This window comes from Streptomyces sp. Q2 (assembly GCF_056820935.1).
Genome location: NZ_JBXEJE010000006.1, coordinates 1 through 56920, shown reverse-complemented (window position 1 = coordinate 56920; position 56920 = coordinate 1). Strand labels below are relative to the sequence as shown.

General features: G+C 70.2%; 49 protein-coding genes and 2 pseudogenes (1 of these 51 cut by a window edge). 26 read left to right on the top strand and 25 right to left on the bottom strand.

What is annotated here, in order from left to right; all coding sequences use genetic code 11:
- From ACWBNA_RS08445 to ACWBNA_RS08435, 3 genes are all read right to left on the bottom strand, one after another.
- On the bottom strand, positions 1–548 hold the 5' portion of the coding sequence (locus ACWBNA_RS08445) for an ABC transporter substrate-binding protein (RefSeq protein ID WP_482703609.1). Its footprint begins 292 nt before the window's first position; 548 of the gene's 840 nt are visible here — the first part of the coding sequence; its start codon is at positions 546–548; its stop codon lies beyond the left edge, outside the window.
- Between the two features lie 545 nt (positions 549–1093).
- Entirely contained in the window at positions 1094–1765 is a 672-nt protein-coding gene (locus ACWBNA_RS08440) for a hypothetical protein (protein WP_482703608.1), read from the bottom strand.
- Positions 1766–1875: 110 nt separating this feature from the next.
- Positions 1876–3075 carry a serine hydrolase domain-containing protein gene (locus tag ACWBNA_RS08435; RefSeq protein WP_482703607.1) on the bottom strand — a complete coding sequence of 400 codons (1200 nt, stop codon included), beginning with the start codon at positions 3073–3075 and terminating at the stop codon, positions 1876–1878.
- A 226-nt stretch (positions 3076–3301) separates the two neighbouring features.
- On the opposite strand from ACWBNA_RS08435, the gene ACWBNA_RS08430 reads away from it, so the two are divergent.
- From ACWBNA_RS08430 to ACWBNA_RS08415, 4 genes are all read left to right on the top strand, one after another.
- A complete protein-coding gene (locus ACWBNA_RS08430) occupies positions 3302–4363 on the top strand; it encodes a YihY/virulence factor BrkB family protein (protein ID WP_482703606.1) in 1062 nt (353 codons plus the stop codon).
- 199 nt (positions 4364–4562) lie between these two features.
- The gene (locus tag ACWBNA_RS08425; protein ID WP_482703605.1) at positions 4563–4982 is read left to right on the top strand and encodes a phage holin family protein; all 420 of its coding nucleotides are present in this window, start codon (positions 4563–4565) and stop codon (positions 4980–4982) included.
- Complete coding sequence (locus ACWBNA_RS08420) at positions 4979–5449, top strand: DUF3618 domain-containing protein (protein ID WP_482703604.1); 471 nt, start codon at positions 4979–4981, stop codon at positions 5447–5449. The genes ACWBNA_RS08425 and ACWBNA_RS08420 overlap by 4 nt, the downstream gene beginning before the upstream one ends.
- Positions 5446–5712 carry a DUF4235 domain-containing protein gene (locus ACWBNA_RS08415; RefSeq protein ID WP_482703603.1) on the top strand — a complete coding sequence of 89 codons (267 nt, stop codon included), beginning with the start codon at positions 5446–5448 and terminating at the stop codon, positions 5710–5712. Before ACWBNA_RS08420 ends, ACWBNA_RS08415 begins: the two co-directional genes overlap by 4 nt.
- Positions 5713–5894: 182 nt before the next feature.
- Here the strand turns inward: ACWBNA_RS08415 and ACWBNA_RS08410 are convergent, their stop codons facing one another.
- The 4 genes from ACWBNA_RS08410 to dgoD are packed head-to-tail and all read right to left on the bottom strand — an operon-like array spanning position 5895 to position 8981.
- Positions 5895–6305, bottom strand: a complete 411-nt coding sequence (locus ACWBNA_RS08410) for an SMP-30/gluconolactonase/LRE family protein (protein ID WP_482703602.1) — start codon at positions 6303–6305, stop codon at positions 5895–5897.
- Positions 6306–6319: 14 nt separating this feature from the next.
- Entirely contained in the window at positions 6320–7294 is a 975-nt protein-coding gene (locus ACWBNA_RS08405; protein ID WP_482703601.1) for a sugar kinase, read from the bottom strand.
- Entirely contained in the window at positions 7291–7911 is a 621-nt protein-coding gene (locus ACWBNA_RS08400; RefSeq protein WP_482703600.1) for a bifunctional 4-hydroxy-2-oxoglutarate aldolase/2-dehydro-3-deoxy-phosphogluconate aldolase, read from the bottom strand. The genes ACWBNA_RS08405 and ACWBNA_RS08400 overlap by 4 nt, the downstream gene beginning before the upstream one ends.
- Before the next feature lie 47 nt (positions 7912–7958).
- Entirely contained in the window at positions 7959–8981 is a 1023-nt protein-coding gene (gene dgoD, locus ACWBNA_RS08395; RefSeq protein ID WP_482703758.1) for a galactonate dehydratase, read from the bottom strand.
- A gap of 913 nt (positions 8982–9894) precedes the next feature.
- Between dgoD and ACWBNA_RS08390 the strand changes: the two genes are divergently transcribed.
- Positions 9895–10485 (top strand): hypothetical protein, encoded by a 591-nt coding sequence (locus tag ACWBNA_RS08390; RefSeq protein WP_482703599.1) that lies wholly within the window; start codon positions 9895–9897, stop codon positions 10483–10485.
- A 14-nt stretch (positions 10486–10499) separates the two neighbouring features.
- Here ACWBNA_RS08390 and ACWBNA_RS08385 read toward each other — a convergent pair whose 3' ends face one another.
- Complete coding sequence (locus ACWBNA_RS08385) at positions 10500–11261, bottom strand: sulfite exporter TauE/SafE family protein (protein ID WP_482703598.1); 762 nt, start codon at positions 11259–11261, stop codon at positions 10500–10502.
- An 83-nt stretch (positions 11262–11344) separates the two neighbouring features.
- Between ACWBNA_RS08385 and ACWBNA_RS08380 the strand changes: the two genes are divergently transcribed.
- The gene (locus tag ACWBNA_RS08380; protein WP_482703597.1) at positions 11345–12235 is read left to right on the top strand and encodes a LysR family transcriptional regulator; all 891 of its coding nucleotides are present in this window, start codon (positions 11345–11347) and stop codon (positions 12233–12235) included.
- Between the two features lie 79 nt (positions 12236–12314).
- On the opposite strand, the gene ACWBNA_RS08375 is transcribed toward ACWBNA_RS08380, so the two are convergent.
- The gene (locus ACWBNA_RS08375) at positions 12315–12761 is read right to left on the bottom strand and encodes an SRPBCC family protein (protein ID WP_482703596.1); all 447 of its coding nucleotides are present in this window, start codon (positions 12759–12761) and stop codon (positions 12315–12317) included.
- 265 nt (positions 12762–13026) lie between these two features.
- On the opposite strand from ACWBNA_RS08375, the gene ACWBNA_RS08370 reads away from it, so the two are divergent.
- Positions 13027–14028, top strand: coding sequence for an aldo/keto reductase family protein (locus ACWBNA_RS08370; RefSeq protein ID WP_482703595.1), 1002 nt, complete (start codon positions 13027–13029; stop codon positions 14026–14028).
- A gap of 399 nt (positions 14029–14427) precedes the next feature.
- Here the strand turns inward: ACWBNA_RS08370 and ACWBNA_RS08365 are convergent, their stop codons facing one another.
- From ACWBNA_RS08365 to ACWBNA_RS08345, 5 genes are all read right to left on the bottom strand, one after another.
- Positions 14428–15891, bottom strand: a complete 1464-nt coding sequence (locus ACWBNA_RS08365) for an aminotransferase class I/II-fold pyridoxal phosphate-dependent enzyme (protein ID WP_482703594.1) — start codon at positions 15889–15891, stop codon at positions 14428–14430.
- 192 nt (positions 15892–16083) lie between these two features.
- The gene (locus ACWBNA_RS08360; RefSeq protein WP_482703757.1) at positions 16084–16524 is read right to left on the bottom strand and encodes an SPW repeat protein; all 441 of its coding nucleotides are present in this window, start codon (positions 16522–16524) and stop codon (positions 16084–16086) included.
- A gap of 131 nt (positions 16525–16655) precedes the next feature.
- Positions 16656–18923 carry a S9 family peptidase gene (locus ACWBNA_RS08355; RefSeq protein WP_482703593.1) on the bottom strand — a complete coding sequence of 756 codons (2268 nt, stop codon included), beginning with the start codon at positions 18921–18923 and terminating at the stop codon, positions 16656–16658.
- Entirely contained in the window at positions 18896–20680 is a 1785-nt protein-coding gene (locus ACWBNA_RS08350) for an N-acetylglutaminylglutamine amidotransferase (protein ID WP_482703592.1), read from the bottom strand. Before ACWBNA_RS08350 ends, ACWBNA_RS08355 begins: the two co-directional genes overlap by 28 nt.
- Before the next feature lie 297 nt (positions 20681–20977).
- Positions 20978–22171: a carboxylate-amine ligase gene (locus tag ACWBNA_RS08345; RefSeq protein ID WP_482703591.1), complete on the bottom strand. Its 1194-nt coding sequence runs from the start codon at positions 22169–22171 to the stop codon at positions 20978–20980.
- Positions 22172–22506: 335 nt separating this feature from the next.
- On the opposite strand from ACWBNA_RS08345, the gene ACWBNA_RS08340 reads away from it, so the two are divergent.
- Both ACWBNA_RS08340 and ACWBNA_RS08335 read left to right on the top strand, forming a co-directional pair.
- Positions 22507–23712, top strand: a complete 1206-nt coding sequence (locus ACWBNA_RS08340; RefSeq protein WP_482703590.1) for a PP2C family protein-serine/threonine phosphatase — start codon at positions 22507–22509, stop codon at positions 23710–23712.
- Between the two features lie 84 nt (positions 23713–23796).
- Entirely contained in the window at positions 23797–24744 is a 948-nt protein-coding gene (locus ACWBNA_RS08335) for a hypothetical protein (protein ID WP_482703589.1), read from the top strand.
- 69 nt (positions 24745–24813) lie between these two features.
- On the opposite strand, the gene ACWBNA_RS08330 is transcribed toward ACWBNA_RS08335, so the two are convergent.
- The 3 genes from ACWBNA_RS08330 to ACWBNA_RS08320 all read right to left on the bottom strand — a co-directional run bounded on the left by ACWBNA_RS08330 (position 24814) and on the right by ACWBNA_RS08320 (position 27859).
- Positions 24814–25383: a hypothetical protein gene (locus ACWBNA_RS08330; RefSeq protein ID WP_482703588.1), complete on the bottom strand. Its 570-nt coding sequence runs from the start codon at positions 25381–25383 to the stop codon at positions 24814–24816.
- 445 nt (positions 25384–25828) lie between these two features.
- Positions 25829–26362, bottom strand: a complete 534-nt coding sequence (cpt, locus tag ACWBNA_RS08325) for a chloramphenicol phosphotransferase CPT (protein ID WP_482703587.1) — start codon at positions 26360–26362, stop codon at positions 25829–25831.
- 99 nt (positions 26363–26461) lie between these two features.
- A complete protein-coding gene (locus tag ACWBNA_RS08320; protein ID WP_482703586.1) occupies positions 26462–27859 on the bottom strand; it encodes a glycoside hydrolase family 43 protein in 1398 nt (465 codons plus the stop codon).
- Positions 27860–28555: 696 nt separating this feature from the next.
- On the opposite strand from ACWBNA_RS08320, the gene ACWBNA_RS08315 reads away from it, so the two are divergent.
- Genes ACWBNA_RS08315 through ACWBNA_RS08280 form a run of 8 tightly spaced genes read left to right on the top strand, consistent with a single transcriptional unit; the run spans position 28556 to position 36619 of the window.
- Positions 28556–30061 carry an arsenate reductase/protein-tyrosine-phosphatase family protein gene (locus ACWBNA_RS08315; RefSeq protein ID WP_482703585.1) on the top strand — a complete coding sequence of 502 codons (1506 nt, stop codon included), beginning with the start codon at positions 28556–28558 and terminating at the stop codon, positions 30059–30061.
- Between the two features lie 7 nt (positions 30062–30068).
- Positions 30069–30812, top strand: coding sequence for a nitroreductase (locus tag ACWBNA_RS08310; RefSeq protein ID WP_482703584.1), 744 nt, complete (start codon positions 30069–30071; stop codon positions 30810–30812).
- The gene (locus ACWBNA_RS08305) at positions 30803–32437 is read left to right on the top strand and encodes a hypothetical protein (protein ID WP_482703583.1); all 1635 of its coding nucleotides are present in this window, start codon (positions 30803–30805) and stop codon (positions 32435–32437) included. The genes ACWBNA_RS08310 and ACWBNA_RS08305 overlap by 10 nt, the downstream gene beginning before the upstream one ends.
- Before the next feature lie 60 nt (positions 32438–32497).
- Positions 32498–32944, top strand: coding sequence for a hypothetical protein (locus ACWBNA_RS08300; protein ID WP_482703582.1), 447 nt, complete (start codon positions 32498–32500; stop codon positions 32942–32944).
- Positions 32941–33348 carry a hypothetical protein gene (locus ACWBNA_RS08295; protein WP_482703581.1) on the top strand — a complete coding sequence of 136 codons (408 nt, stop codon included), beginning with the start codon at positions 32941–32943 and terminating at the stop codon, positions 33346–33348. The genes ACWBNA_RS08300 and ACWBNA_RS08295 overlap by 4 nt, the downstream gene beginning before the upstream one ends.
- The gene (locus ACWBNA_RS08290; RefSeq protein WP_482703580.1) at positions 33345–34604 is read left to right on the top strand and encodes an acyl-CoA dehydrogenase family protein; all 1260 of its coding nucleotides are present in this window, start codon (positions 33345–33347) and stop codon (positions 34602–34604) included. The genes ACWBNA_RS08295 and ACWBNA_RS08290 overlap by 4 nt, the downstream gene beginning before the upstream one ends.
- Positions 34605–34625: 21 nt before the next feature.
- Positions 34626–35822, top strand: coding sequence for a cytochrome P450 (locus tag ACWBNA_RS08285; RefSeq protein WP_482703579.1), 1197 nt, complete (start codon positions 34626–34628; stop codon positions 35820–35822).
- Positions 35819–36619 (top strand): class I SAM-dependent methyltransferase, encoded by an 801-nt coding sequence (locus tag ACWBNA_RS08280; RefSeq protein ID WP_482703578.1) that lies wholly within the window; start codon positions 35819–35821, stop codon positions 36617–36619. Before ACWBNA_RS08285 ends, ACWBNA_RS08280 begins: the two co-directional genes overlap by 4 nt.
- Positions 36620–36721: 102 nt before the next feature.
- Here ACWBNA_RS08280 and ACWBNA_RS08275 read toward each other — a convergent pair whose 3' ends face one another.
- Positions 36722–38641 (bottom strand): Dyp-type peroxidase, encoded by a 1920-nt coding sequence (locus ACWBNA_RS08275; RefSeq protein WP_482703577.1) that lies wholly within the window; start codon positions 38639–38641, stop codon positions 36722–36724.
- 515 nt (positions 38642–39156) lie between these two features.
- Between ACWBNA_RS08275 and ACWBNA_RS08270 the strand changes: the two genes are divergently transcribed.
- Complete coding sequence (locus ACWBNA_RS08270) at positions 39157–41058, top strand: galactose oxidase early set domain-containing protein (protein WP_482703576.1); 1902 nt, start codon at positions 39157–39159, stop codon at positions 41056–41058.
- A 240-nt stretch (positions 41059–41298) separates the two neighbouring features.
- On the opposite strand, the pseudogene ACWBNA_RS08265 reads toward ACWBNA_RS08270, so the two are convergent.
- The 4 genes and pseudogenes from ACWBNA_RS08265 to ACWBNA_RS08250 form a co-directional block, all read right to left on the bottom strand.
- Positions 41299–41895 (bottom strand): annotated as a pseudogene (locus ACWBNA_RS08265) (electron transfer flavoprotein subunit alpha/FixB family protein); the annotation flags it as partial.
- Positions 41896–41971: 76 nt separating this feature from the next.
- The gene (locus ACWBNA_RS08260; protein WP_482703575.1) at positions 41972–43711 is read right to left on the bottom strand and encodes a pyruvate dehydrogenase; all 1740 of its coding nucleotides are present in this window, start codon (positions 43709–43711) and stop codon (positions 41972–41974) included.
- 433 nt (positions 43712–44144) lie between these two features.
- Positions 44145–44447 (bottom strand): hypothetical protein, encoded by a 303-nt coding sequence (locus ACWBNA_RS08255; protein WP_482703756.1) that lies wholly within the window; start codon positions 44445–44447, stop codon positions 44145–44147.
- Positions 44444–44587 (bottom strand): hypothetical protein, encoded by a 144-nt coding sequence (locus ACWBNA_RS08250; RefSeq protein ID WP_482703768.1) that lies wholly within the window; start codon positions 44585–44587, stop codon positions 44444–44446. Before ACWBNA_RS08250 ends, ACWBNA_RS08255 begins: the two co-directional genes overlap by 4 nt.
- 95 nt (positions 44588–44682) lie before the next feature.
- On the opposite strand from ACWBNA_RS08250, the gene ACWBNA_RS08245 reads away from it, so the two are divergent.
- The 6 genes from ACWBNA_RS08245 to ACWBNA_RS08220 all read left to right on the top strand — a co-directional run bounded on the left by ACWBNA_RS08245 (position 44683) and on the right by ACWBNA_RS08220 (position 51645).
- On the top strand, positions 44683–44991 hold the full coding sequence (locus ACWBNA_RS08245; protein WP_482703574.1) for a GNAT family N-acetyltransferase: 309 nt from the start codon (positions 44683–44685) through the stop codon (positions 44989–44991).
- A gap of 38 nt (positions 44992–45029) precedes the next feature.
- The gene (locus ACWBNA_RS08240) at positions 45030–45440 is read left to right on the top strand and encodes a (4Fe-4S)-binding protein (protein ID WP_482703573.1); all 411 of its coding nucleotides are present in this window, start codon (positions 45030–45032) and stop codon (positions 45438–45440) included.
- Positions 45441–45528: 88 nt separating this feature from the next.
- A complete protein-coding gene (locus tag ACWBNA_RS08235) occupies positions 45529–46446 on the top strand; it encodes an NADP-dependent oxidoreductase (RefSeq protein ID WP_482703572.1) in 918 nt (305 codons plus the stop codon).
- A 746-nt stretch (positions 46447–47192) separates the two neighbouring features.
- Positions 47193–47882 (top strand): hypothetical protein, encoded by a 690-nt coding sequence (locus ACWBNA_RS08230; protein ID WP_482703571.1) that lies wholly within the window; start codon positions 47193–47195, stop codon positions 47880–47882.
- A gap of 348 nt (positions 47883–48230) precedes the next feature.
- Positions 48231–50324: an NAD-dependent DNA ligase LigA gene (gene ligA / locus ACWBNA_RS08225; protein ID WP_482703570.1), complete on the top strand. Its 2094-nt coding sequence runs from the start codon at positions 48231–48233 to the stop codon at positions 50322–50324.
- Between the two features lie 316 nt (positions 50325–50640).
- Positions 50641–51645: a bile acid:sodium symporter family protein gene (locus tag ACWBNA_RS08220; RefSeq protein ID WP_482703569.1), complete on the top strand. Its 1005-nt coding sequence runs from the start codon at positions 50641–50643 to the stop codon at positions 51643–51645.
- Positions 51646–51781: 136 nt separating this feature from the next.
- Here the strand turns inward: ACWBNA_RS08220 and ACWBNA_RS08215 are convergent, their stop codons facing one another.
- The gene (locus tag ACWBNA_RS08215; RefSeq protein WP_482703568.1) at positions 51782–52345 is read right to left on the bottom strand and encodes a snapalysin family zinc-dependent metalloprotease; all 564 of its coding nucleotides are present in this window, start codon (positions 52343–52345) and stop codon (positions 51782–51784) included.
- 102 nt (positions 52346–52447) lie between these two features.
- Positions 52448–53126, bottom strand: a pseudogene (locus ACWBNA_RS08210) (IS200/IS605 family accessory protein TnpB-related protein); the annotation flags it as partial.
- Between the two features lie 134 nt (positions 53127–53260).
- Here ACWBNA_RS08210 and ACWBNA_RS08205 point away from each other — a divergent pair.
- Both ACWBNA_RS08205 and ACWBNA_RS08200 read left to right on the top strand, forming a co-directional pair.
- A complete protein-coding gene (locus ACWBNA_RS08205; protein ID WP_482703567.1) occupies positions 53261–53578 on the top strand; it encodes a hypothetical protein in 318 nt (105 codons plus the stop codon).
- A gap of 302 nt (positions 53579–53880) precedes the next feature.
- A complete protein-coding gene (locus ACWBNA_RS08200) occupies positions 53881–54750 on the top strand; it encodes a glycoside hydrolase family 16 protein (protein WP_482703566.1) in 870 nt (289 codons plus the stop codon).
- A 259-nt stretch (positions 54751–55009) separates the two neighbouring features.
- On the opposite strand, the gene pgm is transcribed toward ACWBNA_RS08200, so the two are convergent.
- On the bottom strand, positions 55010–56650 hold the full coding sequence (gene pgm / locus ACWBNA_RS08195) for a phosphoglucomutase (alpha-D-glucose-1,6-bisphosphate-dependent) (RefSeq protein WP_482703565.1): 1641 nt from the start codon (positions 56648–56650) through the stop codon (positions 55010–55012).
- Positions 56651–56920: the final 270 nt, after the last annotated feature.

Sequence of the window (56920 nt, the reverse complement as noted above, 5' to 3'; positions counted from 1 at the left end):
GTGGCGCGGGGGGTCAGCACCACGTTGGTGATGAGGTCGGGCGCGGCCTGGAGGTGGCCGCCGAGGCGGGGGTATCCCTGTTCGGCGGCGAGGACGTCGAAGGGCGGATGAAGGGTGGTCCCGTCCACCGTGCCGGCGGGCAGTGCCCGGAACCGCTGCAAGGTACCGCCCACCGGGTCGAGCCGGCTTTCGGCCACCGACAGGCCGGTGACGTCGGCGAGTACGGCACGCAGCACGAACGCGAAGGCGCTCTGGGCGTTGTCGACGGCCCAACGGTCCGTCGGCTGTGGTGCGCCGGGATGCCGGTGGACGGCGAGTTCGCCGATGCCCTCGGCCCGGACAGCCACCGGATCCCGCTTCAGTACGGAACGCAGCAGGTGGTCGGGAGAGGTGTGCATGACGTCGTAGTCGCCCTTGTTCCAGCCGGCCAACTGCTGGTCGGAGGAGGCGACTTCGACCAGGTTCACGTCCAGTCCCGCCCGGTCGAAGTACCCGGAGTCGAGGGCGTGGTACAGGTGCACGTCACCGGCGCCGGGAAAGACGGCCACAGTGAGCCGTCGTGTGGGCTGGTGGGGGGCGCGGGGCGCGGTCGGGCCGGTGGATCGGTGAGGTTCTGCGGAGAGCGGTGGCATGTGACCTCCTCGGACGCCGGGCGCGTGCCCCTGGTCCGATCGCGCGGGAACAGGAGCCGGCCGGCGGCCATGAGTCTTGGTGGAGGCCGACCGGGTACGGAAGTTGCACGGTCGGCGGCCGGTGCGACGTGGTGGTGCGACGCCCGGTGCTGAGTTGATGCGGTCACTGTCGGCGGCGGGAGCTCTTGGGCACCCTTGTGGGGCTCACTGGCGGCCTGGGTCGGCTCCGTCCGCCTCCAGATGATCCGAGACGGCGATAGTGTGCACACATTGGCGGGACAGCGTCCATACCCCGTGCGGCGAAAGTTTTCGCGGAGCCGCCCTTGTCGCCGATCTTGACCCAGGTCAAGCGCAATGCGGGATACGAGCGCACCACATCGGGTGACGACAAGTGAATACAGATTATGCTTGTCGATGGGCTCGGTGCACCGTGCGCCCAGGTCTGCGTACGGCTGCTCGGCTCAGCGCCCCGGCCGCCTGAAGTGGGCATAAGGCGGATAGGGCTTGAAGCTGATCAGCACCTCGATGGGGTGACCGCCACCCGGCTCCTGGACCAGCGTCGGGAGCGCCGCCATGAGCGCCGAGTGGCCTTTGACGACGCCCTTCTGGTGCGGGCCCCAGCCCGCCGCGTGGGCGAAGTACGTGACGGTCTCGGCGAAGACGTCCCTGCTGCCGAACAGGAAGAGCGTTCGGGCGTGGGTGGCGTGCCGCAGCTCGTCCCGGAAGTCGGCCCGCTCCCATCGGTCTCGCCAGGAGGCGGCGTCGCGAGCGGTACGTGCCTCGTCGGTGCGGGCGGTCAGCGGAGTGCCGTTCACCAGCCTGCGCCGCAGTTCGGGCCACTGGCTGGGGCGCAGGCCGAGCGTGTGGTGGGCCAGGACGAGGTCGACCGGTTCGCCGACCCCCTCGTCGGGCGGCAAGCCGGCGCGCAGCGGTACGTGGACGATCGTGTGCCGGGAGTAGGCGGCGAAGGAGAAGAGGCCCGCGAGGCGGTTCAGCCCGTCGTGGTCGCCGAGCAGCAGGCCGATGGGCTTCGGGGCGCGCAGCGAGGTGTGGCGAAGCGGCTGCCGAGGCTGGACGACACGGTGCAGGTGCGGCCCGGTCCGGGGCCTGAACTGACGCAGCCTCAGCCGCATACGGAGTACCCCATGGCGTCAGGATCGTGGGCGGCGGGCCTCCTCCGCAACGGAGATTCGGCCCACCACACCGTCAGGCCGGGCCGCCTGGTGCGGGGCGCCCTGACGCTTCAGCGTGGGGGGACCGGGCGGTCGTAGACGTTGTTCGGGGTGACGATCTCGGTGATCGCCCGAGCGACCAGCGAGGACGGTTCCTGCCCCTCGTCGGTGATGTCGGTGTTGAGCATGACGACCAAGGTGGCCTTCTTCGAGGGCAGGTAGACGGTCACGGTCTCGTAGCCCGGGATGGAGCCGTTGTGTCCGATCCAGCCACCGGATGTGAAGATGCCGAGGCCGTAGCTCGTACCGGGATAGCCGGTCGGCAGCGTCTTGAGTCGCTGCGCCTGGGTCTCGGGGCTGAGCAGCGTGCCGGTGGCGACGATCTTCGCCCAGTGACGCAGATCGTGCAGGTCCGAGATCATCGCCCCGGCCGCCCAGGCCCAGCTGGGGTTCCAGTCCGTCGCGTCCTCGATCTCACCGCTCAGCGTCTGGTTGGTGTACCCGTGCGGGTGCGGCTCGGGAAACTCGGGGCCCTGTGGGAACAACGTGTGGCGCAGGCGGGCCGGGCGGAGCACCCGCTTGTCGATGAAGTCGGCGAGGCGGTGACCGCTGACCTTCTCGATCACCAGGCCGAGGAGGACGAGGTTGCTGTTGGAGTACTGGAACTCCCGCCCCGGCGCGAAGGTGTTCGGGTGCTTGAAGCCGTACGCGAGCACCTCCTGCGGGGTGAACGAGCGACTCGGGTCGCTCAGCAGATCGTGCTCGAAGTCCGGGTCGGCGCTGTAGGGAAACAGGCCGCTGCGCATCTCGGCCAGGTGCCTCAGCGTGATCCGCTCGCCGTTGGGCACGCCGTCGATGTAGGCGGAGATCGGGTCGTCCAGCCCGATCCGACCGTCGTCGACGAGCTTGAGCAGCGCGGTGACCGTGAAGGTCTTGGTCTCGCTGCCGATGCGGAAGAACTGGTCCTTGGTCATCGGCCTGCGGGTGGTGGTGTCGGCGACGCCGGTCGCGCGCACGTAGTTCCCCTTGCCCGGCATCCACAGTCCGACGACGACGCCGGGAATGCCGGCCTGCCGGCGGACGTCCTTGACGGCCTTGTCCAACCGAGCGGTCAGCTCGGGCCCCAGGCCCTCCGGTGGGCACTCGTCCTTGTCGTACCGGTCGGCGTCCGCGGCGTGGACGGCCGTGGCGGGCACCGCTGCCATCGGGGCCACCACCGACGCCACCAGCAGCGCCGCGGCCAACAGACGGCGGGAGGGGGTACGTCGCATGTCGGAACGCCTCTTCCGGGTCAGGGGTCAGGGGTCAGGTGGACAACGTCACGTCACCATCCGGACGCTGGGGAGGAGCTCCCGCCCGGTAGGCGTTCGTGCGAGTCCACCCGTTCGGAGCCGGTTTCCGCGACAGTTCTCGAACGCGGCACGCATCCTGTCCGCCCGTTGCCCTAAATGTCGCAAATGAACGCATAAGCGATGTTCGGTCGGATACTCGTGCGGCATGACAAGGACGATCAGAAGGCATGGCAGGCACAACGGGCAGACTGCGGCGGACCAGGAGACCGAGGCAGCGCGGGCACCCAGTGCCGGTCCGGACGAGCAGGTGGAGCGGCAAGCACCGGACAGGCCGAAGGACCTGCCCAAAGGCTCATGGGGGACGGTGCTGAAAGGCACGCTCAAAGAGTTCAAGAAGGACGAGCTGACCGACCGGGCGGCGGCGCTGACCTACTACGGCATCCTCGCGCTGTTCCCGGCCCTGCTGGCGCTCGTGTCCCTGCTGGGAATCGTCGGCCGGTCGGCGACGCAGCAGGTGCTGGACAACATCCAGAAGCTCGCTCCGGGCGCGGCGCAGGATGTCCTGCGCAACGCGGTGCAGCAGATGCAGGGCAACGCGGGGCTCGGCTCGATCATGGCGATCGTGGGCCTGGTGCTCGCGGTGTGGTCGGCGTCCGGCTATGTCGCCGCGTTCATCAGGAGCGCCAACGCGGTCTACGACATCCCCGAGGGCCGTCCGGTGTGGAAGGTGCTGCCGGTTCGGGTCGGCGTGACGGTGGTGCTGATGGTCATGGCCGTGATCAGCGCGCTGATCGTCGTGTTCACCGGCGGTCTCGCGAAAGAGGTCGGCACCGCGCTCGGGGTCGGTGACACAGGCCTGACGGTGTGGTCGATCGCGAAGTGGCCCGTGCTGGTGATCCTGGTCACGATCATGATCGCGACCCTGTACTGGGCGACCCCGAACGCGAAGGTCCGCGGCTTCCGCTGGATCACGCCGGGCAGTTTCCTGGCCCTGGTGATCTGGATGATCGCCTCGGCGGGATTCGCCTTCTACGTCGCGAACTTCGGCTCGTACAACAAGACCTACGGCGCCATCGCGGGCGTGATCATTTTCCTGGTGTGGCTGTGGATCACGAACCTGGCGATCCTGCTCGGCCTGGAATTCGACGCGGAGCTGGCCCGGCAGCGGGCTGTCGCGGGCGGTCATCCGGTCGGAGACGAGCCGTACGTCCGGCCGCGTGACACCCGGAAGTGGGACGAAGAGGACCGTCGCCGCCTTGAATCCTGAGGCCTGATGGAACCCGAAGTACCTGATGGACCTGATGGACCTGATGGACGTGATGGACCCGATGGAGGGGCCGAGGTGCGGTCCGACGGGGCGCCTGGCAGTCGTTCACTCCGTTGCCGCCTTCGGCTTCCTCGGGTCCGTCGCATGGACGAAGCCGCCACGTACGCCGAAAGCACCGACGAAGGACAGGTGAACACCCATGACAACAGACGGCCCCCACCGCACCGGCGGAGCAGCGCAGGAACCGGTGAGCGACCTGGTCCAGCAGGCCTCGCGACAGCTGTCGCAGCTGGTCCGGGACGAGATGCGGTTGGCGCAGGCGGAGATGACCGAGAAGGGCAAGCGGTTCGGCAAGGGCGGCGGTCTGTTCGGCGGCGCCGGCCTGGTGGGTGTCCTCACGCTGCAGGCACTGGTGGCCACGGCGATCGCCGCGTTGTCGCTCGGCATGGACGTGTGGGTGGCGGCGCTGATCGTCACCGGCGTCCTGGCCGCCGTCACCGCCGTGATGGCCGCGCTCGGCAAACAGCAGATCGGCAAGGCCTCCCCGCCGACACCGGAGCGGACGATGAGCAGCGTCAAGGCCGACGTGGCCGAGATCAGGGAGAAGGCACAGCGATGACCCAGGACAAGCCGCACCCGGGCAAGGAGGGGGCACCCTCCCCGGAGGAACTGCGCGAGCAGGTCGAGGCGACCCGTGAGGAACTCGGCGAGACCGTCGAGGCTCTCGCGGCGAAGACCGACGTGAAGACCCGTGCCCACGAGAAGACGACGGCCGTCAGGCAGCAGGTCACCGAGAGGACCACCCAAGTCACGGCCCAGCTGCGGGACAAGGCGACGCACGCGGCCCATCTGGTGCAGGACAGGACCCCTGAACCGGTACGCACCAAGGCGGCCGCGGCCACCGTGCAGGTGCGCGACACGGCCGTGCACGTCGGAGAGCTGGCCCGTGAGAAGGCCCCGGAGCCGGTCCGCGAGAAAGCCGACCAGGGAATGCGGATGGCGCAGGCCAACCGCACACCCCTGTTCGTCGCGGCGGGCGCGGCCATCGCCCTGCTGCTCGTACGTCGTGCCAGGAGGCGGCGATGAAAGCCTCGAAGATCGCCTACAAGCCCGTCGGCCTGGCACTCGGCGCCACCAGCGGCGTACTGGCCGGTGGAGTGTTCAAGCAGGTCTGGAAGAAGCTCGGACACGAAGAGGACGCCCCCGACTCCACCGATGAGGACCGCACCTGGCGCGAGACCCTGTCGGCAGCGGTCCTCCAGGGCGCGATCTTCGCCGGCGTCAAAGCCATGGTCGACCGCGGCGGCGCGGCCGCCACCCGCCGCCTGACCGGCACATGGCCCGGCTGACCCGCGGCGTCCCGCCTTCCCTCAGGGCGCCGGCCCTCTTCGCGTGACACGGAACAAGGCCTCCTGGAGCTCGGTTCGCATCGCGATCCCGAGCCGGCAGGAGGCCTTCACGAAGCCCGACGGTGAGCAGGATGGCAGCGCTCAGTTGATGCGGACGATCTTCCAAAGCACGACTGGACCGCCTACGCCGCCGAAGAGCCCGCGCCGGGGGTGCCGTCGTAGGGCATGCTGCCGGCCCAGAAGCGGCCCGCAGCGTCCGCGACACCGTCGTTCATCCGGCTGGGCACGGGGGTACGGTCCTCGGGACGGTCCAGCCATGCCAGCCGCCCGTCGGCGGTGAGGAGCGCGATGCCGGTGCCCGCGGCGGCGATCCAGGTGTCCGGCCGGCCGTGTACCGGGGCGACGGCGCCCAACGGCACGTCGAGCCGGGCCAGTTGGTGCGGCGTCGGGTCGGTACCGTCGCGCAGTTCGAAGAGCCCGCCGCTGAGGATGTCCACGTACACGAACCGGCCGTCGACCCAACGCCCCCCTTCGGCGAGCTCGTAGCCGCCGTGGACCACGATCGTCGTCGACTGCTGTGCGGCGGATGTCATCGTCGCTCTCCTCGTCAGCGGATCGTGGTGCCGTCCGGCTGGTCGAGCAGGCCGAGTTCGTCCTGCGTCGGCAGGCCCTCCCAGTCGCCCGGGGTGCCGACCGCGAAGGCCGCGGTGGTGACGGCTCGGTGCAGGCGTGCCGGGATGTCCGCGTCGTGGAGGAGGCCCGACAGGTATCCGGCCACGAAGGCGTCGCCCGCGCCGACCAGATCGACGGCGTCGGCCTGCCGCGCCGAGCGGTCGGTGGCGCCGTCGGCGGTAAAGGTGGTCGCCCCGCGGGCGCCGCGCTTGATGACCACCTCTTTGACACCCGCGGCCAGGAGGCTCTTCACGCCGTCGCCCTCGCCCGCGTCGGGGCGTTCCAGCATCAGCGGCAGCTCGTCCTCGGAGGCTATGAGCAGGTCGGTGCGGTTCAGTAGAGGACGGAGCACTGTGCGCGCCTGGTCGGCGCTCCACAGCCGGGAGCGGTAGTTGACGTCTAGGCATACGGTGATGCCGGCATCGCGAGCCGTCGTCGCGGCCGCCGCGGTCGCCTCGGCCGCCGACGGACCGAGCGCCGGGGTGATGCCGGTCAGATGCAGGACGCGGGTTCCCGACGTGAGGGCGGGCAGCACGTCGGCCGGTGAGAGGGCCGAACCCGCGGAACCGGCCCGGTAGTAGCTGACGCGGGTCAGGGTGCCCAGCCGTGGTTCGGTCAGCAGCAGTCCTGTGGACCGCCCGGTGTCGTCGGTGACCGCGTGGGCGAGGTCGATGCCCTCGGCGCGCAGGGTACGCAGCACCAGCTCGCCGAGTTCGTCCGCGCCGACCCGGCCGGCCCAGCGCACCCGGTGTCCGAGCCGGGCGAGGCCGATGGCGACGTTGGATTCGGCTCCCGCTATGGACAGGCCGAGACTTCCGCCCAGCCGTAGCATGCCGTGGGCCCGTAGTGCCGCCATCGTCTCGCCGAAGGTGACCACTTCGGGCGCGGCCTGGTGAGCCGGCGTCGTCATGGCGTCTCCCGGGTGACGGCGGTGCGGAACGCGGCCACGCGGCCGCGGAGTTGGTCGAGGTCGCCGCCGTCGGCGGCGTCGCCGATCAGCGGGGAGCCCACGCCGACGGCGATCGCGCCCCGGGCGAGGTAGTCGCGGGCGACCGCCGCGTCGATGCCGCCGACGGGCACGAACGGCACCTCGGGGAACGGGTCGCGCAGGGCGCCCAGGTAGGGGGGCCCGCCCAGGGAGCCGGGGAAGAGTTTGATCGCGTCGGCGCCCCGGGCGAGGGCGAGTTCGATCTCGCTCGGTGTCAGGGCTCCCATCAGCACGGGTATGCCGTAGGGCTCCAGCCCGTCGACCAGTGCCGGGGTGACGAGGTACGAGGCTCCGGCGTCGACGGCTCGGGCGGCGTCCGCGGCCGACCGGACGGTCCCGGCGCCGAGCACTGCGCCTGGGCCCAGTTCGGCACGCGCCCGCCTGATCACCGTCAACGCGTCGGCGGTGGTCAGCGACACCTCGATGGCCGCGATGCCTTCCTCGGCGAGAGTGAGGACGGTGCGCAGTGCCGCGTCGGTGTCCTTTCCGCGCACGATCGCCAGCAGTCGGTGAACTCGGAGCGGTTCCACCAGGTTCATGGGTTGGTGCTCTCCTTGAGCGGGTGATTCGGTGGACGGTCGGTGGGTCACCATTCGGTGAATGATCCGTCGGCGCCGCGCCATACGGGGTTGCGCCAGCGGTGCCCGGTCTCGGCGGCGCGGCGGACGGCCTTCTCCTCGATCTCGACGCCCAGTCCAGGGCGGGAGTTGAGGACGGCGTAGCCGTTGTGGAAGCGGAAGGGTTCCGGGTCCATCACGTAGTCCAGCAGGTCGCATTGTTGGTTGTAGTGGATTCCCATGCTCTGTTCCTGGATCAGGAAGTTGGGAACCGCGAAGGCGATCTGCAGGCTGGCGGCGAGGGCGATGGGGCCGAGGGGGCAGTGCGGGGCCATGGCGACGTCGTACGTCTCGGCCATGGCCGCGATACGGCGGATCTCGGAGATGCCTCCGGCGTGCGACAGGTCGGGCTGGGCGACGGCGATGCCGCTGGTCATGACCTCGCGGAAGTCCCAGCGGGAGTAGAGGCGTTCGCCGGTGGCGAGTGGAATGCTCGTGGACTCCACCAGGCTGCGCAGATGGCCCGAGTGTTCCGGCAGGACGGGTTCTTCGACGAACACCGGGTGCAGCGGTTCGAGCAGGGGCAGCAGGCGGCGGGCCATGGCGGTGGAGACGCGGCCGTGGAAGTCGACGGCGATGTCCCGCTCGTCGCCGAGCACTTCCCGCACGGCCGCGACGCGCTCGACGACCTCGGCGGTGCGTGCAGGGGTGTCGATGGCGGCGAGTTCGGCCGAGGCGTTCATCTTCACGGCGGTGAAGCCGGCCTCGACCTGTTCCTTGGCCAGTTCGGCCACGTCGCTCGGGCGGTCTCCGCCAATCCAGGCGTACATCCGGACGCGGTCACGGACCGGGCCGCCGAGCAGACGGTGCACGGGGACGCCGTAGGTCTTGCCGGCGATGTCCCACAGTGCCTGGTCGATGCCGGCGACGGCGCTGGAGAGGATCGCCGCGGCGAAGTAGCGCTCGACCGTTGGGACAAGGTCTCCGAGCGAGCGGACGTGCGCCTCCAGGACCACGGCCGCGTACGGGTAGCGACGGAGTGAAGTGCCCATGCCTTCGCCGTACGTCATCACATGGAGAAGCCGGGTCGTGTGGTCGACCAGTTCCGCGTCGTCCCCGAACGCCGCGACAGCCTCGTGGAGTCCGGCCACCCGCGCGACCTGGCCCGCGAAGTAGCCGTTGAGGCAGTCTCCGTCGACCGACCTCCGCAAGAGCCAGGGCCGGACGACCGGGTCGCCGTCCACAAGCCGGCACAGAGCCTCCACCACATACACCCGGCCCCAGCCGGTCACCCGCTCCGCCAGCCAGATGAGTGCGTCAGCGCCGCCAGGCAAGCGTTCAAGGCCCCGCGCCGCGAGCGGGCCGAAGGTGCAGGAGAGTAGTCCGATGGTCTGGATCAGTGGGATGTCACCCACCCTGGCAACGGCAGCGAGCAGGGCCGACCCGACCGTGACGGTGGAGGTATGGGTCCCGTGCCGTACCAGCCACCGACCGGCTTCCCGTGCTCGGACCTCCCCAGCCGTCCTGGCGGCGTTGGCGATGTGCTCGTTGTAGTGAATCGGTACGTGGACGTCGTGGAAGCGGTCGCTCAGCGCACTCGGCACGGCGTTCGGATCGGCGAAGTGCTCGGCGAGTATCCGGGCGACGTCGACGCCCACGAGCCTGCGGTCGCGCGGCGCTTTCGGGCGGGGTTCACGGCGGCGCAGTTCCTCATCGGGATACGGCTCACCGTCGCGTGGAAGGGGCTTGTCCGGCGACTGTTGATGCAGTCGGAGCGCATGGCCGAACAGCGTGGTCGGGGTGCCGGGCAGTCCAGTCCCGGGCGTCACGCTCACAGGCGGACAGCGGACTCGATTCTCTTGATCACGCCCCTGAGCGTGCCAGCTCGGCACCCGCCGTGGCAAGAGCGGCCGTGGGCGAGGTAATGGGATGCCGGTCCGGCTGCTGATCCGTCATGATCGCGACATGGGTACTCCACACGCCATCGGCGCGGCCGAGAACTGGGCAGGCGGCTCCTACGACCTGGCCATCGAAGTGGGGCCGCGGAGCGATGCCCGGCTGCAGCGCGTCCTGACCGCGGTGTGGTCCGCGGCGGGCGTTCAGGGGTGTTTCGGTGACCGGTCCCGTGAGTCCCGGGATCTGGAGCCCGTGGAGTGCACGGTGGAGTCGCTGAGGAGGTTGGGCCACCTGCAAGGGCAGGTTCGGTTGCCCACGGGCCGGCTCGTGACGTGTGGTTGCGCCGCGGTTCTGGAAGAGGAAGCCGACACCATCGACTGGCTGGACTTCTCCATTCCTCTCAGCGCCCTCGACCGCGCCGGCATCTCCTACCACCAGAGCGGCCGGCAGTTCTTCAGGTCCCGGGTTCTTGACGACTGGCTCGCGGCCGTGGGAACCGAGGCGTTCCGCACCGCCGACTTCCGCGCCGGTTACATCGGATTCGACACCTCGGGCTGCGCCGACGCCGCCACCCTGAACGGCCGGATGCCGCAGACACGGGGCATCGGCTACCTCCTCCCGCACGACGGAGAACTGCGCTACGGCGCCGCCAACGACTGAACGTCCCCGCAGGCTCAGCCCTGCAGGAAGTACAGGACGGTCATGGCCACGGCGGTGGTCAAGATGACACCCCGCAGCAGCCGGGCGGGGAGACGGCGGGCGAGGTGGGCGCCGGCAAAGCCCCCGACCACGGCGCCGACCAGCATGACGACGAGGAGAAGCGGAGCACTCAGTGCGTCCGAGGCGACGAGGAACAGCACTGTCGCGCTGAGGTAGATGGCCGCGAGCTGGGCGATCCGCATCGGGTTGGTCGCCGCGGCGTCGAGGCCGAGGCCGATGCTCCACAGGGCCAGCATCAGGATGCCTACGGCACCGCCGAAGTACCCGCCGTACACGGCGAGGAAGAACTGACCGATCAGGACGGCTGGTGCACTCATGCCGACCGAGCGGCCCAGCACGCTGGTGAACGCGCTGGAGAGATGCCGCCCGAAGGCGAGGATCACCGTGGCGAAGGCGAGCAGCCACGGCGCCGCCGCGTCGAACGACGATCCCGGCAGCACCAGCAGCAGGCCCGCACCGACGCCGCCGCCCATCAGGCTGACGGCTGTCAGCGTCTTCGTGGACGTAGGCCCGACCGGGGCGAGTTCACGCCGGTACACCCACGCGCCGGCCACGGCACCGGGGACGAGAGCGACCCGCGACATCGCGTTCGCCGTCACCGGTGACAGGCCGAACGCCACGAGGGCGGGCAGCGCCACGAAGGTGCCCCCACCACCCATGGCGTTCAGCACCCCGGCGGCGACACCGGCCAGCAGGACAAGCGACAACTCGAACACCCGCCGAGCATCGCCCCGGGACGGATGGGTCCACAATGCGCCATCGGCGGAGTCAGCCTAAGTCTCAGCCTTAGTCTGATCCGGTGCGCTATGACCTGGACGACCTGCGGCTGTTTCTCCACATCGTCACGGAGGGCTCGATCACGGCCGGGGCCCACCGCATGCACCTGAGTCTGCCCTCGGCCAGCGCCAGGGTGCGCTCACTGGAACACCACGCCGGCGTGGCACTGCTGATCCGCGGCCGACGGGGCGTGCGGCCCACGCCCGCGGGGACGACCCTGGCCCGCCACGCACGCGACGTACTCGCCCAGACCGCCCGGCTCGAAAGCGCCGTCGCGAGCTACACCCGCTCGCCAACCGCTCCGCTCGTTCTGCTCGGCGGCGGCTCCGCGATGCATCGGCTGGTGCCACAGGCCCTGATCTCGTTCCTCCGCGCCCACCCGGATCTCGATGTCACGGTGTCCGAGAGCCGCACCCCGCAGACCGTGCGGATGCTCGCCGACGGAGAGGCGGACCTGGGGATCATCCTCGACGGCGAGGCCCGCGACTGCGGCCTGCGCACGGAGCCGCTCGGCGACGACTCTCTCGTCGTGATCGGCCAGGCCGGAGGGGTCCTCGCCGGACGGACCGCGCTGACCTACAGCGAGGTCGCCGAGCATCCGCTTGTCGGGCTCAACGCCCCATCGTCACTGCGCCGTTGGATCGAGAAGCGCCTGGGGCCGCACGCTCCGGTGGTGCGCCACCGCACCACTGTCGCCGACCTGGGCGTCCTCGTCGCCCTGGCCGCCGCCGGCGTCGGGCTCGCCGTCGTGCCGCGTCGCGCCGTGGACCCCCACCAGCCCCTCGACATGTGCGAACTGCAGGACTCCTGGGCCCGCCGCCGCCATCTGCTGGCCTGGGGAGTCAAGGACCGCGCCGAGCCGACGGCGATCGCGGCGCTCGCCGAACACCTGCGCGGTGCCGCCCAGTCCTAGGCGGCGCCTTCACACCGACACGCGACCACATGATCGCCGAGCCGTCGAAGAGCTACTGATGTCGCACCAGCCACACGCCCTACGACGCTTCCACCGCCGCCTTGATCCGCTGTCCGAACGCGGGCCCATCCTTGCGTGCCGCAGCCAGGGCGAAGCCCACCAGCAGCTTTCCGATGCCGTGGCCCTCCAGGACATTGAAGATCCGCACCCTGGTCGTGGCCGGTCCGGTTGCCTCCAGCTCATAGCCACCCTCGTCAGCCGTCACGAGGTTCTTCGAGATCTCCGTCCAGCGGATGCGATGGGGAGCCTCGAATACGGTGATCCGGAACTCCCGGCCCGTCTTCATACCGGCGTCCTTGACCGTGCTCGTAAAGACCGTGCCCACCGCCGTCGGCCCCTGCGGCGTCTTCGTGATCTTCTGGACCCTGGGGCTGAACTCAGGGTCGTTCGTGCCGTCGGCGAGGAAGGCGAAGACTTCCTCGACAGGGCGGTTGATCTCGGTCGTCGCCTCGAACTGACCGGCCACGGTTCCTCCTGTGCTGCGGTCGCTGATAGCTCCGGCTGAGTACACGCTGGACTTGCCAGCCGTCATCAGGCTATCGGCCGGGATCCACCCGTGTCCTTGCGAACGCTCATGGGCAGCCGCGGTGGTCACCCGATCTGCCGGGGTGAGATGACATGCCGCTCTCGCGCCCCGCCTGTCCCTCGGTGGATGATCTCTTTGAGCCGGTCGCATCAGCGACCGGCCCAGGCGGGATCATGAGCACACCTACGCTTTGAGGGGTTCAACGATGGAATACCGGCATCTCGGCAACAGCGGCATGATCATCAGTGAGATCGCCTACGGCAACTGGCTGACCCACGGCTCACAGGTCGAGGAGGAAGCCGCAGTCGCCTGTGTGCGAGCCGCTCTCGACGCAGGCATCACCACGTTCGACACCGCCGACACCTATGCCGAGACTCGCGCCGAGTCGGTGCTCGGGCGGGCGCTGAAGGGCGAGCGTCGCGAGGGAATCGAGATCTTCACCAAGGTGTACTGGCCCACCGGCCCCGGGAAGAACGACCGAGGGCTGTCGCGCAAGCACATCATGGAGTCGATCGACAACTCCCTGCGCAGGCTTGAGACCTCCTACGTGGACCTCTACCAGGCGCACCGGTTCGACCGGTTCACGCCGCTGGAGGAGACCATGGAGGCGTTCGCCGACGTCGTCCACTCCGGCAAGGCCCTGTACATCGGCGTCTCCGAGTGGACGGCCGATCAGATACGGCGGGCGCACGCACTGGCGCGGGAGCTGCGCATCCCGCTGGTGTCGAGTCAGCCCCAGTACTCGATGCTGTGGCGGGTGATCGAGGGTGAGGTCGTGCCGACCAGTGAGGAGCTGGGCATCGGGCAGATCGTGTGGTCGCCGATCGCCCAGGGTGTGCTGACCGGCAAGTACCTTCCGGGGCAGCAGCCGCCGGCCGGGTCGCGGGCGACGGACGACAAGGGCTCGGCGATGATCGGCCGCTTCCTGCGCGACGAGGTGCTCGACGCGGTGCAGCGGCTGAAGCCGCTGGCCGACGAGGCCGGCCTGACCCTGGCTCAGCTGGCGGTCGCGTGGGTGCTGCAGAACAGCAACGTGTCCGCGGCGATCGTCGGCGCCTCCCGGCCCGAGCAGGTGGTGGAGAACGCGAAGGCGGCCGGTGTGACGCTGGAGGCGGACCTGATGGCGCGCATCGATGAGATCGTGCTGCCCGTGGCGGTGACGGATCCGCATCTGGTGCACCAGGGCGTACCGCCGCAGCGTCCCTGAACCGGCTTCGGCGGAGCGGGCGTTGGGGCGCCGGAGTCCCCCCGATGCGGCCCCTGTTCGTGGTGCTGGTCACGGTGCGGGCCGGAGGTTTCGGAGCGGTATCGGCGCTCCCCGTGGAGGGCGGGCCGCCGGTGGCCCGGCGCGGGTCTTGTCGAACCTTCGGCCCGCCCGCGCCGGGCCTTGAGCGCATTGGGCGGGCCGCGCCGCTGCCGGCGTCGCGCACCGGTCGTACGACGGCGGCGGAGACTGGGACTGGGACTGGGACTGGGACTGACTGACGGTATGTCAGGCGATGCCGCCCCCACCATCAGGAAGATCGGGAACTGCCCTGGTGCTGTCGGAGCACCGTGCCGTCACGGGCAGCGCATCGTGCCCGACCGCGGCGCAGCCGCCCGGCGCTCACCGCCGCGCGACCACCCGCAGTGTCCTGACCGAGGAGTCGGCCGCGTCCGGGATCAGGACGCCGTGTTCGACGCCGCTGCGCAGGTAGTCGAGGACCTCGTCGGTGATCACCTCGCCGGGCGCGATGGCGGGCACGCCCGGCGGGTACGGGCTGATCATCTCCGCGGCGATCCGTCCCGCGGCGCGCTCCGCGGGCACATGGTCCACCTCGGCGAAGAACGCGTCGCGTGGCAGCATGGCCTGCTCCAGCTCGAGCGTCGAGGGCTCCGGCAGGTGGACCGGCGGCCGGTGTTCGATCGAGTCGGCGCCGTCGACGAGGGCGCTCAGGGCGTCCAGCAGGATCTTCTCGGTCTCGTCGTCATCGGCGTGCGTGATGGAGGCGCTGATACGGCAGGTGTCGGAGCCGCCGAGGTCCACGTGCCGGTGGGTGCGCAGCCACTCGGTCGCCTGCATACCGCTGATGCCCAGTTCCCGCACGTCGATCACGATCTTCAGGTGGTCGAAGGAGGCGGCGAGCCCTTCCTCGACGATCTCCTCAGCCATGGGCCGCAGCCCCGGCAGCTCACCGGCCGCGACCCTGATCCGATCCGCGCGGCGCAGCGCCGCGTCCAGGAGTTCACGCCCGTGCTCGACCATCTGACGGCGCCAGCCGTCGAGGGTCGCGTACATCAGGGTCGAGGCGCTGGTCGTGCCGAGCAGGTCCTCCCGCTGCCTGAGAGCCTCGGGCGACACCCGGTCGTACTGGAGGTGGAAGACGGAACTCTGCTCGATCGCACTGCCCATCTTGTGGACGCTGGTGACCACCAGGTCGGCCTCGGCGTCCATGCCCCAGGCCGGCAGGTCGGGGTGGAACGGCAGGTGGGCGCCCCACGCCTCGTCGACGATGAGAGGGACGTCGAACTCGTGGCACACCCGCGCCACGCCTTTGACGTCCGCGCAGGTGCCCCAGTCGGTCGGCGTGATCAGCAGCATGCCCTTGGCGTCCGGATGCTCCTCAAGGCGGCGGCGTACGTCGTCGGGCTCCGGCGGGTGGGCGACATGCCGCTCGCGGTCGAACTTCGGGTGGACCCAGATCGGCTCGACCCCGTTGACGACGACGGCCGCGACCACGGACTTGTGCGCGTTGCGCGACAACAGCAGCTTCTCACCGGGGCCGGCCACGGCCAGCATGGCGGTCTTCACCGACAGGGAGCTGCCGCACGTGGAGAAGAACGCCTGCTCGGCGCCGACCGCGTCGGCCATGAGTTCCTGGGCCTGGCTGAGCACGCCCTGGGACTGGCGGCGGTCGTCCAGCCCGTTGAGGGACAGGACGTCCGAGCGGAACACGTCGAGCCCCACGATCTCCAGCACCCGCGGGTCCACACCGCGGCCCTGCTTGTGCCCCGGCGGACCGTAGGCCACGTCTCCACGCCGCCGGAACTCCTGCAACGCCTCCAGCACCGGCGCCCGCGAATGATCCATCGTTCCTCCCGAGTAGTTCCCCTTGGGTCCCTGTGTGTTCCCCCTGTGTCGAAGTCGGACTGGCCGTACCCGGTACCCGGGCCGGACTGGCCGTACCCGGTACCCGGGCCGGACGTCCCCCGGCCCGGACCGGAGCGGCCGGTCCGGGCTTCAGGGAAGGCGACAGACGGGGCGATTCGACTCGACCTGGTTCTACGGGGCGGACATACGTCCGGCCCGCGACCGCTTCTCGCCGACGACGGCGCTGGCGGCCAGACCCATCAGGAGGCCGATGGCCCCGACGATGATGTTGTTCCAGACGGTCCTGGTGGTGCTGACGTCACCGGAGACGACCCACGGCGCGACGATGGTCCACGCACCCAGTGCGCAGGCGGCCCACGCCATGCTGTGCGTTCGCTCGTAGGCGCGGCCGAAACCGCCGCTCATCAACAGTGCATAGGCGATGCCGACGACGAGATTGTTGACCGCCAGCGCGGACAGGTTGCTGAACCCCGCGATCCACGGGGAGGCCGCCAGGTACACACCCGTGAGGAACGCCATGGCCTCGATGGCCTGCGCCCTGGGTGTACTGGTGGCGCGCTCCGCCATCTCATGGCGGTTGCGCATGTCGACGATGTCGGGATGGGTTTCCATCGACGACCTCGGAGAGGTGGCCACTCCCCTCACCTCCTGGAAGCTCCGGCCGGTGTGCGGCCGATATGTGGAGCCCTTCGAGTACCCCTCTCGCCGGGCGGTCGAACCATGTTCGGGCGCTGCCGAAAGGCTCAGACGTGGAGGTGCCGCTCCATCCAGTCCGCCGCGGCCCGGCGGAACAGTCGCCGGTTGTCCGCGCGCAGGAAGTCGTGGCCCTCGTCACGCAGGGTGAGGACTTCGGCGGGTACGCCGCGTTCGCGCGCGGCCCGTACGAACTGTTCGGACTCCGACGGTGGCACGTTGGTGTCGTGTTCGCCGTGGACGGCGAGCAGCGGCACACGCAGGGCATCGACGCGGTTCATCGGGGACAGGGCGTGCAGCAGCTCGCGGTCGCGCTCGGGGTGCCCGTACTTGTGCGCCGCCGACTCCGCGAGCCAGGGCTCGGTACCGGCGAAGAAGGTCAGCAGGTCGGACATGCCGCAGACGGCGACTCCGGTGCGGAACAGGTCCGGATGCCACACGAGGGAGGCGAAGGTCAGATAGCCGCCGTACGAGCGGCCCATGACCGCCAGCCGTGTCGGGTCGGCGGGCCCCGCCGTCACCGCGTGGGCCGCGCAGTCCGCGACATCGTCCAGCGCGGCGAAGCGGCCGGCGCCCAGGTCGGCGTCGACGAAGGACCTGCCGTGCCCCGAGGAGCCGCGGACATCGGGGGCGAAGACGTCGAGTCCGCGCCCGAGCAGTTCGTGGTAGAGCGGGTTGAACACCGGCCGTTCCTGCTCCTCGGGACCTCCGTGCAGATGGATCACGCAGGGTGCCGGCTCGCCCGGGGCGCGCCCCGGCGTCCTGTAGTACCAGCCGCTCAGGGGCAGTCCGTCGCGTGCCGTGAGGCGCAGCGGGACGGGGCGCACGGGTGGGCGGCCCGGCGGGACGGCGTCCTCGTCGCGGGAGGACCACGGGGTGCGGAGCGGGGACGCGCCGTCGTGGGCCCACACGCCCGGTCGGCGTTGGGATCCCGACAGCGCGAGCACCAGTCGGCCCGGGCCCGCCGCCGTGATCCGCGTGACGACCTCGTGGGGCAGCGGAATCGGCCTGGCCGCCCCTGTGCCGGCCGGGGCCTGTTGTGCCGGGAAGGTCTCGACCGCTTCGAGGTGGCTCGCGCCCTGCACGTTCCACGCCAGCGCGGCGGTGCGGCCGTCGTACGCGAACGCCAGCAGTTCGAGGTCGCTCCCCTCGCGTTCCGCCATGACCGACCTGCCGCGCGGTTCGCCGCCGGCGTCGAGAGCGACGGCGAACAGTGCCGCGTACTCGCGGTCGGCGTTGCTGCGCAGCCACAGCGTCCGCGCGTCGGGGGAGAACCGGCCGATCCACGGATCACCGTCGGCCACGGGAACGGTGCAGGTCGTCGCCGAGTCGGCGGTGCGCCGAAGGACGGCCTCGCGACGTCCGCGCGGTCCTCGGCGCAGCAGCACGAGTGCGCCGTCACGGCTGAGGTCGCATACGCGCAAGGTGGCGGCGTGCGTCTCCGTGGCGAGCAGAACGGGCGACGCCAGGCCGTCGGGATCGATCAGGTAGGCCGACAGGCCGCCACCGGACCGGACCGCCGGTGCCGCCGCGGCCGTCAGGTCGATCGGCGTGGCGTCCGGCCCCGTTCCCGGTCCCACGTCGTACGTGGCCGCGCCGAGGAGGGTGGCCCGGCCGTCGCGCTCGGCCCAGTCGGCCGGCAGGCGGACGCCGTCGGGGTGGTGGTCGGCCGGGACGGGCTGGGCCGGGTGCACCGTACCGTCCCCGTAGGTGCGGGCAGGCGGTGCGGCGACGGTGACGGCGACGGCCGAGCCGTCGTGCGCCCAGCAGCCCAGGTAGGCGGAGCTGGCCGGGTCGGCTCCGGCCAGGATGCGGCGACCGGTGCCGTCGGGCCGTACGCACAGCACCCGGGTGTGCTCGCCGCCGCCCGGTGCGGTGGTGTACGCGATCCAGCGGCCGTCCGGTGACCAGGAGACCTCTTTGACGGGATCCGGGGAGGAGTCGAGCAGGCGCACCTCGTCACCTTCGACGGGTCCGGCATGCAGCTGGGGCACGCCGCCCCGGTCGCAGATGAAGGCCACCTGGGTGCCGTCGGGGTGGGCGGAGGGATACCAGCAGCCGTGCGCGTGCAGCCGGGTCACGGCGTCCCGTGGCCCTCCTGCCTCGGGCAACGGCACCGGAGCCGGGGCGGCGGCGGAACCTTGTACGTCCGCCGACCGGGAGTCCGGTGCCTGCGGGGCCTGTGGGGCCTGTGGGGCCTGTGGGGCCGCGGCGGGCGTCCGGGGGTGGGCGGCGACGGACGGCCGGGCGGGCGCCGGTCCGTGCGAGGCCCACGTACTCGGCTCGTCGGTCACTTGATCCCGTGCGTCTGCAGCCATATCTCCAACAAAGCTACCTGCCACAGGGCGTTGGCTCCGCGCCTGGTCCGGTGCTCGTCGGGCGCCGCCAGCAGGCCGGCCACGTACGGCTCCTGGAAGACGCCGCGCTTTCTCGCCTCGGGTGCCGCCAGCGCCTCGCGCACCCGGTTCAGGACGGGGCCGGCCATGTGCTTGATGGCCGGGACCGGGAAATAGCCCTTCGGGCGGTCGACGACCTCCCGGGGCAGGATCTTGCGGCCCGCTTCCTTCAGCACTCCCTTGCCGCCGTCGGCCAGTTTGAGTTCCGGCGGGCAGGCCGCGGCCAGCTCCACCAGGTCGTGGTCGAGGAACGGCACCCGGGCCTCCAGACCCCAGGCCATGGTCATGTTGTCGACCCGCTTCACCGGGTCGTCGACGAGCATGACGTGCGTGTCCAGCCGCAGGGCCGCGTCCAGGGCGGTCTGCGCCCCGGGGGCCGCCATCTGCTGCCTGACGAAGCGGCCCGAGACGTCGTCAGCGGGCAGCATGTGGGGCTGCAGGATGTGGGCGAGGTCGGCGTGCGGCCGGTCGAAGTACGTCTCGGCGTACCGGTCCGGCTCGTCCTCGCGGGCGACCGCGGCCAGCTGTGGGTACCAGTGGTATCCGGCGAACACCTCGTCGGCGCCCTGACCGCTCTGGACGACCTTGACGTCCTTGGACACCTGCTCGGACAGCAGATAGAAGGCGATCACGTCGTGGCTGATCATCGGTTCGCTCATCGCCGCGACCGCCCCGTCCAGAGCCGTCGACACCCGGTCGGAGGGGACCATCAGCCGCCGATGGTCGGTGTCGAACTCACGGGCGACCAGATCCGAGTACCGGAACTCGTCGCCCTCCTCCCCGCCCTCCGCCTCGAATCCGACGCTGAACGTCATCAGGTCGCGCTGCCCCTCCTCGACCAGCAGCGCGACGATCAGGCTGGAGTCCAGGCCGCCGGAGAGCAGGACTCCCACCGGCACGTCGGAGACCATCCGACGGCGTACGGCCGTGCGCAGCACCTCCAGCACCGCGTCACGCCATTCGTCCGGGCCCATGTCGGCGTCCTCCGCCCGGCGTGTGTAGGCCGGCTGCCAGTAGCGGTGGTCGCGGTGGGTGCCGTCCGGCTCGATGACGCGCACGGTGGCCGGGGGGAGCTTGCGCACGCCGTTGAGGACGGTGTGCGGCGCGGCCACGGTGGCGTGCCAGCTCAGGTACTGGTGGAGGGCCACCGGATCGAGTGAGGTGTCCACGTCCCCGGCTGCGAGCAGGGCCGGCAGCGAGGAGGCGAACCGCAGCCGGCCGGGCGTCCGTGCCAGATACAGGGGCTTGATCCCGAGCCGGTCACGGCCCAGCACCACGCGGCCGGTGCGGTGCTCGACGAGGGCGAAGGCGAACATGCCGTAGAAGTGCTCGACGCAGGCGGTTCCCCACTGCTGGTAGGCCTTCACCACCACCTCGGTGTCGGACGTCGACGTGAAGCGGTGGCCGAGGCCCCGGAGCTCCGCGCGCAGCTCCTGGTAGTTGTACACGCAGCCGTTGAAGACGCCGGTGAGTTCGCCGGCGGCGTCGGTCATCGGCTGTGCTCCGTGGTCCGACAGGTCGATGATCTTCAGGCGTCGGTGTCCCAGCGCCACCGCGCCCCGCGTCCAGATGCCCTCGCCGTCGGGTCCGCGTGCCGCCAGCCGGTCGCTCATGCGCTCGACGGCCGCGAGGTCGGGCCGCCGGCCGTCGAAGCGGATCTCACCGCTCACACCGCACATGACGGGCCGCCTCCCTTCCGCGCTTCACTGGCCGCGTGCCGGAACGGGGTGCCGGGTCGCTGTCGGTCACGGCCCGGACGGTGTTGCTGGACATGACGAACGCTCTCCTGGGGGTGGGTGAAGGGGGGACGCGGTACCGCTGCCGAGAGGGGCGGTGACCGGTTCGCGGCGTCCACCGGGGCCTCGCCGGGCCGGCTGCCGTCTGCGGCATACCGACGGCAGGCTGTCGCGAGCCGACGCGCATGACCCCCGGCGCCCGGGAGGTGCGCTGCTGGACTCATGACGTTCACCGGCGCCTCAGCGGCCGATGGCCTCCGGTGTCCCGGAGCCGACAGGAGGGGCCATGCTGCCGGCGCCGGACGACGGGAGGTTCTCGCGGCCGCCGGGTGCCGGCCTGCGCCCCCTGCGCTCACCGCGGGTCTCGGCCATCAGCATGTCGACACAGGCGAGCAGATCCTCTTCCTGTGTCGTCCGGCGCATACGGCGAGCGGCACTGCCGTCGGCGAGGGCCGAGTCTGTCAGCGCCCCGACGGTCTGCCAGTCCCCGAGCGCCTCGAGCGCGGGGCGCAGCCGCGTGAGCAGCTTCCGTACGACCTGCGCCGCGGGTGCCTCGCGGCGGGTCTCGGGGTCCACCAGGGTGCCCTCGAGGCCGGACCGGGCGGCCCGCCAGGCGGCGCCGCGCAGCCATTCGTGTCGTCCCTCGCAGGCCCGCGCCTCACCCGTGCGAAGCCGCTCACGGGCCTCGGTCACCAGAGCGCGGAAGAGTCCGGCGATGAGCACGACGGTTTCCACGCGCGGACAGGCGTCGCAGATACGGAGTTCCAGCGTCCGCAGATGCGCGGACGGGCGTATGTCGTAGTAGACCATCCCGGCGTCGCTGATGATCCCGGCCTGGATGAGATCGCGCACCGCGGCGTCGTAGTCGGCAGCGCTCGCGAAACAGCCGACCGGGCCCGCGGTGGGCCAGCGCTGCCACAGCAGCGTGCGCCAGCTGGCGTAGCCGGTGTCGGATCCCTGCCAGAACGGTGAGCTGGCGGACATCGCCAGGAGCACGGGCAGCCAGGGAGAGACCGCGCACATCACCCGTACCGCCGTGTCCCGGTCGGGGACGTCGACGTGGACCTGGGCGCCGCAGATGAGCTGCTCGTCGGCGACCTTGCCGTACTCCTCGACCATGTGGAGGTAACGCGCCTCGACAGTGGGGTGCGCGGAGGCACCGGGTGCCAGCGGCGCCGTGCCCGCGGCCACCACCGCGAGTCCCAGCGAGGCGGCGGCCGTGTCGAGCTGCCGTCTGGTTCTGGTGAGGTCGGCGTACAGGTCGTGCAAGGACGTGTGCACTTCGCTGTTCGATTCCACGGTGGACTGGTGGAGTTCATGCGTGAAGTTCCGTTGGGGAAGCCGTCGCAGGACGTGGTCGGCGCGCGGCACGAGCAGCCCGCTCTCGACCTCCAGGATGTGGAACTCCTCCTCCACTCCGATACGAATGCTCACGGTCGCTCCTTGGGGTGCCTGAACGCCTTCCCGCCCGGGGCGCGGTCCCTCACCGGGGGATGCGGCGGCGTGTGATGACCTCCAAGTGCCCAGGACAGCGAAGCGTAAGCGCGCAGCAATGAGCGTCTGTCGCATGGGCATCTCAGATGAGCGGCTGCCCCTTTCGCGTACTTTGGGGTGGCGGCTGCGGAAGGGCACGGCGCGGCTACGGGGAGATACGAGCTGTTGCCCAGGATGCGGAGGATGGCCGTCGTTTTCCCTGTTCGGAGTATGAACTCCTCGTCGCGGGAGACTCGGCCTGTCCAACCTCGTGGTACCGGGCCAAGGCGATGATCATGACCGGCGACGACACCGTGCGGATGCTGGGCGGTCTGCTGGACGCCGCGCACCTTGCCGCGCTGGAGGACCTGCCCGAACTGCTGGCCGAGCACGCCGCCGCCGGTGGCCTGCACGATGCCCGGCTGTACGTGGCCGACCTGCGCCAGGTGACGCTGCGGGAGCTGACCGGGCGGGGCCTGGACGCGTGGGAGGGAGGCCAGGAGTACCCGGTCGAGTCCTCCCTGCCGGGGCGGGCCTTCCGGTACACGCGCACACTGTCCGGCCCGGAACCTGTCGGAGAGCGCCGGGTGTACTGGGTGCCGGTGCTGGACGGCACGGAACGCCTGGCGGTCCTCCGCGTCGAGGCCGCCGCCGGATCGGACACGGCGATCCGCCACCTCGCGTCACTGATGGGTCACCTGCTGGTCAGCAAGCGCCCCTTCAGTGACTCCTACGCGCGCCTGGTGCGGCGCCGGCCCATGAACGTCGCCGCCGAGATGCAGTGGAAGCTGACGCCTCCCCTGACCCACGCCAACCGTCATGTGGTCGTCGCGGCCGCGATGGAACCCGCGTACGACATCGCCGGCGACGCCTTCGACTACGCCGTGGCCGGCGACACCGTCCATCTGGCGATCTTCGACGCCATGGGACACGACACCGCCGCCGGCCTGACCGCCAACCTGGCGGTCGCCTCCTGCCGGACCGAACGCCGCCAGGGCGCCGACCTGGCCACCATCAGCGAACGCATCGAGCAGGTCATGCTGCGGGAGTTCGGCATCCAGCGCTACGTGACCGGGATCCTCGCCACCCTCGATGCCGCCACCGGTTCCCTCACCTGGGTCAACCGCGGCCACCATCCCCCCGTACTGATCCGTGACGGCCGCTGGACGACCACCCTGCGATGCCCGCCCGCGCACCCCATGGGCACCCGTCTCGGCCTCGATGTCACGGTGTGCACCGAACAACTGCAGCCCGGTGACCGACTGCTCCTCTACACCGACGGCATCACCGAAGCCCGCGACCTGCGCGGTCGTGAATTCGGCCTCGGCCAGTTCACCGACTTCATCATCCGGCACCACGCCGACGGGCTGCCCGTCCCGGAAACACTGCGCCGTCTCATGCAGGCCGTCCTCGACCACCACCGCGGCCGCCTTTCCGACGATGCCACCGTCCTCTTCCTCGAATGGCACGGGCCCGCACGGAACACGCAGTTGGTCCCCTGACCGTGCGCCGAGCCGTGCGGGAACACACCGCACGGGCGGTGGGCCGGGGTGCGCGCTGGCCGGGCTCGGTGGAACCTGAAAAGCATGCAGCGCAAGAGCGGTCGCGGCGGCGCGGGGCACGACGTGGAGGCCGCCCTCGACGAGCTCTACGCCACGCCGCCGCCCGGCTTCGTGGCCCGCCGGGAAGTCCTGGCCGCCGCGGCCAGGACCGCCGGCCACGCGGAGGATGCCCGTCTCATCCACGCGGCCCGCCGGCCCACCCTCGCGGCCTGGGCGGCCAACCTGCTGCTGCGCTCCCAGCCGGACGAGAGCCGGCGCTTCCTCGAGCTGGGGCGCGCGCTACGCGAGGCCTACCAGACCTTGGACGCCGACGGGATCAAGGAGCTTTCGGAGCAGCGCCGCAGTATCGTCTCCGCCCTGTCCCGGCAGACCGCCCAGCTCGCCCGGGAGGCCGGTCACCGGCTGTCGGACACCGCACAGCAGGACGTCGAATCCACCCTGCGCGCCGTACTCGCCGACCAGGACGCAGCCGACCGGTGGGCCACCGGCCGCCTGACATCCACCCTCGTGCCGCCGTCGACGTTTTCCCCTGCCACCCTTACGGCGGTCGACGTACCGCCCACGTCGCACAGGTCGTCCGAGCGGCACCAAGGAAAGGCGGCCCAGCCGTCGGCGCGGCCCAGGACGAAGGACGAACTCGCCGACCGGCGCCGCCGTCGGCAGGAGGAACTCACCCGAGCGCGAAAGGCGGCCAAAGCGGCCGAGCGGCACCTCCGTGACCAACGCAGAGCCGAAACGGACGCGGACGCGAAGCTGCGACAGGCCCGGGACCGTCATGCCCAGGCCCGTCAACAGGTGACCGCCGCCGAACAACAAGTGCGACAGGCACGCGAGGTCCTCCAGCAAGCCGAGCGGGAAGAGCAGGAAGCCGAGGAACGGCGGCAGGCGGCGGCTGCCGCCCTGGGTCACGCCGAACGGGAAGCACGCGAGGCCGCCCAGGAGGTGGACCGCCTCGGCGCACCCGGCAGATGAGTGCCGCCGCAGGTGAACGCGGCGGACGGTCTGCGCGGGGTGCGCCGAGCATGGCCGCTCACACGGTGGTCATGCCTGCGTGTCTGCCGGGTCGACGATCTCGTCCTGGGACGGGGGCTTCACGGTGACCTTCTCGCCGTAGTCGTCAAAGGTCATGCTGCTGTCCTCGGAGCCCGCGGTCGCCGCCTTCAGGATGTAGGGCTCGCCCTCGGTGGCGACGTGCATGCTGATGCGGTTGTCCTCCTGCTCCTTCTCCAGGGTGAGGGCATCTTCGCCGTCGACCTCGGTGGTGGTCCCGCGTTTCATGCCCTGCCGTTCGGTCTTGTCCTGGTCCATGGAGGCCAGGAACCGCTTCTTGTCACAGAAGGCGGCGTCCGGCCCGTCCGCGGGAGCGGCGACCCACTTGCCCGCCAGCTTGCCGGCGAGCTGCTCGCCCTGCTTGGCGTCACCCCCGCTCGCGCGCGCCGAGTTGTTCCAGAAGGTGCGGTCGCCCTTGATCAGAACGTCGCCGCCCTTGCTGCGTAACAACTGCGCTCGGGCGCCGTCGCCGCCGATGGTTCCCGTGCAGTTGCCCTGGTCGTCCACGCGGATGTCGAGTTGGACAGTGCTTGCTCCCTTGACCTGCGCGGTCCCCTTCATGTGGACAGAAGACGCCTTGTCAGTGGCAGCGACCGCCTTGGCCGCGATGTCATCTGCCTTCTGCCCCGAGAACGCTTCGTCGGAGGAGTCGTCTCCACACCCGGAGACAAGCAGCGCACCCGCGCAAAGCGAACCGAACATCCACGTGGTCCGCGTCCTGGCCACCATCATGTTCCCGCCCTTCCGGCCGGACCTTCCACCGGCCATGCCGTGTCGTGTGACGCCCGTGAAGTCCGGACGTATGTCCCCGGATACCCCCAAGTCCCGACTCCTCACTGCCACTTCACGGGAATCGGGCGTCGGCACGAGCGCCGCCCGCCGCAGTACGCACGCGGACCTTTCTCGTGCCGCGTCGGGACATGTCAACCGGTGCGACAACACGGGAAGGCGGACGGGCACAGCGGATCAGCGGTCCGCAGGCCGACCGACGTCGAGGCTCCGTCGGTCAGCTGACATGGGCGGCGATGGTGCCCGCGCACACCAGGGATTCGGTGTGCGTCGTGTCGACCTCCACGTCGTAGGTGACCCCTTGATGCACCACGTCCGTCTGCGACGCGGCCATTCCCTGGACCCGGTCTCCTCGTGCGACCTCACGGCCGGCGGCGACCGCACTCTCACACCTGACGCCGACCCACAGCACCTCCAGACCGCCAAGAGCCTTCCGCCACCGCTGCTGTGACGCCGCGCCGCCGAGGAAGACGTCATCGATGACGACCCTGGCGCCGGCGCGGGCCATGGCCGCGATGCCCTCGGTCCAGGCCGCGTCCAGCGCCCGGAACTCCGCACCGACGCTCACCTGGCCGTCGGCCGCGAACGTGATTCCCTCGTCCGACGCCCGCATCCGCGCGGGCATCGCGTCGACGAACGAATCGACCCCGAACGCCAGCCACGGATCGGGCAGCACGGCCTGCAGGCACCGGACGATCCCGGACTTCCCCGAGCTGGAACCACCGTTGAGAATGATCACCTGAGTCGTCACCGCGCCACCTTAGGGCGCCCCCCCCACGCGCCGCCCAACGCTTTGCGTCAGGGTGGCGCGCAGCTCGCCCGTGGGTGCGCGAAACGGCGTCAGTCGCCCTCAGTACCCGACGTAGAAGGTGGCGTCGGCCTTCTCGGTGGTGGTGGAGATCGGGTCGATGCGCAGGACGTAGTCGGTGTGCCGGATGTAGCGGGTCGGGAAGTTGTACGAGCGGAAGGACGACCAGGAGGCGTCGGCCTGGCCGGCGGTCTTGTAGAACGTGGCGTCCGCGGCGAACGTGGAGGTGCCGTCGTTCTCGTCCAGTCGCAGGTTGTAGCTGTAGTGCCGCAGGTACCGGGTGGGGTAGTTGACCGACTGGAAGGACACGCCCGCGCTGTCGGCAAGGCCGGGTACGAGCTTCCACTGCGAGTCCGGGTACGGGTCGAACGGGTAGGCGTCGATACGGCCGACGGAGTTGGCGTGGCGGACGTAGCGGTCGGGGTAGTTGTAGGACTTCAGCCGGTTCCAGGCGGGCGAGCCCCACTTCGCCACGAGGTTGTTGTACTCGGTCGTGGTGATCGTCTCGATGCCGCAGTGCTTGGAGTTGAGCGGTTGGGTGTAGGCGCGCTGGTCCACCGCGGTCCAGGTGCCGGCGGCGAGGTCGTTGCTCTGCCAGGCGTAGAAGACGCCGTTGGGCGTGTAGGTGTCGCCCCACAGGTACCAGGTGCTGGAGGTCAGGGACTTCACCAGGGTCGGGGCCTCGGTGCCGCCGTGGGCGACAGGCGTGCTGAACGGCGTGAAGCTGCCTGGCGCGAGGGTGGTGGAGCGCGCGCCGACGAGCTTCTGGTCCCTCTTGTAGTACAGGTAGTTGACGCCGTTCACGCCCACGGCGAGGTCGCCGTCGATGATGTCGTAGCCGGGGTCGAAGAAGACCTGCGGGGACGTGACCGTCTGGAAGTCGGTGGTGTAGTTCACCATGATCACGTTGTGTCCGCTGGAGTTGACGGACGAGTAGATGATTCCGTACTGGTTGCGGCCGGCGTCCCAGAATGCCTCCGGCGCCCAGCTGTGGGTGACCATGTCGTGCAGCTTCACGCGACGGTAGCCGGTGAAGGTGCGCAGGTCCACGGAGTCCCAGACGTGGATGTACTGGCTGTTGTAGTTCCAGTCGGTGCCCTTGAGGTCGGTGGCGAGCACGACGAAGGTGCCGTCCTGCTTGCGCATGACGAACGGGTCGCGCAGACCGCCCGCGCCCGCGGTGGGGGTGACCACGGGGTTGTTCTGGTTCAGCGGCATCCAGCGCAGTCCGTCGGTGCTGACCGCCAGGTGCAGGCCGTAGTCGGCCTCGAGCATGGTCGTGGACTCGGTGAAGTAACACATGACGTAGGCCGAGTCCGCGGCATAGGCGGGCAGGGCGCCGAGGGTCAGCGTTCCGGTCACGGCCAGCGGTACGGTCGCGGCCATGCCGAGGAACAGCCTGCGCGACGGGTGGGGGCCGGAGCTGGGACTTGCGCTCATGTGCTCTCCAGGGTGCGGGTGGCGGCGGGTGGGTGGCCGCGCCGAGCGGGATGGATCAGCGAGAGGGAGGATCTCGCGCACAACCACATGCGATCGATATTTCGAACCAGGTTCGGTGAATCGATCAGAAGGTAGAGGTGAGGCGCGTGCGCGTCAACGGTTCTGACGTTCCTTGGCGATACCAGTGGAAACGGAGAAGCGATGAAGGGGCCCGCACCCCGGTCACGGTTCCAGTCGCCGCCTTCATCCGGGCACCCGTCCCTTGCCCGACCCGGCCGACCGGGCGCCCATGGATCACCATTCAATCGGGCCGCCGGACGCCCCGATTTGCACTTGTGTACCACTTTTCCCATTCCGCGCGTTACGGGCTCCACAACAGACTCGCAAGTCGCACGAGCAGAGAATGGACGCATTCGCCCGGCGCACAGAGGGGCGCACGCCATAATTCATAAATCGTGCGCCCGTGCGACGTCAGATAATACGCCGATCACGGGTGTCCTGAATACAACCTTCCTGCACATCAGGGAAGGTGCGGCACTTGCGCGGGACGCGGAATACCTGCACACTCGTCAAGGTCGGCCGCATTGATCGACGCATGTACCGGCGGGGGCGTACATATTCAATCGGTTCCCTTTCACGTATTTCGCCGAGAATTACCGGCGTTACTGCTTGGGGAACTTTCGGAGGGTCACGCGAATGGCTTGGCTCGCACTCGGATACTTTCTTGCCTATATTCCCTACGCCATGCTGGTGAAAGCGGTGTCCAGCGGGGTCTCGCCGCTGGCCGGGGAACCGGTCGACGGCCTGGTGCTGCTGCCGGCGGCCGCACTTGGCCAACTCATCGTGATGCCGCTCTTCCTTTTGGCGAGCGGGTGGTGGCGCTACGCGCGGCAGCATGAGATTCCGGGGATGGGCCGCGTCCGGGCGCCCGGAAGGGAAACACTGCTGGCAGGATTCTTCACCTCGCTCATCATCGCCACCACTACGCTGAATTTCACCTTCGCCGGTGTCTCCATCCTTCTCGTGCTGCTTCTGATGCGCGGGGGTGTACTGATCCTTTCCCCGCTGGTCGACTCGGCGCGCAAGCGGAAGGTTCCCGGTTCGGCGTGGGCTGGACTGGCTTTCAGTCTGCTGGCGGTTTCGGTGGCCCTCGGCGATGTGGCCAGTTATCACCTCACCCTGGCGACGGTGTTGAGCGTGCTCACTTATCTCGTCGGGTACGTGGGGCGGTTCGAGATCATGAGCCGCGTGGCCAAGACCGGAGTGAAGGAAACCGATCGCCGCTATTTCGTGGAGGAGCACGCGGCCGCACCGGTCTTCCTGGTCGCGATCCTGGCGGCAGCGGCCCTGGCCGGGCAACCCGGGTTACGCACCGGGTTCACCACCTTCCTCGGCACTCCCACCGCCTGGGCGGCCGCCGGTATCGGCATGGCCTACGAGGTGCTGTTCGTCTTCGGCACGCTGATCTACCTCGACCCCCGTGTGTACACCTGGTGTGTCCCGGCCAACCGATGCGCCAGTCTGCTGTCCGGCCTGGTCGCCTCGTACGCCCTCGCCGGGCTGGCCGGGCTGCCGGTGCCGGGGAACGCTCAGCTTCTCGCGCTCGTCTTCATCGTCACCGCCATCGCGGCCTTGTCCTACCCCGCGGCGGAGTCCTGGTGGCGGGGGCACGCCACCCCCACACGCCGGGTGCTGTTCGTCTGCGGTGGCAACACGTCCCGCTCGCCCATGGCGGAGGTCATCGCCCGGGCCCACGCCAGGCAGGTGGGTGTGGGCGCGCGTGGCGTGCGGTTCGCCAGTGCGGGAGTCTCCCCCGCGCGGCCCGGAGCGCCGTTGGTACCCGCCGCCCGAACGGCCCTTGCCGAACTCGGTGTACGGCGCGTGCCCGGCCCCGTACACCCACGCCGGCACCGGGCGCGGCCGATCACCCCCCGGCTGTGTCGCGACAGCTCCGTCATCTACTGCATGACGCGCTCGCACCGCGACGCCGTGGTCGCTCTGGCGCCTGACGCGGAGAGCCGCACCCTCTGCCTGGACCCACACGGCGACGTTCCCAACCCCGAGGGGCAGCCACCCGAGGTCTACCGCCAGTGCGCCGGCCACATCCAGGAGTTGGTCCGCACCCGCCTGCACGAGTTCCTCGGCCGCGACCTTGGCCCCGACGTCCGTACCGCCGGGCTCAGTCGAGGCGCGAGGGAGTGAGGTACCCATGACGGTCCATGACGAGCCCGCGTACGAGAACCCGGCGAGGGAGGTTGGGACGTACGACGGCATGAACGGCGAGTTGCCGTATGACGGCCTGTCCCTGATCGCGTCCCGCCACTGCAAGCGGGCCTTTCTCGACCTGCCGGTGCCCCGGGACGTCCTGGCGGAGGTGCTCCTCACCGCAGGTCAGGCACCCTCCAGCCGCAATATCCAGCCGTGGCGGATGACGGTGGTGACCGGAAGCCCGCTGGACGCGCTGATCCGCACGCTCTGTGAGGGCTTCGACCGCGGAGAGCCCCCACGACCGGACTGCGCCAACCGGACGCCGACGCTCGACGACACCGCGGCCGAACGTGCCCGCGCGGCCCTGTCCGGAGTACTGCGCGCCAAAGGCCACGCCCCCGACGACCCCTCGGCCCCCCGTGCCCATCTCCGCGACAACCTGCGCTTCTACGGCGCGCCGACCGCCCTGGTCTGCCACGTCCCCGGCGACGCCGTACCCGGAACCTTCCTGGAGGCCGGCCTCTTCCTGCAGAACGTCATGCTCGGCCTGGTCGCCCGGGGACTCGGCAGTTGCCCGCAGTTCAGCGTCGCGGGCTACGCGGACGCGCTGCGCCGGAAGCTGGACATCGACGCCGACCGGATCATCGTCTGCACCATGGCCGTCGGCTACCCCGACGAGGCGGCCCCCGTCAACCGGTTCGTCCCGCAACGGGCTCGCCTGGAGGAGTACGTTCATTGGAGCTGACCGATCGGAGCAGCGTCCACCCCGGTGCGGCGCGCCGGGCCCGACTGGTGGCCGTGGCCACCGAACCAGGCGACCTCGGCAGCGCCCGCCTGCGCTCGCTCGACGGGGTGGCCGAAGCCCTGGAAGTACGGGCCGACCTGCTCGGCGACCCCGATCCCGCTCAGCTGCGCAAGCACTTCACAGGCACTCTGACGTACTGTCTGCGCAGCCGGGCGGACGGCAGCGGCGACCTCGTCCCGGCGGAGCGGTTCACGCGGCTGCTACGCGCGGTGGACCACTACGACGTGATCGACCTGGAGTGGCCCCACGACCTGACGCGGCCGGAGCTGCTGGCAGCCGTCCCCGCGTGGCGCCGGCGCATCTCATGGCACGGGACGCTTCCGGCCGGGCAGCACGCCGGGCAGGCCACAGACGGCCACGCCGCGCTAAGGGGACGGTTCGCCGCACTACAGGCCGTACCCGCGGCGCTGTACCTCCTCGATGCCCGCTCCCCCGGCCCGCGGCCACAGCACGCGCTCGCGGACGGCATCACGGCGGCTCCCTCACTGCTGGCCGGCCTCGGGCGCGGGGACGTCACCGCGTTCACGTCCGGACCCGCCGGCACCTGGACCCGCATCCTTGCCCCTTGGCTGGGCGCACCCGTGGTGTTCGGCCGGGTCTCGGCACCGGGCCCGGACGGCATGCCGAGCATCGAGCAGCTCGTGACCGACTACCGGCTGCCCGAGTTGCCCCGGCTACGCGGCCTCTTCGGCATCGTGGGCCGCAACTGCGGGCGTTCGCTGTCACCGCGCCTGCACAACGCCGCGCTGCGCACGCTGGGCGTACAGGCGCTGTATCTCCCGTTCCAGGCGGAGGCCCTGGCGCCGTTCTGGCGAGCCGCCGTCCGCTTCGGGAAGGAGAGCGGACTGCCGGTGCGGGGGATGACCGTGACCGCCCCCCACAAGGAGACCGCCCTTGTGCTGGCGGACGTGGCGAGCCCGACGGCCCGGCAGTGCGGTGCGGCGAACCTCCTGTGGCAGGAGGAGGGGTTGTGGCGGGCCGACACCACGGACACGGTCGGGGCCCTGCACGCACTGGCCCGGGCCGGGGTCCACCCGACGGGCCTACGGGCGGCGGTCGTCGGATGCGGCGGGGCCGGGCGAGCGGTCGCACTGGCCCTGCTGAAGGCAGGGGCCCATGTGACCCTCGTCAACCGGGGACACGCACGGGGCCGGGAATCCGCACGACGCATACGCGTCCCGTACGTACCACTGTCCGAGTTCAGCCCCACCGGCTACAACGTGCTGGTCCAGGCCACACCGCTGGTGGAGCGGCCGCCCTTTCCGGTCGCCACGGCCGACCCCGGGGCCACCGTGCTGGAGCTGGCGTACCGCGACCCGCCCACGGCGCTGATGGAGGCGGCGCGCGCCCGCGGTCTGCTGGGCATCGACGGCTGGGAGGTGCTGCTCGTCGAAGTCCAGGAGCAGTTCCGACTGCTGACGGGACATCAGATCCCACTCGCCGTGCCGCTGCGCGCCCTGTGCGCCGACCGTGCGCGGGCCCGGCCGGTCGGCCCGCCCGGACAGACCTGCCGCGGCACCTCCCACGGGCCGGCCGACGGTCTACGACCGGCATCCGGCGTATGACGGCCACCACACCCCCTGCGGAAGACCGCAGGGCGAACCCCTGGGGAAGGAGAACACCTGATGACCATCCACTCGGCGGCCAGTGCGCCACCACCGGCCGAGCCGCCCCCACCGGACGGCCCCGACATGTCGGCCCTGTTGGGAGACTGGCTCAACACCGACCGCGGAGCGGTGTCCAAGGGCCCGCTCCGACTGACCGCCGCCGCCTGCGGAAAGGGCCTGACCGTACGGGCCTTCGGCACCACAGCCGTTGCCGGAGGCTCCCCGGCGGGCCGACGGCCGCGCGACTGGGGCGAAGTACCGGCGGCCGTCTACACCGCGCCCGGCACACCCTCCACGGCCTGGTCGTTCTGCGCCGTCTACGAACTCGGCGCCTTCCGCACGGTCCTGTCCGCCTACTACAAGACCGGCATCCTGGTGACCACCGCGTCCAGTGTGCCCCTCGACGGCCGGGGCCCCGGCCAGTGGACCCGCTCGTTCTTCCACCGGGTGGAGGAGGCCGTATGACGTCACCACACACCGACCTGGGCGATCTCACCGGCGGGTGGGTCAACTTCGACACCACCGCCACCGGCATCCGGCTCGTCGACGCCGTGGAGGACGACGGCCGACTCGCGTTGAGTGTCGCCGAGGGCGGCCCCGGCGTCCCCGACACCCACACCGCACTCGTCGCCACGCCGCTGGTGGACGCGGGCCGGGACGGCCCGGCCGTGGGCTTCCTCGCCGAGGGGCGGCTCGGTGTCGCCGCCGCCGTCCTTTGCGGCTATCTCAACCGCGGCCTGCTGACCATCGACGTTCACACGGTCCACCTCGACGACCAGCGGGTGCCGCCCGTGATGTACCGCGCCCACTACTACCGCCCGGGACTCCCCCAGCCGTCCGAACCACCGGAAGGGGCACCTCTCGCATGACCGCAGACCTGGTGCACGGCCCTCACCCTCCGCGCGGCCCGGTGCTCGGAGACCAGGTCGCCCTCGACCGCGCGGAGAAGCTGGCCGCCCAGACGTTCTCCGCCCGCGCGGCCGACTACGACCGCAGGGCCGCCTTCCCGGCCGAGGACTTCGACGACCTGTTCGCGGCCGGCCTGCTGGCGGCCGCCGTACCGCGCGAGTACGGCGGGCTGGGCTTCGGCCCGCAGCAGCGCAACACGCTGCCTCTGTGGGAACTCACCACCACCCTCGCCTCGGCCGATCTGTCGCTGGCACGCTGCTGGGAGGGGCACGCCAACTCCCTGGTCCTCATCGACGCCCTCGGAACGCCGGAGCAGAAGCAGCGCTGGTTCGCGGGCGTGGTGGAACGCGGGGAGAAGTGGGTGGCCTGGAGCGGCGAGCCCCGCGCCCCCAAGCCCGGGGAGACCAGCCGTTTCGGCACCGCGCTCACCGCGGTCGACGGCGGCTGGACGGTACGGGGCACGAAGGCGTTCGCCACCAGTGCCACCGGCGCCCAATGGGCCGTCCTGTTCGTCGACCCCGCCGGTCCCGGCGGAGCCCGGCACGCGCAGCCCGCCCCGAACGGCCGGGCGGCCGCAGGCGGCAGGGCCGCGGGCGGTGAACTGCTCATGCTCGGCTGCGATCTGTCGGACCCGAGCGTGACCGTCGACAGCACGTGGTGGGATCCGGTGGGCATGCGCGCGACGGTCAGCCACTTGGTGCGGTTCAACGACACGTTCATCCCCCGGGACCACCTCATCGGCGCACCCGGCAGCTATCTCACCGGGCAGTGGCAGGCCGCGTTCGTCCCCCACTACGCCTCCAGCTTCCTGGGCGCCGCCCAGGCCGCGTGCGCCTACGGGCTGGCGTACATCAAGAAGCAGGACAAGGGAACCGATCCGTACGTGCGGCAGCGGGCGGGCAGCATGGCCGTCAATGTGGACACGGCCCGTCTGTGGCTGCGCCATGTCGCCGCGTTGTGGGACGAGGGCCGGCTGGACGAGGCCAGGATCGCCGGCAGCAAGGCCCGGCATGTCATCGAGCACCTGGCGGAGGAAACCGTGCACCACTGCATCCGTGCCTGCGGCGCCCGCAGCCTGGTGCGCCCCAGCCCGGTGGAGCGGATCCTGCGCGACCTGACCTTCTACCAGCGCCACGACAACGACGACCACATCCTCGCCACCATCGGCCGCGCCGCACTCGGCGAGCACCACGACCCGTCCTTCCACACACCCTGAGTCGCGTGAGGAGTGGCTTCGATGCCTGTCCCGAGCCCGCCCGTGGCCTTCCCTTTCGACACCCGTGACCATGTCGACGTGTTCGAGAGGCTGGCCCGGCTGCGCGAGAACGAACCGGCGGCCCGTGTGGTCATCGCCAGCGGACACGAGGTGTGGCTGGTGACCCGGTACGACGACGTACGTCAGGTGCTGCGCGATCGGCGTTTCAGCGTCACGGCCCACACCGGGCCGGACGCGCCCCGGCTGTTCACCACCCCGTTCCCGCCCGGTGTCAGCCTTCTTCGGGACACCGAGCCGCCGGACCACGCCCGGCTGCGGCGGCTGGTCATGCCGGAGTTCAGGGCGCGACAGGTCGACCGGTCGCTGACGGTGATCCAGAAGATCACCGACGGTCTGCTCGACACCCTGGCCTCGGCCGGCCCGCCCGCCGACCTGGTCGCCGGCTTCGCACGGCCCCTGCCCGTGGCCGTGATCTGCGCCTGGCTGGGCGTCCCGGCCGGGGACGGCGACCGGATCCTGGCCCTGGCGGACACGATGAACAGCAAGGGCCCCCTGGAGGGGATCACGGCGGCTCAGCGGGAGATGTGCGAGTACCTGGCCGCCCTGACGGACGCCCGGCGCGTGGCGCCCGGCGACGATCTGTTCAGCGCCCTGGTCACCGCTCACGACGAGCAAGGTGCACTGTCCGACGCCGAGTTGACCGGCATCGGCGTCAGTCTGCTGTTCGCGGGCCACACGGTCGTCACCGCCGTCCTGGCCTCCGCCCTGCGTACGCTGCTGCACCGGCCCGCCGACCTCGCACGACTGCGGGAGGACCCGGCGCTCGCGGAGAGTGCGGTGGAGGAACTGCTCCGGTATCACCTGGTGCTGAGGGACGGTCAGATCCGGGTGGCCACCGAGGACGTGGACATCGCAGGGGTCACCGTCCGTGCCGGAGAGTCCGTCGTGGTCTCGATCAACTCCGCCAACCACGACACGGACGTCTTCCCCGACGCCGAGCGCCTCGATCTAAGCCGTGACCCCAATCCGCATGTGGCCTTCGGCCACGGCATCCACCGCTGTCTCGCCTCCCACCTGGCGCGGGCGGAGCTGCGGATCGCCCTCACGTCACTGCTCGCCCGCTTTCCGCGACTGCGGCCGGCGTCCCCCGAAGCGTCCGCCGGATGGAAGGGACACCAGCGCATCCAAGCCATCGCCGCCCTCCCCGTCACCTGGTGAGCACCGTTCCCGGACGGCCGCCCCCTCCGGCCCGCGGCGATGCCCGGTCCCGGCGGGCGTCCTTCCTCTCGGCGAAGACCGGTCAGTTCGCCTACTTCGATGCCCAACTCGGCCGTCCGGACTGGTCCGGGCGCCGTGTGCTGGACTTCGGCGGGAACGTCGGCACGTTCTTGGAGGAAGCCGCGGGACGCGTCCAGCCGTCGCAGTACTGGTGTGTGGACGTGTCACGGACCGCCATCGAGGAGGGAGCGCGGCGCAGACCGCAGGCCCACTGGATCTTCTACGACCGGTACAACCCGCAGTTCAACCCGGGCGGGATCCTCAGGCTCGAACTGCCCGGCATGCGGCCGCGTTTCGACTATGTCCTCGCGTATTCCGTCTTCACCCACACGCCGGACGACGAGACCATGGACATGGTGCGTGCGCTGCGGTCGCTTCTGACCGACGACGGAGTGCTCGCCTTCACCTTCATCGCCCCGAACTGGGCGCCACGGGGCGAGGAACAGGAGTCCAACGTGCGGTGGCGTCTGAACAGCCGCTCCCTGGGAAACACGCCGGAACCGCAGCCGGAACCGGCGCACCTGGACGCCGCCGTCGAGCACGCGCGCGCGGCGCCCTGGTGCGCGGTCGTGGACCACGCCCTGCTGTTCGACGCCCGCGCGCCGGTCGGCCGGTGCGGGCGGTACGACGTGCTGTGGAGCCCGGACCACGCGAGATCCCTCTTCCCGACCGCCGAGGTACGCCCGCCGGTCGCGCCGGAGCGGCAGCACTGCTGTCTCATGGGCCCGAAGGACTGACGTGCCGGCCCGACGGACCGACGTGCCCGGCGGACCTGCCGCAGAGCCCACCCGCCCCTGTGGGCAGGTGGGTTGCTGAAGGAGCCGACGCGCGGTCGTGTCTCAGCGCAGTGCGGTGTCGGTGTGCCAGATCGCCTCGCCGCAGTGGTAGATCACCACGTTCCCGTCCGTCTGGACGACGAGTTTGGCCTCAGGTTTGCCCGCGGTACCGGAGGTCCAGAGCTTCTCGTCGATCTGGTTGCCCTCCTTCACGGTGCAGACGAAGAACTCCCCGTCGGCGAACCTTGCCTGCGTCTTCGCACCGGCCGGGTTGGCGGTGTTCGCGGCCCAGAGAATCCTCTCGTTGCTGTTGTCGATGACCACGAGGTCGCCGTCCCGTTGGAGGAACAGCCGCACCGTGCCCGAGTCGACCGTGTCGCGCTCGGTGTTGTCGAAACTGTTGACCGTGAAGATCGTCAATCCCGAGACAACCATGTTGGTGTTCATCCGGCCCTCGGCCAGCTGGTCGATGACCGAGACCGACGGCACGAAGCCGTACACCGCCCCCTCGGTCCGTACGAACTGGGCGAACTTCAGCGCGACCGGCTCGCCACCCTGCGGGCGCTCCCAGCGGACCACGGTCTCCTCGCCCGCCACAGGGTCGGCACCGGTGGGGAACGGCCCCGGGTCCACTTGCTCGTGGTGGGTGTCGGGGTTGGGCTTGGGGAACGTCTCGTCGTTCATCCAGTCCCGCTGGATGAACTCGAACTGCCGGAAGAGATCGGCCTGATAGGAGACGAACACCAGGCCGCGCGGCCCGTCCGGGCCGTTGAGCGCCGAGGCGGACGGGTCGAACGGCAGGCCGTACGGGATGCCGCGGCGCATGATCCGGCGGTGGTTGAACTTCGTGTCCGGGTGGAACTCCCCCTCTTTGTCCCTGACGGGGAAGCCGTCGCGGGGGTTGGTCTTGCGCAGGTGGGACCAGAGCGGGGTGGTCGTCCCCTTCGGGTCGTCCCTGAACGAGATCAGGTTGTCGTTCGACGACTCCGCGTTGTACGACATGTCCGCGTGCGGGCACTTCGCCACGGGAGTGCCGGAGCGCCAGCGTCCGACGAGCCGGGCCGCCAGCCACTCGGTCGTGGCCTCGGGGGGCGCGGCCTTGGTCTCCTTCAGCACCTTCAGCTGTCCGGCCACGCCGGCCCACCAGCCGGGGACGTCCTGGGCCAGTCGCCGCACCACCTGGAAGGAGCCGTTCTGCGCCCACTCCGGGTACGGCAGGGGATGCGGGCGCTCCCGCTCCAGCCCGATGACGAACTCGCCGGGCTTGACGAGGATGGTGCCGGGGTGGCCCTTCTCGTAGACCGGGTTCTCCGCGTCGGGCTCGTCGAGGTGCTTGATCGCCGGCTCGCTGACACCGTCCTTGAATCCGAAGTGTTCCCTGCCCCGGCGGGGGCCTTCCAGGGTGGCGCCCTCCTGCTCGTAGACGGTGACGATCTCGGCGCGGGCGAGATCCTGACGGACGTCTCCGAGAGTGGCCCGCAACACGTGCGCCTGGTCGGCGGCGAGAGTGAGCACCGCGTGGACCCGACCGTCGCCGAAGTTGCCGAAGAGCCAGTTCTGCGGGGCGTTCTGACCCGTGTCGCCGAGGGCCGCCGCCCGCTTGGCCGGGCCTTCGAAGAATGCCTTGAGGGGGCCGTCGGTGCTGTTGCTGTCGACGCCGGGCAGCGGGTTGTGGCCGGTGAGGAACGTCATGCCTTCGTAGGTGAGGCTGAGGCCGTACCACAGGGCGTTCAGGTTCCTCGGGTCGTCACCACCGGAGTAGGAGCGGGCCCGGGAGAATTCCCTGTTGAATGTCGCCACCTGCCTGGTCGTGGCGATCAGCGGACGCAACTGTTTCAGCCACGTACGAGCCATTTCCTGACTCTCGAACCGCAGGAACAGCAGCTGCATGTGGTCTTTCTTGAAACCGGCGAGCACGTCGCCCTGGGTCTCGGCGTCTTCGCGAAGGAAAAGGTTGTAGGGGTCGGTCGTTGGTGTGGCCATGCGTGCGCTTCCTCCGGAGAATTCGGCGGAATGTGTCGACTCCTGCTGCCCCGTCGAAATTGACGATAGAGAAGCAGCCGAACCGGACCCATAAAAATCCGCGGGGTTCACCTGGATGGCGGAGCGCATATCCGTAACACACTTTTCCACCTGCCCTGGTGACCCGATTCACCACCCCTGAGCCATCGTGACACACCTCTGCGCGAGGAGTGAGTGACGACTCGCAAAGGTTTTCGGATGTTACTTCGGATCGATTGATGGAAAGGCTGGGTAATGCCCCTTCAGGCGTGCCCGCCGGGGCCCCGCTCGTCGTTATCTTCCCTGTTTCGCGTTCCCAGTTTCGCGCCATCTGTTTCGCGTTCCCTGCTTGCCATTTCTGCTTCCTATTTCCGCTTTCCCTTCACTGCGTTTCCCTTCACTGCGTTTCCCTTCCCTCATGCCCTCGGACGGCAAGGAGAGCCATGTCCCGACAAAGAATTTCTGCCGCGTTCTTGGCGTGCGCAGTCGTATCCGCAGTGACCGCCACGACGGTCCTGATCTCACCGTCGGCGTATGCGCACGACGGTGCCCACCACAGCGAAGTCGCCGACGCGGGCGAATCCGGCAAGGTTCATGTGTCCGAGCGGCAGATCAAGAAGGAGATGAGAAACGACGAGGCCGCCACCCTGGGTGAGGCGCACGCCAGGGAGCACGCCCACCTCCGAGCCACGGCCAAGGCACTGGGCGAATACCCCCAGTCGACCCGCACGGCGAGGCTGAAGGAGCTGACGGAGTCCCAGGCGGAGACCAACAAGCGTTACGCGCCACAGAAGTTCGGCCGGTTCGCGGAGTACTTCCCCTCACCGGACTACGGCGACCACATCGCCATGCTGCCCACCGGCAAGGTGCTGCTCTTCTCCTTCGAGCCGATCGAGGACAACCCACAGAAGGAGACCGCCCCCACCGACGTCATCGGCAAGGAGAACGCCGGCCGTGCCTACCTGTGGGATCCGGCCAAGGGCACAGGACGCGACGCCTTCAAGAACGTTCCTCCGCCGATGGTGGTGATGCCGGACGGCAAGAACGAGGCGCGCCCGGCACCGTTCTTCTGCTCCGGCCACGCCTTTCTGCCCAACGGCATGCTGGGGGTGTTCGGGGGCAACCTCGGAGGCAACGGCGGCAGCGGTGCCAAGCTGTCACTCGTCTTCGATCCCTGGACCGAGACCTGGCACCGCAACGCGGACATGTCGGTCGGCCGGTGGTACCCCGGTGTCGTGGAGGGTCCCGACGGCCGGCTGCTCATCATGTCGGGCCAGTCGGAGCTCGGCTGGGGCACCCCCACACCCGTCGTCGAGCGCTTCCCCGCCAAGTCGCACCCCGTGCCGTGGCAGAAGGGCGACGTGCCCACGAACGTACCGGTCGACACGTTTCGTGCCCGGGCACCCTTCACCAAGGACTACCCACACCTGTTCACGCTGCGCGACGGCAAGGTCCACGGCCTCGGCCGTATGCTCGACGAGCAGTACGTCTTCGACCTGGACGCGGAGACGCGCGCGAAGCTGCCGGACCGGCCCAACATCCCCTGCAAGGACACCAGGGACAACAACGGTGAGGGCTGCAACCCCGAGCGCATCTACGGCTCCGCGGTAGCCCTCCCCAACGGTTTCCGGGGTCCGAACTCCGTCCTGGTCCTCGGCGGCAATCGGGACGACGCGAACACCTACGAGCTGACCAAGGGGAAGACCTGGAGCAAACGCGAACCCCGAGCGTTCGGGAGGTCGAACGACAGCACCCTCATGCTGCCGGACGGCAAGCTGTTCACCGTCAACGGCTCCTTCCACATCCGCAACTACGGCAACGGCCTGTACAACCCGAACGCCCTGCCGAAGTACCGCCACACCGAGTCGCGCGACGACAACGGCAGTTGGACGCTCGGCCCGGTGCAGCGGCTGCCGCGCGGCTACCACTCCAACGCGGTCCTCATGCCCGACGGGCGGATCCTGGTCACCGGCGACGAGGCCCAGCAGATCGCCAACGACCCGGACATCAAGGACGACATGCACGGCAGCATCGAGATGTTCGAACCGTGGTACCTGCACGTCGGCAACCGGCCCCAGCTGAACAGGGCCCCGGCCGGTGCGCTGCACTACGACTCCGCCTTCACGGTGCAGACCTCCACGCCACGGCGGGTCGACAGTGCCGTCCTGGTGGCGCCGACGACCGCCACACACTCGACGAACCCCAGCCAGCGCCACCTGAAGCTGAAGATCAACAACCGTGACGGCAACACGCTGAGCCTCCAGACCCCGGCAACGGCGGCCGACGCCCCGCCCGGGTGGCACATGCTGTTCCTGCTGGACGAGCGGGGCGTGCCGAGCGTCGCGAAGTGGGTGAAGCTGGAGCCCGCGCACGGCACCGCCGCGTCGAACAAGGGCTGAGGGCTCCAGACCGCACCCCCCTGACAAGCCGACCCGTCCCGGCCGCACGAGCAGAGTCGGACACACCTGAACCGCACTCGGGGACCCTGCCGTCCCTACGGCAGGGTCCCCGAGGCCGCTGCCCGGCGCTGTCCGGCGGGCGACGTACGTTTTCGTATCGCGCCTACCGCCGGGTGTGCGAGGTGTTCGTGGTGCCCGGCGGGCCGGCGCGCGTGGCGTTGACGTCGTTGCGGGGTGAAGGTCGACCAGGTCGAAGATCGGGGCCTCGGCGTCCTTGTTGATCGCCACGATCGTCTTCGAGGTCTGCATGCCGGCGCGGTGCTGGATCGCGCCGGAGATGCCGGAGATGCCGGAGGCGATGTACAGCTGCGGCGAGACCGACTTGCCGGTCTGGCCGACCTGGTTGGTGTGCGGGTACCAGCCGGCGTCGACGGCGGCGCGCGAGGCGCCGACGGCCGCGCCGAGGGAGTCGGCCAGCACCTCGATGACCGAGAAGTTCTCGGCGCCACCCACGCCCCGGCCGCCGGAGACCACGATCGCGGCCTCGGTCAACTCAGGACGCCCGGTCGACTCACGCGGAGTGCGGGCGGTGACCTTGGTGCCCGTGGCCAGTGCACCGAAGGCGACGGCCAGTTGCTCCACCACGCCGACGGCCGGCGCCGCCTCCACGGCCACCGAGTTGGGCTTGACGGTGATGACCGGGGTGCCCTTGGTCACGCGGGACTTGGTCGTGAAGGAGGCGGCGAACACCGACTGGGTGGGCACCGGGCCCGCCTCCCCCGCCGCCAGGCGCACGGCGTCGGTGATGGGACCCGACCCGATGCGCAGCGCCAGACGGTCAGTGGGACTGCAACACCGGCCTCAACCAGCCATCTCGAGTTCGATGGACCGCGATCCGGCCATGCGGGCGCGGTTACGGCCGTGGAACGTTGCGCAGGTTGGCCCTGGCCAGATCGAGCATCTTTCCGACGCCCCCGTTGAGCACCGTCCGTCCCGCCGAGAAGGCGAAGCCCTTCACCTGTTCGCCGGAGATGTGGGGCGGGATCGACAGTGCGTTGGGGTCGGTGACCAGATCCACCAGGCAGGGCCCGTCGTACGACAGTGCCTCCCGCAGGCCTCCACGGATCTGACCGGGCTTCTCGATGCGGATCGAGTGGATGCCGACGCCCGCGGCGATGGCGGCGTAGTCCACCGGCTCGTGGTCGGTCTGGTAGTCGGGCAGGCCGTCGACCATCATCTCCAGCTTGACCATGCCGAGGGAGGAGTTGTTGAAGACGATCGTCTTCACGGGCAGGTTGTGCAGCTTGACCGTGAGCAGTTCGCCCATGAGCATGCCGAGTCCGCCGTCTCCCGACATCGAGATGACCTGACGGCCGGGGTAGGCGAACTGGGCGCCGATGGCGTGCGGCAGGGCGTTGGCCATGGTGCCGTGCAGGAACGAACCGATCACCCGGCGGCGGCCGTTGGGCGTGAGGTAACGGGCCGCCCACACGTTGCACATGCCGGTGTCGACGGTGAACACCGCGTCGTCGTCGGCGAGTTCGTCGAGGATGGCGGCCGGGTACTCGGGGTGGATCGGCACGTGGTGCTCGACGTTGCGGGTGTAGGCGGAGACCACGCTCTCCAGGGACTTGGCGTGGTGGCGCAGCGTCCGGTCCAGGTACGAGCGGTCGCGCTTCGCCTCGACCAGCGGCAGCACCGCGCGCACCGTCTCGCCCACGTCGCCGTGCACGCCCAGCTCCAGCGCGGTCCGCCGCCCGATCCGCCCCGCGTCGTGGTCGATCTGTACGGTGCGGGCCTGCGGCAGGAAGTCGTCGTACGGGAAGTCGGTGCCGAGCAGCACCACGAGGTCGGCCTCGTGCATGGCGTCGTAGCAGGCGCCGTAGCCGAGCAGTCCGCTCATGCCGACGTCGTACGGGTTGTCGTACTGGATCCACTCCTTGCCGCGCAGTGTGTGCCCGACCGGCGCGTTCACCCGGCTCGCGAACTCCATCACCTCGGCGTGAGCGTCCCGGACGCCGGCTCCGCAGAAGAACATCACCTTCTCGGCCGCGTTGATCTTCGACGCGAGTTCCCGCACTTGTCCGGCCGGGGGTACGACCCGGCCGCGGGCCGTCACGAAACTGCTCGAGCCGGTCGGGTTGGTGGCGGGCGCGTGGGACAGGTCGCCGGGCATGACGAGGACCGACACTCCGTTGTCGGACAGCGCGCGCTGTACGGCGATCCGCACCATCCGCGGCATCTGCGACGGCTGGCTCACCATCTCGCAGTACTGGCTGCACTCGGTGAACAGCCGCTCCGGGTGCGTCTCCTGGAAGAAACCGGTGCCGATCTGCTTCGACGGGATGTGTGAGGCGATCGCGAGCACCGGAGCGCCTGAGCGGTTCGCGTCGTAAAGGCCCTGGATCAGGTGGGTGTTGCCGGGGCCGCAACTGCCCGCGCACACCGCGAGCCGCCCGGTCAACTGTGCCTCGGCCGCAGCGGCCAACGCCGCCGCCTCCTCGTTGCGCACATGGATCCACTCGATGCCGTCGGTACGCCGGATCGCGTCCACGACGGGATTGAGGCTGTCGCCGACGACGCCGTAGATCCGTTCCACTCCTGCCTGCCGCAGGACGTCGATCAGTTGCTGTGCCACGGTCGGGTTGCGCACCGGGGTCCTCCTCGAACGGTTTCTCGACAGTTCCGGTCCCCATTGGGTCGTGGAAGCGGGAGGGGCGAACGAGCCCGCTTGTCGGGTGAATTCCACCCAGCCCGTCGTTCACCCGCGCCTTCGACCGCCGCGGTGCCGGCCGGCCGGCCAAGTCGCTGCTCGGGGGCGGGTTGGCGGGCAGGGACAGCATCGCACGCAGGTGGAGGGGACGGCGGCATCCGCCCACAGGGCGTCGCGGGACGCGTCGATGTTGGGCGGGTGCGGGGCGCGCTCAGCACCTCGCGCACGCGGAGGGGGTGCAGGCCCCAGTCGTGGGACGTCGCGACGACGCCACCTTCCAGCGGCAGTCGACGAACGATGGCCGCGCAAGTGCCACGACTCACGCCGGTCACCTGCGCGGCCTGGCCGCTGAGCGGTCCGCCCGCCGTACCCCTCAACTCATCCCGCCCGCTTCGCCTGCGTCACCGAGACCCGCTCGGCCCGCCTTCATCGCGGAGGCGTTCTCGGCCAGCCAGGGGTCGAAGTTCTTCAGTGCCGGGTTGATCCCGCGCACCTTGTTCAGATCGCGGGCGCCGGTGAACTCCGGGTCGAAGTCGCCGTAGTACTGGAACAAGTTGGCGAGCTCCTCGGCGGCCGGGACGTCGAGGGAGCGGAAGACGTCGTAGGGCACCGACTGGAAGCACACCGGCTCACCGAGCACGGCCTCGAACTTCGCCGCGTACTGCGCTCCGGTCAGATGGTCGCCGGCCAGGCCGACGGTCTCGCCGACGAACTTCTCGCCGCTCTTGAAGATCCGAACGCGGTCCGGCCGACGTCCTCGGCGTCCACTCCGGCCAGCAGCCTGCCGTCCTCCAGGGGCAGGGTCAGCGTCAGCACGCCGTCCTCGCCGCGCTGGCCCCGGTCTCGTCGACCTTGACACATCAACTCCCGTTCGATATTTTGTTGATACATCAACTTCCCCGGGAGGGCGCATGACCGTCAAGGTGATCGACGTACCTGAAGCACGTCGCTACGAGGCCACCGTGGACGGTCAGTCCGAGGTTGCCGGCTTCTCGCAGTACCTCCGCACATCAGAACTGATCGCCTTCCTGCACACGGAGGTGGATCCGGCTTTCGAAGGCAAGGGGGTCGGTTCCGCGCTCGCTCGAGTCTCCCTGGACGAGGCACGCGCCGCGGGGCTACGGGTGCTGGCCACCTGCCCCTTCTACGCAGCCTGGATCGGCCGCCATCCCGAGTACGCCGATCTGCTGTACCAGTCCCGCAGCAAGGTCAGCGACTGACTCGGCCGCCGGCCGACGACGCAGTGAGGAAGACCGGTATGAGCGGCAAACCCGAGAAAAAGGCCTACCCGGCACCGGAGATCACCGTGACCTTCGAGGCCAGGCGCTGTCTGCACGCCGCCGAGTGCCTCAACGGGCTGCCCGAGGTCTTCGACGCGAACAGGCGCCCGTGGATCCAGCCCGAGGCCGCCCCGGCCGATCGGCTGGCCGAGGTGATCCGCCGTTGCCCCTCGGGGGCGCTGCAGTACGAACTCGCAGCGGGCGGGAGCGAGACACCGGACCGGCCCACCCACATCGCCCGGACCCCTGCCGGACAGCTGCTCGTACGCGGAGAACTGTCGCTGGACACACAGCAGGGGACGCACCACGAGACCAGGGCCGTTCTGTGCGGCTGCGGAAGCAGTCAACTGCAGCCCTACTGCGACCACTCCGGCCCCTGCGGCCAATGACCCCGGCGGGGACCGCCGCCTCCATCCGATTCCCTGACCCGCTTCTCCGACCCGGTTGCCCCCGGCGAGATCATGGAGTTGAACAGAGATGTCCCTTGCTGTGCAGTTCTCCGAGTACGGCACCAGCGAAGTGCTGCGCGTCGTGGATGTTCCGGCGCCCGCCCCGGGCCCGGGGCAAGTGCGGCTCGCGGTACGGGCGGCGGGCGTGAATCCGTTCGACTGGAAGGTCATGCAGGGGTTCATGAGCGAGATGATGCCCCTCGACCTGCCCGCGGGCCTCGGGTCGGACATAGCCGGAGTGGTGGACCAGGTCGGGGACCAAGTGACCGCCTTCGCCGTCGGCGACGAGGTCCTCGGGACCTCACTGACCCCGGCCTACGCCCAGACCGCGGTCGCCGACGCCGGCGCGCTGGTCACCAGGCCAGCCACAGTCCCCTGGGAGGTCGCCGGAGCTCTCGCGGGTTCGGGCGGAACCGCGTGGACGGTCCTCGAACGTCTCAAGGTCGTCCACGGCGAGACTTTGCTGATCCATGCCGCTTCCGGTGGCGTGGGCGCGTTCGCCGCCCAGCTCGCCGTGGCCCGTGGCGCGCGCGTGATCGGCACCGCGAGCCAGGACAACCACGAACGGCTGCGCTCACTCGGCGTGTTGCCGGTCGCCTACGGCGAGGGCCTCGCCGAGCGGGTACGGGCGATCGCCCCCGAGGGAGTCGACGCCGTACTCGACGCCTCCGGCCGCGGTGAGATCCCGCTGTCCATCGAACTCGCGGGCGGCCCCGAGCGCGTCCTCACCCTCCTGGCCTTCGACGCCGCACCTCTGGGCGTCCAGGTCCACACGGACGGCCCGAGCGGGAACGGCATCCGGGCCTTGCACGACATTCTCGCCCTCCTCGAGGAAGACCTGCTGCACGTCCCCATCTGGCGCACCTACCCTCTCAAGGAGGCGGCCGCCGCACTCGACCTGAGCCGTACGGGGCACGTAGGCGGCAAGATCGTACTGCTCCCGTAGTCGCAGCACGAAGCCGCGCCGACCGGCACGGCGAGGGGCATGGACGTCACGGCAGGCAAACTCACCGACGACGGTGCACCGCCGGTCGGCTCAGCCGGATGCCTGTGGATCCGCGCGTCCCAGCATGTCGGCGAGGGGAGTTCCGGTTCGTGCCGCTGCGATGCGACGTGCGCGCAGCTGGGCTCGGGTGCGGGGACGGAACTTGGGTTCCTTTCCACAGCCGCACGGTTCGCGGCCCTCGTAACGCAGTCCGGCGTCGAGAACCGCAGCAACGACGGTCCATGCCTGGGTGTCTTGACGCCGGGGTGCCGCGAAGTCGTGGCCGGCACAGGCCATTGGCTCTGCGCAGCGGGGGCATCGGTGCCCGCCGGACCTGGGGTGCCGCTTGAACGCGACGCGGCAGGACACGCATGCGTAGTGCAGCTTGTAGGGCTTCTCCGCGTAGTGGCACACAACGTGAACGTACCCGGCGGGGCGGGGACCAGCCACGGGATTGCCCGAGTGCGGAAAGGAAGCGCGAACTCAGGCTGCCTGGTCGCCTCGTTGTTCGCCCCCGTCTGGCTGAACGAAGCTGGGGCAACGGGTCTGCGGCGCCACTTCGGCGAAGCAGCAGCCTTTCGGGCGGCTAGGAGAGGCGAGTGATGACAGTGACGAGCAAGGACAGCACCTTGGGCACGTCAGGACCGCCGCCGCCTCCGCCAGGCGCTGGCCTGCCCGCCCGGCGGTCTCCGGGCGGGCCACGGCTCGTGGGTGCGGCACTGATCGTGTTGTCCCTGATCCCGGCACTGGGCTGCTGGCTCCTGTTCACCACGCGGCTGCCTGCCGACACCAAACAATACGAGGACTATGTGGCGGCCGAGCCGTGCCCTGGCCGCGCGACGGCGGAAGCGTGGGAGGACTGCGTGCGTACGGTCCCCTTCACCGTCGAGAGCACGAAAATCAAGCGGAGCAGGAGCGGCGGCTACCAGGCGGCCTTGACCGGTACGCCCTTCTGGAACGGAACGGTGGCCTTCGGCGGTCCTGGGCCGCTGCTGGAGCGACTTCGGCCGGCGGACCACATCACCGGCACCGTCTGGCGCGGCGAGGTCATGACGGTCGGCAAGGGAGACGTCCGGCAGAGTACTTCCGAAGAACCTCGCAACGAGCCCCAGATGACAGTCGCCATCGGCACGTTCCTGGGTCTCCTGGCGGTGATGGGCCTCGGATTCGGCGCGGTGCGGATGGCCAGGCCCCTTGACCACGAGCCCTTCACCTGGCGCCCGTACGGCAAACCGCTGCTCATCACCGTGATGATCACCTGTGCTGCCGTGGGGTTGCCTGCCGTGTGGCTCGGCATCCCGTCGTGGGTCGTGCCCACCGTCGCCGTACCGTTCGTGGCGTGCACGGCCCGGCTGCTCCACCAGCACCGGCGGCCGAGTGCCGCCCGCAGTGCGTGACGACAAGCACGCCTGACCCGAATCCTCGACGACCTCGATGCAGGCTCGCGCCGATCGCGGTGCCCGCGATCGAGGCCGTGTCCGCGAGGGGGCCGACGCAGCAGGCATGGGCGGGCTGAGGTGCGCAGGCTCCGTCGCGACGGCCGCTGGTGGCTTCGTGTGAGGGCGGTGAAGGCGTCGTTGTCATGCCCGTATGACACGTGCGATCACGACATGGTCGGTCGCACGCGGTAGCCGATCGTGGAAGCAGGCCTGGTTGACCACCGCGCCGCGGACGTGGCCGTCCCGCACGGTCTGGCCGGTGGCGGTGCCGGGGCGTTGTCAGTGGTGGCAGGCAGGATGAGGGGCATGACGACACCAGCTGCTCAGATCGTGGATGCCGCCGCCTACGCGCAGGCGGTCGAGGATGCGGTGAAGGCCGCGGCCGCCTACTACGAAGGCGGCACCTCGCCAATGGACGACGACACCTACGACCGGTTGGTGCGCGGCATCGCGGCTTGGGAGGCCGACCACCCCGACCAGGTGCTGCCCGACTCCCCCACCGGGAAGGTCGCCGGTGGTGCGGTGGAGGGGGATGTCCCGCACACGGTGGCGATGCTGAGCCTGGACAACGTGTTCTCCCCGGAGGAGTTCACCGCCTGGACCGCTTCACTGGCCCGCAGGATCGGCCGGGAGGTCACCCGGTTCAGTGTCGAGCCGAAACTCGACGGTCTCGCGATCGCCGCCCGCTACACCCGCGGCCAACTGAGACAGCTGATCACGCGCGGCGACGGGACGGCCGGGGAGGACGTCTCACACGCGATCGGCACCGTCGAGGGGCTGCCGCAGGAGCTGGCCGAGCCGGTCACCGTGGAGGTACGCGGTGAAGTCCTGATGACCACCGCCCAGTTCGAGCAGGCCAACGAAGTGCGCACCGCGCACGGCGGGCAGCCGTTCGCCAACCCGCGCGGCGCCGCCGCCGGCAGTCTGCGCGCCAGGGAGCGTGCCTACACGGTGCCGATGACGTTCTTCGGCTACGGACTCCTCCCCGTGCCCGGCACCGAGACCGCGCTCGCGGAGCGGCTCCTCGAGCTCGCGCACAGCGACCTCATGGGGCAGGCCGCGGCGTACGGGGTGAACACCACCGGTACTACCGCCGTGCCCGGCATCACCGCCGACACCACCGAGCAGGTCCTGGCCCGGGTGAGCGAGATCGCCGAGCTGCGGGCCCGGCTGCCGTTCGGCATCGACGGGGTCGTCATCAAGGCCGACCTCGCGACCGACCAGCGGGCCGCCGGCTCGGGCTCACGTGCCCCGCGCTGGGCGATCGCCTACAAGCTGCCCGCCGTGGAGAAGATCACCCGGCTGCTGGAGGTGGAGTGGAACGTGGGCCGCACCGGTGTCATCGCCCCGCGCGCGGTCCTGGAACCGGTCACCATCGACGGCGCCACCATCACCTACGCCACCCTGCACAACCCCGGCGACATCACTCGCCGCGACCTGCGCCTGGGCGACCACGTCATGGTCCACCGGGCCGGTGACGTGATCCCCCGCATCGAAGCCCCTGTCGCCCACCTGCGCACCGGTGACGAACAGCCCATCGCCTTCCCCGAGGTGTGCCCGCGGTGCGGGTCCGGCATCGACACCAGCGAGCAGCGCTGGCGCTGTGAGAACGGGCGCAACTGCCACCTGGTCGCCGCCCTGTCCTACGCCGCCGGCCGCGACCAGTTGGACATCGAGGGCCTTGGCCACACCCGCGTCGTCCAGCTCGTCGAAGCCGGCCTCGTCGCCGATCTCGCCGACCTGTTCGCCCTCACCCGCGAGCAGTTGCTCGGACTGGAGCGGATGGGCGAGACCAGCACCGACAACCTCCTCAGCGGCATCAGCCGGGCCAAGGAGCAGCCGCTGTCACGGGTGCTGTGCGCCCTCGGAGTGCGGGGCACCGGCCGGTCCATGTCCCGCCGGATCGCACGCCACTTCGCCACCATGGAGGCCATCCGCGCCGCCGACGCCACGGCGATGCAGCAGGTCGAGGGCATCGGCACCGAGAAGGCCCCGTCCATCGTCGCCGAACTCGCCGAACTCGCCCCGCTCGTCGACAAACTCGCCGCGGCCGGGGTGAACATGACCGAACCCGGCGCAACCCCGCCCACTCCGGCAGGCAGCGACGCGGACGATCACGAAGGCCCCCACGACAGCGAGGCGGCCGGCGGGCCGCTGGCAGGCATGACGGTGGTCGTGACCGGCGCGATGACCGGCGCCCTGGACAAGCTCAGCCGCAACCAGATGAACGAGCTCATCGAACGCGCAGGCGGCCGCTCCTCCTCCAGCGTCTCGAAGAAGACCAGCCTCGTCGTGGCGGGCGAAGGTGCCGGGTCGAAACGATCCAAGGCCGAAGACCTCGGCATCCGCCTCGCCGCACCGGACGAGTTCGCCGCCCTCATCGCCGACTTCCTGCACTGACCGCGCACCCCTCCGCACATGTGGGGGCTGGGACAACAACGCCGTCACGGCGATGCGCTTCGCGCGTTGTGCCTGGCAAGGGCGGTGCTTCTGCACGGGATGCGTCTGGCGCGGGCGGCCGGGGCCACTGATATGACGGTCGCCTGTCTGGGTGCGCCGGGGCATCCGAGGCGCGCGGGTCGTACTACAGCGTGGGGTTCCGGGAACTGACGCGGGACGCTCCGTTCATCAAAACCGCGATCGCGGACTGAGGATGGGTTGATCACATCGCGAGACGTCTTTGCGTCATGCCCCTGCCAGGCGTTGTGCTCGGACGGTGAGTACCGAACAACCCGAAAAACCCGACCAGCACGAACAGCACGACCAGCGTCAACAGTTGCAACCCCGTGGCACCGACGCCGCCGGCGACCACTCCGCCCGACGCGCCGTCACCGTCTTCCCGATCCTCGTCCTCGCGGCCGGCGCTCTCGGGCTTCTGTTCCCTGGGAGCTTCACCGGCTGGGGCGAAGCGGTGCCGTACCTGTTGGGGGTGGTGATGTTCTGCATGGGCGTCACCATGACTCCGCAGGACTTCCGCGGCGTCGCCAAACGGCCCTGGGCCGTGGCCCTCGGGCTGGTCGCGCACTACGTCATCATGCCGGGGCTCGGCTGGGCCGTCGCCCACCTGCTCCAGCTCCCGCCACAGCTCGCCGCGGGCGTGATCCTCGTCGGCTGTGCCCCCAGCGGCACCGCTTCCAACGTGGTGACGTACCTGGCGCGTGGTGACGTGGCGCTGTCCGTGTCCGTGGCCACGGTCTCCACGCTCGTGGCCCCGCTGGTCACACCGCCCCTGACACTGCTCCTGGCGGGCGAGTACCTGCCGGTCGACGCCGGCTCCATGGTCACCGACATCCTCAAGACGGTGCTGCTGCCCGTGCTCGCGGGCCTCGCCGTACGGCTCCTGGCGGCCCGCCACGTCCAGCGGGCCCTGCCGGTGCTGCCCTGGCTGTCCGCCCTCACCATCGGCGTGATCGTGACCGTGGTGGTCGCGGGCAGCGCCGATGCCATCAAGTCGGCGGCGCTGCTGGTCTTCGTCGCCGTCGTGCTGCACAACGGCCTCGGCTTGGCGCTGGGTTACGGGGCGGGACGAGCCGCCCGGCTGGGTGAGCCGGGAAGCCGTGCCATGGCCTTCGAGGTCGGCATGCAGAACTCCGGGCTCGCGGCCTCGCTGGCCACCGCCCACTTCAGTCCGCTGGCCGCCCTGCCGGCCGCGGTCTTCTCCGTCTGGCACAACATCTCCGGTGCTCTGGCCGCCGCCTGGCTGTCCCGCCGGACGCGCTGACGGTGGGCGGAGTCGGACACTCGGCCGGTTGTCCTACGCCGTCAAGGGGCCGACCGGGCTCAGGGCACCAGTAACCGCTGCCGCTGGCCGACGTGCGCGGCGACGGGCCGTTCCCGTCCCCGCGCACGTCCGTGAATCAGTCCACGATCAGCACGTTGCGGACAGCCGGTGCCGGGTCGGCAAGCGCCGTACCGAAGTTGCCCTCGACCTCCGCCTTCTCGGCCGCGTTCGGGTACGGGTTCGTGCAGGAGACGCCGGCGCTGGAGCCCGACATCAGGCTGGTGCACGGGCCGGGTTTGCGGTCCGGCAGGCCGAGGATGTGGCCGAGTTCGTGCGCCGAGATACGGACCGTGTCGTAGCCCTCGTTGACGGCCTGTCGTCCGATGTAGACGGTTCCGTTGCCGAGCGAGGTCGTCAGCGCCCGGGGCCAGCCGTTGTCGGCCAGGATGCGGATGTTGGCGCGCTGTCCGGCGGCCGCCGGGCGCAGTTCGACGGTGTCCACGCTCTCGTTCCAGATCGCCGCGCCCCGGTCGACAGCGGTCTTGAACTCCGCCGACGCGCCGGCGTCGTAGGTGACGACGCGGGCCGCGAGAAGCTGATCGCCAGAGCTTGGGGCAGCCGCGTAGGCCTGTCCACCGGCCAGGGTGAGAGCCGCCGTCAAGGCAGCTGTGAAGCCATGGACGAACGCGCGCGAGTACATGGTCGACCTCCTGTGGGGGGGTTGAGGAAGGCATGTTCATGCCACACACTGCCAGCTCCCTGCCCACCCCGGCAGACCCGAATCCGTCAAACCGCACCGTTCCTAGAGACTGAGCGGGAGTGAGTCCTGTTGCCAGAACCCATGCTCGGCCGAACGCCCCAAACGGTGTTGGGCGTTCTGGTTGCCCGCGTTCACTCCGCGCCCGGGCGACGGATCGTGTCCGTGGTCCGGGGATGCGGGGGCGGGATTCCTCACGCCCAGGAAAACGCCGATCGGCCTGGACGGTCCGATGCCCCATCGCATCACTCCGGTGCTGTGGGGGCGGTGTCGTCCGTCGCCGGATCGGGTGTCCCTGGGCGCGCCTTCCGATCGCCACGGCAGCAGCGTCATGGCGAGTGGTCTTACGGTTCTTTGTGGTGAGAGGCTTCTGCCAGTGCTGGGCGCCCCAGCGGCTGGTGTAGGCCGGGTCGACGGCGATGACCGCGATCCCGGTCTGGTCGGCCATCGACGCCAGCCGAGCGCGGAGCTTGCGGGTGGGCATGCCGGAGATCAGCTGACGGAAGCGTTTCCTGCGACCGCGCTTCTCGCGAGTCTTGTCCGCATCGAAGTCCAGGTCCTCGACCGCGATCGCCTGCACAGCACAAGCTCTGGCCCAGTGCAGGAGGCGGGTGAGGGCGTGGCGGACCTGGGCGTCACGGTGGGGTGCGGTGCCGGTCAGGTTGCAGAAGAAGCGGCGCGGGCTGCCGGTCGGGTTGCCGTGGATGTCCAGGCGCCAGGCGGACGCACGACAGGATCGATGAGGCATCCGCAGGCGCATTCCCGGCCGCCGACCGGGAAGACGCGCAGGAAGTGTGTGACGGTTGAGAGTGCAGAAGGGTCAAGAGGACGCGCGCTACAGAGTCGAAAGGAGTCCCGGTGACCACGTATGTCATCACCGTCCCTGGCACGTTCCTCCGAGGAGTTCCGGGCGACGTCCGCTCGGAGATCGAGCGCAGGCTTCGGCCTCAGGACCCCAGGAACACGGATCTCGGGGAGAGCGAGGAGTTGAGTCTGCTGACCGTGGACGAGGGCGGCATGTTCGCCGCCCGGGTCGAGGTCGAGGCCGCTGATCAGTCCGGAGCCGAGTCCGAAGCGGTGCGGCTGGTCTCCCGTGCCCTGCGTGACAGTGGTTTCGCCGAGGAGGACGCCGCGTTGGGCGCGGCGATCGTGACCGGCATCGACCGCGAGTTCTGAAGCGGTGTCCTGCAGCGAGGTTCCGGTCCGTCCCCACAACCTGAGACTCCCGAGGCTCGCCGCCCCTCCGGCCCGGTGACAGCGGAGCATGGCCGTCCGGTTCACGGCTCGTTCACGGGGTGGCGCCGCACGGGCCCGCGGGCGAGGATGCTCCTTCGCGGAGTACAGCCCCGCGCGGTTCCGGGCCTTCCTCCGGAGCCCCTCGCGGGGAGGACGGACGACGGCCGGCAGCTGAACCTCGAGGGAGCCTTGGGATGGGTTCACACGCAGCGCCACACCCTCACAACAAGCGAATCCTGTTGATGTCCGTGGGGCTCATGCTCGTGGCCGCGGCCCTGGGGCTTCCCCGGGCCGACGCCGCGCCCGCCGCGCCCGCCGTGGCCGATGCCTGCCGCAGTACGGGCGCGAGTCTGCCCCGCGGTGACTGCGGTCCGTTCTGGCAGGTCCTCGCGGAGGACTTCAACGGCGACCGGGTGCCGCTGGGCGCGTTCAGCGACTGCGATCACCACGCCGACACGTCCGCCGCCTACTGCGCCGGACTGAGCGGGAAGTTCCGCGACAACTGGTGGGCCTATCCGACGGGTTGGCGTGACACTGCCAACAGCCGGGGCCGGGATGTGGTGGGTGTCTACCACCCGGAGGACACCGTGAGCGTCGGTCCTGCGGCAAACGGCGACGGGCGGATGTTCATACGGATGTGGCGACCCGACAACGGAGGCCCGGTGCACGCCGCGGCAGTGGTGCCACGTGCGGTCATGCAGATGAAGTACGGCAAGTACAGCGCCCGCATCAAGGTGACGAAACTGGCTCCGGGCTACAAGTCCGCCTGGCTGCACTACGGTCGGGGCTGCGAGATGGACCACCCGGAAGGCGAGTGGACCGGCTCCCTCACCGCCTTCCACCATCCGTGCGGTGGCGGCAAGCAGGGCTACTTCCCGGGCAGTGACGACTGGACCGAGTGGCACACCGTGTCCACCGAGTGGACACCGGGCAACGTGCGGTTCTTCGTTGACGGTCGGCAGACCGGGCACGACACCCGCAACGTGCCGGATCACCCGCTGTCCTGGGTGCTGCAGAACGAAAGCGCGCTGCAGGGGCCCGGCGCGGCTCCAGGCAGCAGCGCGCAGCTCGACGTCACCTGGGTCGCGGCATACGCATACGACTGGAAGTGAGCTGCCGTGCGCCGCTCCCCCGCGCACGAGCGTCTCCGTACCGGCGACCCCGTAGGCGCAGTCCGGTGCGCCCGCTCGGGGCCGCTCGCCGAGTCGGCAGTCTGCGGCCCCGAGCCGGTCCTACCGCCCGCTGCCCCCGCTGCGCGCACGCGGCTCTGCGGCTCGTGCGGGCGCGGGGGTGTACGCGTGGCTAACGCCCGGCGGGGACGACGGCGCGTTTCGCTTCGCCGTCGCCCGCATCCCGCCCGCGTCCAGGCCGTCAGCCGCCGAGGGCCGCCATCACCACGTCCTTGGCCTCCTCCTGGACCCGGTGCAGGTGGTCGGGTCCGTGGAACGACTCGGCGTAGATCTTGTACACGTCCTCGGTGCCCGAGGGGCGGGCGGCGAACCAGGCGTTCTCGGTGGTCACCTTGATGCCGCCGATGGCCGCGCCGTTGCCCGGGGCCTCGGTGAGGACGCCGGTGACCGCCTCGCCGGCCAGGGTGTCCGCGGTGACCTGCGCGGGCGAGAGCTTGGCGAGCAGCGCCTTCTCCTCGCGGGTCGCCGGGGCGTCGATGCGGGCGTAGGCGGGATTCCCGAAGCGGGCCGTCAGGGCGGCGTAGTGCTCCGAGGGGGTCTTCCCGGTGACGGCGGTGATCTCGGAGGCGAGCAGCGCCAGGATGATGCCGTCCTTGTCGGTGGTCCACACCGAGCCGTCGCGGCGCAGGAACGACGCGCCCGCCGACTCCTCGCCGCCGAACCCGAGCGAGCCGTCGACCAGGCCGTCCACGAACCACTTGAAGCCGACCGGCACCTCGACGAGGCGCCGGCCGAGATCGGCGGCGACGCGGTCGATCATGGAGGACGACACCAGGGTCTTGCCGATGCCTGTGTGGTCGGGCCACTGCTCGCGGTGGGCGTAGAGGTAGGCGATGGCGGCGGCCAGGTAGTGGTTGGGGTTCATCAGGCCCGCGTCCGGGGTGACGATGCCGTGCCGGTCGGCGTCGGCGTCGTTGCCCGTGGCGATCTGGAAACGGTCGCGCTGCTCGATGAGGGAGGCCATCGCGTACGGCGACGAGCAGTCCATGCGGATCTTGCCGTCCCAGTCCAGCGTCATGAAGCGCCAGGTGGGGTCGGCGAGCGGATTGACCACGGTCAGGTCGAGCCGGTGCTCCTCGGCGATCCGGCCCCAGTAGGCGACGGAGGCCCCGCCGAGCGGGTCGGCGCCGATACGGACGCCGGCGGACCGGATCGCGTCCAGGTCCAGGACGGCGGGCAGGTCGGCGACGTAGCTGCCGAGGAAGTCGTGGCGGCCGGTGCCCGCGGCGCTGAGGGCCCGGGCGTACGGGATACGGCGTATGTCCTTCAGTCCCGCCGCGATGATCTCGTTGGCGCGGTCCTGGATCCAGGAGGTCGCCTCGGAGCCCGCGGGGCCGCCACTGGGCGGGTTGTACTTGAAACCGCCGTCGGCGGGCGGGTTGTGCGAGGGGGTGACGACCACGCCGTCCGCGAGGCCGGTGCCGCGGCCGCGGTTGTGGGCGAGGATGGCGTGCGAGACGGCCGGGGTGGGCGTGTAGCCGTCGGCGACATCGATGAGCACGGTCACGTCGTTGGCGGCGAACACCTCCAGCGCGGTGACCCGGGCGGGCTCGGACAGGGCGTGGGTGTCGGCCCCGAGGAAGAGCGGCCCGTCGGTGCCCTGCGCGCTGCGGTACTCGCAGATGGCCTGGCTGGTCGCGGCGATGTGGTCCTCGTTGAACGCCGTGTTCAGGGACGACCCGCGGTGTCCTGACGTACCGAACGCCACCCGCTGCGCCGGGTCGGCCGGATCAGGGTGCAGCGAGTAGTACGCGGTGACCAGCCGCGCGATGTCGACGAGGTCCTCCGGACCGGCCGGCCGACCCGCTCGTTCATGCTGCATGTCCGTTCCTCCGCATGGCTTGCTCCGACGCTCGACCTCCCATCTTTCCTCGTCACGGTGCGGGTATGCGAGAGGGCTCGGCGCTCAGGGGCGACGGGCGGGGCTCTGGCCGGGAACGGGCGGCTTGCGCGAAGCCAGGCACCATCGCGAGAACCGCGCGGCGAACGGCCCCCACGAGACGTGCGGCCCGCCGAGGCGTGCGGCCCGCCGAGGCGTGCGGGCGCGCCAAGGGCTCGGGGCGTACGGGCGCGCTGCCCATCCGGCGGCCCG

Excerpts from the sequence above, each read along its gene's own strand:
- ACWBNA_RS08440 (WP_482703608.1), bottom strand. The coding sequence starts at position 1,765 with ATGCGGCTGAGGCTGCGTCAGTTCAGGCCCCGGACCGGGCCGCACCTG.
- ACWBNA_RS08435 (WP_482703607.1), bottom strand. The coding sequence starts at position 3,075 with ATGCGACGTACCCCCTCCCGCCGTCTGTTGGCCGCGGCGCTGCTGGTG.
- ACWBNA_RS08430 (WP_482703606.1), top strand. The coding sequence starts at position 3,302 with ATGACAAGGACGATCAGAAGGCATGGCAGGCACAACGGGCAGACTGCG.
- ACWBNA_RS08425 (WP_482703605.1), top strand. The coding sequence starts at position 4,563 with ATGACAACAGACGGCCCCCACCGCACCGGCGGAGCAGCGCAGGAACCG.
- ACWBNA_RS08420 (WP_482703604.1), top strand. The coding sequence starts at position 4,979 with ATGACCCAGGACAAGCCGCACCCGGGCAAGGAGGGGGCACCCTCCCCG.
- ACWBNA_RS08415 (WP_482703603.1), top strand. The coding sequence starts at position 5,446 with ATGAAAGCCTCGAAGATCGCCTACAAGCCCGTCGGCCTGGCACTCGGC.
- ACWBNA_RS08410 (WP_482703602.1), bottom strand. The coding sequence starts at position 6,305 with ATGACATCCGCCGCACAGCAGTCGACGACGATCGTGGTCCACGGCGGC.
- ACWBNA_RS08405 (WP_482703601.1), bottom strand. The coding sequence starts at position 7,294 with ATGACGACGCCGGCTCACCAGGCCGCGCCCGAAGTGGTCACCTTCGGC.
- ACWBNA_RS08400 (WP_482703600.1), bottom strand. The coding sequence starts at position 7,911 with ATGAACCTGGTGGAACCGCTCCGAGTTCACCGACTGCTGGCGATCGTG.
- dgoD (WP_482703758.1), bottom strand. The coding sequence starts at position 8,981 with ATGGGCACTTCACTCCGTCGCTACCCGTACGCGGCCGTGGTCCTGGAG.
- ACWBNA_RS08390 (WP_482703599.1), top strand. The coding sequence starts at position 9,895 with ATGGGTACTCCACACGCCATCGGCGCGGCCGAGAACTGGGCAGGCGGC.
- ACWBNA_RS08370 (WP_482703595.1), top strand. The coding sequence starts at position 13,027 with ATGGAATACCGGCATCTCGGCAACAGCGGCATGATCATCAGTGAGATC.
- ACWBNA_RS08365 (WP_482703594.1), bottom strand. The coding sequence starts at position 15,891 with ATGGATCATTCGCGGGCGCCGGTGCTGGAGGCGTTGCAGGAGTTCCGG.
- ACWBNA_RS08360 (WP_482703757.1), bottom strand. The coding sequence starts at position 16,524 with ATGGAAACCCATCCCGACATCGTCGACATGCGCAACCGCCATGAGATG.
- ACWBNA_RS08355 (WP_482703593.1), bottom strand. The coding sequence starts at position 18,923 with ATGGCTGCAGACGCACGGGATCAAGTGACCGACGAGCCGAGTACGTGG.
- ACWBNA_RS08350 (WP_482703592.1), bottom strand. The coding sequence starts at position 20,680 with ATGTGCGGTGTGAGCGGTGAGATCCGCTTCGACGGCCGGCGGCCCGAC.
- ACWBNA_RS08340 (WP_482703590.1), top strand. The coding sequence starts at position 22,507 with ATGACCGGCGACGACACCGTGCGGATGCTGGGCGGTCTGCTGGACGCC.
- ACWBNA_RS08335 (WP_482703589.1), top strand. The coding sequence starts at position 23,797 with ATGCAGCGCAAGAGCGGTCGCGGCGGCGCGGGGCACGACGTGGAGGCC.
- ACWBNA_RS08330 (WP_482703588.1), bottom strand. The coding sequence starts at position 25,383 with ATGAAGGGGACCGCGCAGGTCAAGGGAGCAAGCACTGTCCAACTCGAC.
- ACWBNA_RS08320 (WP_482703586.1), bottom strand. The coding sequence starts at position 27,859 with ATGAGCGCAAGTCCCAGCTCCGGCCCCCACCCGTCGCGCAGGCTGTTC.
- ACWBNA_RS08315 (WP_482703585.1), top strand. The coding sequence starts at position 28,556 with ATGGCTTGGCTCGCACTCGGATACTTTCTTGCCTATATTCCCTACGCC.
- ACWBNA_RS08310 (WP_482703584.1), top strand. The coding sequence starts at position 30,069 with ATGACGGTCCATGACGAGCCCGCGTACGAGAACCCGGCGAGGGAGGTT.
- ACWBNA_RS08300 (WP_482703582.1), top strand. The coding sequence starts at position 32,498 with ATGACCATCCACTCGGCGGCCAGTGCGCCACCACCGGCCGAGCCGCCC.
- ACWBNA_RS08295 (WP_482703581.1), top strand. The coding sequence starts at position 32,941 with ATGACGTCACCACACACCGACCTGGGCGATCTCACCGGCGGGTGGGTC.
- ACWBNA_RS08290 (WP_482703580.1), top strand. The coding sequence starts at position 33,345 with ATGACCGCAGACCTGGTGCACGGCCCTCACCCTCCGCGCGGCCCGGTG.
- ACWBNA_RS08285 (WP_482703579.1), top strand. The coding sequence starts at position 34,626 with ATGCCTGTCCCGAGCCCGCCCGTGGCCTTCCCTTTCGACACCCGTGAC.
- ACWBNA_RS08275 (WP_482703577.1), bottom strand. The coding sequence starts at position 38,641 with ATGGCCACACCAACGACCGACCCCTACAACCTTTTCCTTCGCGAAGAC.
- ACWBNA_RS08245 (WP_482703574.1), top strand. The coding sequence starts at position 44,683 with ATGACCGTCAAGGTGATCGACGTACCTGAAGCACGTCGCTACGAGGCC.
- ACWBNA_RS08240 (WP_482703573.1), top strand. The coding sequence starts at position 45,030 with ATGAGCGGCAAACCCGAGAAAAAGGCCTACCCGGCACCGGAGATCACC.
- ACWBNA_RS08235 (WP_482703572.1), top strand. The coding sequence starts at position 45,529 with ATGTCCCTTGCTGTGCAGTTCTCCGAGTACGGCACCAGCGAAGTGCTG.
- ligA (WP_482703570.1), top strand. The coding sequence starts at position 48,231 with ATGACGACACCAGCTGCTCAGATCGTGGATGCCGCCGCCTACGCGCAG.
- ACWBNA_RS08215 (WP_482703568.1), bottom strand. The coding sequence starts at position 52,345 with ATGTACTCGCGCGCGTTCGTCCATGGCTTCACAGCTGCCTTGACGGCG.
- ACWBNA_RS08200 (WP_482703566.1), top strand. The coding sequence starts at position 53,881 with ATGTCCGTGGGGCTCATGCTCGTGGCCGCGGCCCTGGGGCTTCCCCGG.
- pgm (WP_482703565.1), bottom strand. The coding sequence starts at position 56,650 with ATGCAGCATGAACGAGCGGGTCGGCCGGCCGGTCCGGAGGACCTCGTC.